At 55.5% G+C, this 57,187-nt stretch carries 57 protein-coding genes and 4 tRNA genes (2 of these 61 only partly in view); 9 read left to right on the top strand and 52 right to left on the bottom strand.

What is annotated here, in order from left to right:
• From HYW18_01690 to HYW18_01725, 8 genes are all read right to left on the bottom strand, one after another.
• Positions 1-10,362 carry the 5' portion of a VWA domain-containing protein gene (locus HYW18_01690; protein MBI2484843.1) on the bottom strand. 15 nt of this gene lie to the left of the window's left edge, so 10,362 of the gene's 10,377 nt are visible here — the first part of the coding sequence; the start codon lies at positions 10,360-10,362; its stop codon lies off the left edge, out of view.
• A gap of 9 nt (positions 10,363-10,371) precedes the next feature.
• Complete coding sequence (locus tag HYW18_01695; GenBank protein MBI2484844.1) at positions 10,372-12,273, bottom strand: hypothetical protein; 1,902 nt, start codon at positions 12,271-12,273, stop codon at positions 10,372-10,374.
• 50 nt (positions 12,274-12,323) lie between these two features.
• Positions 12,324-12,764, bottom strand: coding sequence for a GatB/YqeY domain-containing protein (locus HYW18_01700; GenBank protein ID MBI2484845.1), 441 nt, complete (start codon positions 12,762-12,764; stop codon positions 12,324-12,326).
• Between the two features lie 64 nt (positions 12,765-12,828).
• The gene (locus HYW18_01705; protein ID MBI2484846.1) at positions 12,829-13,077 is read right to left on the bottom strand and encodes a 30S ribosomal protein S21; all 249 of its coding nucleotides are present in this window, start codon (positions 13,075-13,077) and stop codon (positions 12,829-12,831) included.
• Positions 13,078-13,119: 42 nt separating this feature from the next.
• Entirely contained in the window at positions 13,120-14,514 is a 1,395-nt protein-coding gene (locus HYW18_01710; protein MBI2484847.1) for a histidine--tRNA ligase, read from the bottom strand.
• Between the two features lie 3 nt (positions 14,515-14,517).
• Positions 14,518-15,129, bottom strand: a complete 612-nt coding sequence (gene lepB / locus HYW18_01715; protein MBI2484848.1) for a signal peptidase I — start codon at positions 15,127-15,129, stop codon at positions 14,518-14,520.
• Between the two features lie 63 nt (positions 15,130-15,192).
• On the bottom strand, positions 15,193-17,265 hold the full coding sequence (locus HYW18_01720; protein ID MBI2484849.1) for a hypothetical protein: 2,073 nt from the start codon (positions 17,263-17,265) through the stop codon (positions 15,193-15,195).
• 66 nt (positions 17,266-17,331) lie between these two features.
• Positions 17,332-17,408, bottom strand: a tRNA-Val gene (locus HYW18_01725).
• A gap of 84 nt (positions 17,409-17,492) precedes the next feature.
• Between HYW18_01725 and HYW18_01730 the strand changes: the two genes are divergently transcribed.
• Genes HYW18_01730 through HYW18_01740 form a run of 3 tightly spaced genes read left to right on the top strand, consistent with a single transcriptional unit; the run spans position 17,493 to position 20,813 of the window.
• Positions 17,493-18,950: an LCP family protein gene (locus tag HYW18_01730; GenBank protein MBI2484850.1), complete on the top strand. Its 1,458-nt coding sequence runs from the start codon at positions 17,493-17,495 to the stop codon at positions 18,948-18,950.
• Positions 18,951-18,952: 2 nt separating this feature from the next.
• A complete protein-coding gene (gene der / locus HYW18_01735; GenBank protein MBI2484851.1) occupies positions 18,953-20,299 on the top strand; it encodes a ribosome biogenesis GTPase Der in 1,347 nt (448 codons plus the stop codon).
• Position 20,300: 1 nt separating this feature from the next.
• Positions 20,301-20,813, top strand: coding sequence for an aminoacyl-tRNA hydrolase (locus HYW18_01740; GenBank protein MBI2484852.1), 513 nt, complete (start codon positions 20,301-20,303; stop codon positions 20,811-20,813).
• Between the two features lie 23 nt (positions 20,814-20,836).
• Here HYW18_01740 and HYW18_01745 read toward each other — a convergent pair whose 3' ends face one another.
• Positions 20,837-22,459: a hypothetical protein gene (locus HYW18_01745; GenBank protein MBI2484853.1), complete on the bottom strand. Its 1,623-nt coding sequence runs from the start codon at positions 22,457-22,459 to the stop codon at positions 20,837-20,839.
• A gap of 84 nt (positions 22,460-22,543) precedes the next feature.
• On the opposite strand from HYW18_01745, the gene dprA reads away from it, so the two are divergent.
• Positions 22,544-23,653 (top strand): DNA-protecting protein DprA, encoded by a 1,110-nt coding sequence (dprA, locus tag HYW18_01750; GenBank protein MBI2484854.1) that lies wholly within the window; start codon positions 22,544-22,546, stop codon positions 23,651-23,653.
• 81 nt (positions 23,654-23,734) lie between these two features.
• Complete coding sequence (gene topA / locus HYW18_01755) at positions 23,735-26,227, top strand: type I DNA topoisomerase (protein MBI2484855.1); 2,493 nt, start codon at positions 23,735-23,737, stop codon at positions 26,225-26,227.
• On the opposite strand, the gene HYW18_01760 is transcribed toward topA, so the two are convergent.
• The gene (locus tag HYW18_01760; protein ID MBI2484856.1) at positions 26,224-27,654 is read right to left on the bottom strand and encodes a hypothetical protein; all 1,431 of its coding nucleotides are present in this window, start codon (positions 27,652-27,654) and stop codon (positions 26,224-26,226) included. The genes topA and HYW18_01760 overlap by 4 nt on opposite strands.
• An 80-nt stretch (positions 27,655-27,734) precedes the next feature.
• Here HYW18_01760 and HYW18_01765 point away from each other — a divergent pair, with 80 nt between their 5' ends.
• The gene (locus HYW18_01765) at positions 27,735-29,237 is read left to right on the top strand and encodes a bifunctional (p)ppGpp synthetase/guanosine-3',5'-bis(diphosphate) 3'-pyrophosphohydrolase (GenBank protein ID MBI2484857.1); all 1,503 of its coding nucleotides are present in this window, start codon (positions 27,735-27,737) and stop codon (positions 29,235-29,237) included.
• Here HYW18_01765 and HYW18_01770 read toward each other — a convergent pair.
• Together HYW18_01770 and HYW18_01775 are read right to left on the bottom strand one after the other, a co-directional pair.
• Positions 29,224-30,060 (bottom strand): ParB/RepB/Spo0J family partition protein, encoded by an 837-nt coding sequence (locus HYW18_01770; protein MBI2484858.1) that lies wholly within the window; start codon positions 30,058-30,060, stop codon positions 29,224-29,226. The genes HYW18_01765 and HYW18_01770 overlap by 14 nt on opposite strands.
• Positions 30,057-30,854 carry a ParA family protein gene (locus HYW18_01775; protein ID MBI2484859.1) on the bottom strand — a complete coding sequence of 266 codons (798 nt, stop codon included), beginning with the start codon at positions 30,852-30,854 and terminating at the stop codon, positions 30,057-30,059. The genes HYW18_01770 and HYW18_01775 overlap by 4 nt, the downstream gene beginning before the upstream one ends.
• A 179-nt stretch (positions 30,855-31,033) precedes the next feature.
• Here HYW18_01775 and HYW18_01780 point away from each other — a divergent pair, with 179 nt between their 5' ends.
• Positions 31,034-31,735, top strand: a complete 702-nt coding sequence (locus tag HYW18_01780; GenBank protein MBI2484860.1) for a hypothetical protein — start codon at positions 31,034-31,036, stop codon at positions 31,733-31,735.
• 287 nt (positions 31,736-32,022) lie between these two features.
• Here the strand turns inward: HYW18_01780 and HYW18_01785 are convergent.
• Positions 32,023-32,109 (bottom strand) — tRNA-Leu (locus tag HYW18_01785).
• 75 nt (positions 32,110-32,184) lie between these two features.
• On the opposite strand from HYW18_01785, the gene HYW18_01790 reads away from it, so the two are divergent.
• Both HYW18_01790 and HYW18_01795 read left to right on the top strand, forming a co-directional pair.
• A tRNA-Met gene (locus tag HYW18_01790) sits at positions 32,185-32,261 on the top strand.
• 9 nt (positions 32,262-32,270) lie between these two features.
• Positions 32,271-32,347 (top strand) — tRNA-Met (locus HYW18_01795).
• Positions 32,348-32,379: 32 nt separating this feature from the next.
• On the opposite strand, the gene HYW18_01800 is transcribed toward HYW18_01795, so the two are convergent.
• The 39 genes from HYW18_01800 to murA all read right to left on the bottom strand — a co-directional run.
• Positions 32,380-32,826 (bottom strand): small multi-drug export protein, encoded by a 447-nt coding sequence (locus tag HYW18_01800; protein MBI2484861.1) that lies wholly within the window; start codon positions 32,824-32,826, stop codon positions 32,380-32,382.
• Between the two features lie 2 nt (positions 32,827-32,828).
• Positions 32,829-33,800: a D-alanyl-D-alanine carboxypeptidase gene (locus HYW18_01805; protein ID MBI2484862.1), complete on the bottom strand. Its 972-nt coding sequence runs from the start codon at positions 33,798-33,800 to the stop codon at positions 32,829-32,831.
• Entirely contained in the window at positions 33,797-34,357 is a 561-nt protein-coding gene (scpB, locus tag HYW18_01810; GenBank protein MBI2484863.1) for an SMC-Scp complex subunit ScpB, read from the bottom strand. Before scpB ends, HYW18_01805 begins: the two co-directional genes overlap by 4 nt.
• 3 nt (positions 34,358-34,360) lie before the next feature.
• Positions 34,361-35,074, bottom strand: coding sequence for a segregation/condensation protein A (locus HYW18_01815; protein ID MBI2484864.1), 714 nt, complete (start codon positions 35,072-35,074; stop codon positions 34,361-34,363).
• Between the two features lies 1 nt (position 35,075).
• Complete coding sequence (gene aspS / locus HYW18_01820) at positions 35,076-36,473, bottom strand: aspartate--tRNA ligase (protein MBI2484865.1); 1,398 nt, start codon at positions 36,471-36,473, stop codon at positions 35,076-35,078.
• Position 36,474: 1 nt separating this feature from the next.
• Entirely contained in the window at positions 36,475-37,782 is a 1,308-nt protein-coding gene (asnS, locus tag HYW18_01825) for an asparagine--tRNA ligase (GenBank protein MBI2484866.1), read from the bottom strand.
• 50 nt (positions 37,783-37,832) lie between these two features.
• Positions 37,833-38,591 (bottom strand): DNA repair protein RecO, encoded by a 759-nt coding sequence (gene recO, locus HYW18_01830; protein ID MBI2484867.1) that lies wholly within the window; start codon positions 38,589-38,591, stop codon positions 37,833-37,835.
• A complete protein-coding gene (ruvX, locus tag HYW18_01835; protein ID MBI2484868.1) occupies positions 38,584-38,985 on the bottom strand; it encodes a Holliday junction resolvase RuvX in 402 nt (133 codons plus the stop codon). Before ruvX ends, recO begins: the two co-directional genes overlap by 8 nt.
• 2 nt (positions 38,986-38,987) lie before the next feature.
• A complete protein-coding gene (map, locus tag HYW18_01840; GenBank protein MBI2484869.1) occupies positions 38,988-39,764 on the bottom strand; it encodes a type I methionyl aminopeptidase in 777 nt (258 codons plus the stop codon).
• Positions 39,761-40,387 carry a nucleoside monophosphate kinase gene (locus HYW18_01845; GenBank protein ID MBI2484870.1) on the bottom strand — a complete coding sequence of 209 codons (627 nt, stop codon included), beginning with the start codon at positions 40,385-40,387 and terminating at the stop codon, positions 39,761-39,763. The genes map and HYW18_01845 overlap by 4 nt, the downstream gene beginning before the upstream one ends.
• Before the next feature lie 187 nt (positions 40,388-40,574).
• Positions 40,575-41,045 (bottom strand): hypothetical protein, encoded by a 471-nt coding sequence (locus tag HYW18_01850; protein ID MBI2484871.1) that lies wholly within the window; start codon positions 41,043-41,045, stop codon positions 40,575-40,577.
• Between the two features lie 248 nt (positions 41,046-41,293).
• Positions 41,294-42,559 carry a preprotein translocase subunit SecY gene (gene secY, locus HYW18_01855; protein ID MBI2484872.1) on the bottom strand — a complete coding sequence of 422 codons (1,266 nt, stop codon included), beginning with the start codon at positions 42,557-42,559 and terminating at the stop codon, positions 41,294-41,296.
• A 6-nt stretch (positions 42,560-42,565) separates the two neighbouring features.
• A complete protein-coding gene (gene rplO / locus HYW18_01860; protein MBI2484873.1) occupies positions 42,566-43,000 on the bottom strand; it encodes a 50S ribosomal protein L15 in 435 nt (144 codons plus the stop codon).
• Between the two features lies 1 nt (position 43,001).
• The gene (rpsE, locus tag HYW18_01865) at positions 43,002-43,514 is read right to left on the bottom strand and encodes a 30S ribosomal protein S5 (GenBank protein ID MBI2484874.1); all 513 of its coding nucleotides are present in this window, start codon (positions 43,512-43,514) and stop codon (positions 43,002-43,004) included.
• Positions 43,515-43,584: 70 nt separating this feature from the next.
• Entirely contained in the window at positions 43,585-43,947 is a 363-nt protein-coding gene (locus HYW18_01870; GenBank protein MBI2484875.1) for a 50S ribosomal protein L18, read from the bottom strand.
• 1 nt (position 43,948) lies between these two features.
• Positions 43,949-44,503, bottom strand: a complete 555-nt coding sequence (gene rplF / locus HYW18_01875; protein MBI2484876.1) for a 50S ribosomal protein L6 — start codon at positions 44,501-44,503, stop codon at positions 43,949-43,951.
• 1 nt (position 44,504) lies between these two features.
• Positions 44,505-44,897 carry a 30S ribosomal protein S8 gene (gene rpsH, locus HYW18_01880; GenBank protein MBI2484877.1) on the bottom strand — a complete coding sequence of 131 codons (393 nt, stop codon included), beginning with the start codon at positions 44,895-44,897 and terminating at the stop codon, positions 44,505-44,507.
• Between the two features lie 2 nt (positions 44,898-44,899).
• Entirely contained in the window at positions 44,900-45,085 is a 186-nt protein-coding gene (locus HYW18_01885; GenBank protein ID MBI2484878.1) for a type Z 30S ribosomal protein S14, read from the bottom strand.
• Between the two features lie 3 nt (positions 45,086-45,088).
• Complete coding sequence (gene rplE, locus HYW18_01890; protein MBI2484879.1) at positions 45,089-45,634, bottom strand: 50S ribosomal protein L5; 546 nt, start codon at positions 45,632-45,634, stop codon at positions 45,089-45,091.
• Between the two features lies 1 nt (position 45,635).
• On the bottom strand, positions 45,636-45,947 hold the full coding sequence (rplX, locus tag HYW18_01895; GenBank protein ID MBI2484880.1) for a 50S ribosomal protein L24: 312 nt from the start codon (positions 45,945-45,947) through the stop codon (positions 45,636-45,638).
• A gap of 1 nt (position 45,948) precedes the next feature.
• Positions 45,949-46,320 carry a 50S ribosomal protein L14 gene (gene rplN, locus HYW18_01900; protein ID MBI2484881.1) on the bottom strand — a complete coding sequence of 124 codons (372 nt, stop codon included), beginning with the start codon at positions 46,318-46,320 and terminating at the stop codon, positions 45,949-45,951.
• 1 nt (position 46,321) lies between these two features.
• Positions 46,322-46,549, bottom strand: a complete 228-nt coding sequence (gene rpsQ, locus HYW18_01905) for a 30S ribosomal protein S17 (protein MBI2484882.1) — start codon at positions 46,547-46,549, stop codon at positions 46,322-46,324.
• A 26-nt stretch (positions 46,550-46,575) separates the two neighbouring features.
• Positions 46,576-46,761 carry a 50S ribosomal protein L29 gene (gene rpmC, locus HYW18_01910; protein ID MBI2484883.1) on the bottom strand — a complete coding sequence of 62 codons (186 nt, stop codon included), beginning with the start codon at positions 46,759-46,761 and terminating at the stop codon, positions 46,576-46,578.
• Between the two features lie 3 nt (positions 46,762-46,764).
• Positions 46,765-47,187: a 50S ribosomal protein L16 gene (gene rplP / locus HYW18_01915; GenBank protein MBI2484884.1), complete on the bottom strand. Its 423-nt coding sequence runs from the start codon at positions 47,185-47,187 to the stop codon at positions 46,765-46,767.
• Positions 47,188-47,189: 2 nt separating this feature from the next.
• Positions 47,190-47,852, bottom strand: a complete 663-nt coding sequence (gene rpsC, locus HYW18_01920; GenBank protein MBI2484885.1) for a 30S ribosomal protein S3 — start codon at positions 47,850-47,852, stop codon at positions 47,190-47,192.
• 5 nt (positions 47,853-47,857) lie between these two features.
• The gene (gene rplV / locus HYW18_01925) at positions 47,858-48,202 is read right to left on the bottom strand and encodes a 50S ribosomal protein L22 (protein MBI2484886.1); all 345 of its coding nucleotides are present in this window, start codon (positions 48,200-48,202) and stop codon (positions 47,858-47,860) included.
• Position 48,203: 1 nt separating this feature from the next.
• A complete protein-coding gene (gene rpsS / locus HYW18_01930) occupies positions 48,204-48,539 on the bottom strand; it encodes a 30S ribosomal protein S19 (GenBank protein MBI2484887.1) in 336 nt (111 codons plus the stop codon).
• Positions 48,540-48,541: 2 nt separating this feature from the next.
• Positions 48,542-49,381 carry a 50S ribosomal protein L2 gene (rplB, locus tag HYW18_01935; GenBank protein ID MBI2484888.1) on the bottom strand — a complete coding sequence of 280 codons (840 nt, stop codon included), beginning with the start codon at positions 49,379-49,381 and terminating at the stop codon, positions 48,542-48,544.
• An 8-nt stretch (positions 49,382-49,389) separates the two neighbouring features.
• A complete protein-coding gene (locus tag HYW18_01940) occupies positions 49,390-49,758 on the bottom strand; it encodes a 50S ribosomal protein L23 (GenBank protein ID MBI2484889.1) in 369 nt (122 codons plus the stop codon).
• The gene (gene rplD, locus HYW18_01945) at positions 49,745-50,389 is read right to left on the bottom strand and encodes a 50S ribosomal protein L4 (protein MBI2484890.1); all 645 of its coding nucleotides are present in this window, start codon (positions 50,387-50,389) and stop codon (positions 49,745-49,747) included. The genes HYW18_01940 and rplD overlap by 14 nt, the downstream gene beginning before the upstream one ends.
• Position 50,390: 1 nt before the next feature.
• Positions 50,391-51,017 carry a 50S ribosomal protein L3 gene (rplC, locus tag HYW18_01950; protein ID MBI2484891.1) on the bottom strand — a complete coding sequence of 209 codons (627 nt, stop codon included), beginning with the start codon at positions 51,015-51,017 and terminating at the stop codon, positions 50,391-50,393.
• A gap of 246 nt (positions 51,018-51,263) precedes the next feature.
• Positions 51,264-51,605, bottom strand: coding sequence for a 30S ribosomal protein S10 (rpsJ, locus tag HYW18_01955; GenBank protein MBI2484892.1), 342 nt, complete (start codon positions 51,603-51,605; stop codon positions 51,264-51,266).
• Positions 51,606-51,677: 72 nt separating this feature from the next.
• Positions 51,678-52,871, bottom strand: coding sequence for an elongation factor Tu (gene tuf, locus HYW18_01960; GenBank protein ID MBI2484893.1), 1,194 nt, complete (start codon positions 52,869-52,871; stop codon positions 51,678-51,680).
• Between the two features lie 112 nt (positions 52,872-52,983).
• On the bottom strand, positions 52,984-53,253 hold the full coding sequence (locus HYW18_01965) for a hypothetical protein (protein MBI2484894.1): 270 nt from the start codon (positions 53,251-53,253) through the stop codon (positions 52,984-52,986).
• Positions 53,254-53,256: 3 nt separating this feature from the next.
• Entirely contained in the window at positions 53,257-55,347 is a 2,091-nt protein-coding gene (fusA, locus tag HYW18_01970; GenBank protein ID MBI2484895.1) for an elongation factor G, read from the bottom strand.
• Between the two features lie 8 nt (positions 55,348-55,355).
• Positions 55,356-55,823, bottom strand: a complete 468-nt coding sequence (gene rpsG / locus HYW18_01975; protein MBI2484896.1) for a 30S ribosomal protein S7 — start codon at positions 55,821-55,823, stop codon at positions 55,356-55,358.
• Between the two features lie 73 nt (positions 55,824-55,896).
• Positions 55,897-56,322, bottom strand: coding sequence for a 30S ribosomal protein S12 (rpsL, locus tag HYW18_01980; protein ID MBI2484897.1), 426 nt, complete (start codon positions 56,320-56,322; stop codon positions 55,897-55,899).
• Positions 56,323-56,372: 50 nt separating this feature from the next.
• Positions 56,373-57,023 carry a site-2 protease family protein gene (locus HYW18_01985; GenBank protein ID MBI2484898.1) on the bottom strand — a complete coding sequence of 217 codons (651 nt, stop codon included), beginning with the start codon at positions 57,021-57,023 and terminating at the stop codon, positions 56,373-56,375.
• 3 nt (positions 57,024-57,026) lie between these two features.
• Positions 57,027-57,187: the final stretch of a UDP-N-acetylglucosamine 1-carboxyvinyltransferase gene (gene murA / locus HYW18_01990; GenBank protein ID MBI2484899.1), read on the bottom strand. It continues 1,144 nt past the right edge of the window; the window shows 161 of its 1,305 coding nt (coding positions 1,145-1,305); its start codon lies off the right edge, out of view; the stop codon is at positions 57,027-57,029.

A 57,187-nucleotide genomic window follows, 5' to 3' on the forward strand; every position in this document is an offset into this window, starting at 1 on the left:
CTCCAAACGGAGGTCGGAAAGATTCACTGTACCCGACCCGTTGAAGTTGATGTGGAAAGGAATCTGGAAAGCGCCACTTGCGGGACATTCAAATCCGGGCGGGAACGGGAGAAGGACATCATCGCCTTCGCTTGCGACACCCCCCGCAAAGCCTGTCGTAGTTTCGTAGTTCAAACTGAGACCCAGAATATTTGCGGTGATGGTGTCTACCACTGCCTGGAAACCATCGGCGTCTGGAGCGTTATAGGCATATTCCACGCCATCGGCGGGAGGCGCACACTCCGGCGTGCCGTCGCTATTGTTAAGTTCATAGAAGTCCACGCCGCATACATCACTCGAAAAATGATTATTGACGGCAATTTCGTCGTCGTTTGAAGTAAAGGCGACCGTATAGATAACCGTATTTTCCAGGGTGTCAAGCGTGTCAGACGCGGCAGCGGCAGCGAGAAGATCGTCCGATTCCCCATCGGAAACAAGAATCACAATACGCACGTCCGTATCTGGCCGATCGGTAGTGAGAAGTTCGTATGCGCGGCTAAGCCCGTACGCCGTATGCGTACCCAACCCCGTGCCCGGATTTGCTAGTTGGGAAAGGTTAAGTACAAGTTCACTCTTGCTTGCCGTGAACGAGGCATTGGGTAGAGGATTCTCTGCAAGCACATCGGTAGCTGGATTTACTTCATTGAAGATGACAATGCCGCTTGCAAGATTGCCGTTGGGGAACGCGTCATAGAGTTCGTCTGCCGCATCTACGAGCGCTTCTTTCACAATATCAAGACGGGTTGATTCGTCTGCTTCTGGCGGTGTCCCATCAATCTCGTAGGACATGGAAGTCGAATAATCAATAAGAAAGATGAGATCTATGTTGGGTGGTTCGACATCATCAAAGCTCACCGAGGCGTACAGCGCCGAACCCACAGTACAGGCCGGGAAGTAGAGAGTGGCATTATCGGGAGCGCCGGCGGTGGCAGGGTCTTCTGACAAGTAGCTCCTCAAATCCACCGAGGTCGTTCGATTGACGGCCGTCTCGCTTTGCGCCAGCACAGCTCCTTGTTCGAGTGTGAACGGACATGCAAGCGAGCAGGAAGCATTGCAATCTTGAAGCACGCAGCTTCCAAACGTGTCAGGATTAAAGATTGGGTCTCCGCATGCCTTGTTATAGTCAAAAGTTTCCGGAGGGGGTTGGGCGCAAGGAAATCCGTTGTACACATATTCCCCATCAACGGCCGTCGCAGACCCGCCATTACAGGTACCCACAAGCGCCTCGCACGTGTAGTCGAAGGGGCAATCCGCATCCGTCCCACAGACTTCGCCGCGCACTCGTTCGGTGGGGTTGATTGCTCCCTTGAAGCAGTAAGACGGCACGCTTGCTCCATCGCATACCTCTCCGCCGTTGATAACGCCGTCGCCGCAGTAACCACCCGTGACCGTCTGGTACGTACATGTGGCAGAGCAATAGTTACAGGTGTCACTGTAGGCGGGATTGCAGGGCACCCCGTTTTGTCCGCCGAGGTCGCATGACTCAACGCCAACGTTGCGCACGCCGTCGCCGCAGACATTTTGCGTGCAGTTATTCCGACACGCATCCTGTTCGTCCGTATCTCCATCATCGCATTCCTCGATCCCCTCCGGAATGCCGTTGCCGCATGATCCCACAGGTGCACAGGCCTGCCAGCCGCCCGGGATCCCCGTCGTTGTAGGCCACCGGCACGCATTGGTATAGGGCGGCAGTCCAAGTCCGTTACACACACGTGTGCGCGTTTGCGGAAGACCAAGCGTATCAGACGCCGTACTTGCAGGGCAGACTCCCGCCCAGGAAAGTGCGGGGTCGCCGCAGAGAGAGCCGTCGGCACACTCTGCATTTGTCGTACACGGATCCCCATTGACACAGAGTTTCCCGTTCCACTGCTCGTTTGTGCCATCACACTCTTCCGCGGCACCGTTTACGGTACCGTCCCCGCACGAAGGAGCAGTCCCGGAACAATCCGCTGCGCATCCATATGCAGGATCTGTCGAGTACAGACCGTTGAGATAACTTGCCGACGCCGTGCGGCATTGCGGAGTGGGCGCCAGCAAGTTAAAGGACGCGGCGCTGCCGCAATCACAGGCTTCAGCTCCCCCGATAAGTCCATCCCCGCAAAAGACCGCACTCGTCCACGTGCAGTTGGTCGCACAGAACCCATATTGACCGTTGAGCGGCCCATCATCACACGTCTCCGAACCTTGAATCACGCCATCCCCGCAGTAGTTAGGAATACAGGCGGCAGAGGTAGAAGCAGTCTGGAAGGCTTGGCATCCCAGGCCCGACGCGTCCGACGGCCCCACGCACGGCACGGCGCGCGTTCCCGATGTGGCCACACAGGAGCCGTTGCTTCCGCAATCACTGGCGGTAGTACAAGGCAGGCCATTAAACGAGAGGTTCACGGCGTTTGCACACACATTCGTGGAGCAAGAAACAGATGTTGTCTCTCCTACTTCGCAGATTTCTCCCGATCCAATCAACCCGTCTCCGCAGACATTCGTTGCGGTGAAGGTCGCTCCATTACAGGTGCGCGCATTTTGGAATCCGCCAAGTACAGGCGTGCTCGCAAACGGAGAGGGAAGATTTGCGTTGCCGACATAATATGTCCCGAGATTAGGGAGGGGGGAATCCACATCCACGGGCGAGGCCCACGCGAGCGTCGTCTCGGCAGGAGGAGCCACGCCAAATTCCAAATCGGTCGAAAGCCAGAACTCTTCCCCGCCGATACTTCGATAGGTGTACACGTGCGAATCTGCCGGACATATCGCCTGCGCTGCCAGAGCGTTGTAACACGTCTCTGCGTCGTAGCCATCCGGACAGCTCACAAATGTGTTGAGCGGATCTGTCGGGACCGCGCGGCCAAGCGCGTTGGCCAATTGCGCCTGCCAGCTTGGCCAGGCAGAAAGGGAGAATGAGGGGATATACGTCCCCGATCCAAGCGTCGGCACCGACGCCACGCATTCCTCGGCGCCTGAACAATCGCTGTCTTCAAAACAGAGTTGATCTTTAGTGACACTGCAGTGCCGGTGCGTCTCGCCGTATGATGTAAGGGCCTCGCCAATAGTGCGTACGTCCGTAAGACGCTTGAGATCGCGACGGAGCTTGTCCTTGTCGGCATCGCAAAGCGCCGGCGAACCTCCCGTTGCCACCGCCGCGCACTCTGCATCCGTTGAGCACGCAACAAGCTCCCCATTCACTTCGATCGGGTCCATGTCCCCGCTTGGGAGAGGCGTTGCGCAAACCCGGCCGTTTGTGACGGTCAAAAGCCCTGTCGTCAAGTCACGTGCACCGGCAAATTCCCATGCCCCAAGCATAGCTTGATAGATTTGCCTGGTTTCCGCTGACGCCCCTTCGTTGTACGCAATCGCATACATATTGGGATAGAGCGCCGCGCCGGTGTTAGGTGCGGAAACGTAGACCGTTCGGCCGTCACGCACACCCTCGAACCCGTCCACCGATTCCGCAGCAGGAGAGCCGACAAATCCTTGACCGGCAAACCACTCGGCGGGAGAGAGATAGTTGCTGTTGGAGAGCACGCGCACACCGATCGCGTCGTGTATATCCGGATCGTCCACGGCAAAAAGGAACTCCTTAAAAATCCCCGGTGACGCAATGTTCTGCGTTTTTTGGACAACCGAGAGAGCCGGTAAGTCGTCACTCGTGCCGCGCTCCCCTGCATCACGGCAATAAAATGCGGAGAAATTCGTGTAGGGCGCAGTAAGCGTAATGCCCGGCGCTGGGTCTCCCGCATACCAGGCAGAATCTACAAACGGGAAATGTCCCACAGCCGGCCACGGGTTTTCACAAAGGAACACGCGCTCCTCTACCGTGCCGCCCACGATTCGCCCAACGGTAGTGGGTGAGAGAACCGTATCTTCCATGATACGCAGTTGCGCCATGACATTCTCAACCCCATTGATCGCGGGGTTTGCCGTGGAAGCAGTTGCTGTTGTGTTGGCGCTGGTTGAAGCACCGGGAGTCACAACGACAATATTGGGGTCGGCGACACTCGAATTCCACCCCCATGTGGTAGAGACGGAAGTTCCGCTCCATGCCCACGCATACACTCCCGGCACACTCACGATAGGTTGCGCCAACGGCCCTATAAGTGTCATCGCCTCCGCCGCAAGTGGATGAGCCGTGTTCGCCTGTGTAAACAGGCCGGGGCTCGCGGAGAGGTCTTCCACCTGCACAAAATCTACGTCGCAAATAGTATTCCCCGTAGCAAAAATACGGGACCACGATGCCTCAAAGTTGGCAAAGACCGAGGAGTTTCCCACGAGCCCAACGCCCCATCGACTCAATACCCCATCAGGATTCGCATCCGTATAGTTCGCATCCGCTTCTACCAAAATGCGGTAGAGCGTCTGTGGTTCAAGGATTTGGTTGTAGAGCACCGACACGCGTGTGATGAACTCATCAGGATTCGTCTCGACATCTTCGATGGAGAGATTGGAGGCGACAATGCAGCTCACACTTCCCGCCCACGCGCGTGGCGCCACCACGCGCAAAATATTCTGCCACAGACGGGCATACCACGGACGGTCAGAAAAATCCTGCACGATGACGGGCGTCGTATTCGTGGGGCAATCAGAGGCCGTCGTGTAGCGTACGTCGGCCGAGTCGTAAGCGCCATTGCCGTTCGTGTCCTCCCCAAAAGCCGTAAGCACAATATGCTTCGTCCCGTTATCTTCCAAAATGCTCTCTTCACCCATTTGTTGCGTAAAGGCCACACGCACAAGCGCGTTTCGACACACGCCGGCACTCGTGGTGGCAAGCGGAACCGTGGTGCTTTCCTGTACCGCCGGACGATCAAAACAGCAGTCACTCACCCCACAGCCAAGCAGGGCCGGCTCGCCGCATGTCGCATCGGTTGTGCAGGAGCACGAAAGACCGATCTCGGCCGTGCCAAACGCTGAAGTCTCTGTTGCATCGTCCGAACCCGTTGCGCGAAGCGTCGTACGGACTTCCCCGTCCACGACCGCTTGGGTGGCAACGGCCTCGATTTCAAGCGTCTGGAGGGGATCGTACGGCCCCACCCCATCATCCGCGCTTGAGGAAATTTCACATTCCTCTCCAAGTTCCGGCAGACCGCCGTTGCCACAGAAGGATGGCACCGGATAGAAAACCGACGAGCCTTCGTTCTGGCATTGTGCGGAGCACCCGTCACCACTTGTCGTATTTCCATCATCGCACTCCTCGCCGGCTCCTGTCGTCACGTTGTACTCTCTCCCGTTGGAACCACAGACACCATTCAAAATTCCCGTGGGGGTTGTGCGCGACCAGACACCCGGACCGAGCGGTTCAGCTAAACAATTCGCGCTACACCCGTCCCCACTCGTGATACCTCCGTCGTCACAATCTTCCCCTTCTTCGACGTCACCGTTTCCACAGTGCACGCCAATATCGGCGCTTGGAGTGGAACCTTCGCGCAAACACTGCGCCGAACACCCATCGCCGCTTATCGTATTGCTGTCTTCACACTCCTCCCCGCCGGAACGGCCGTCCGGTGTTACTGTGTCGAATTGTGAAATCGTTCCGTCATTACATGTAAGTCCCGCCGCCGTCGAACCTTCGTTAAGACATGTTGCGGAACATCCGTTGCCGTCCAGGTTGCCGTTGTCGTCACATTCTTCGCGCCCTTCCCGGATACCATTGCCACAACACAACAGATCGGTTGCGGGGTTTGCACATGCGGTCACCCCGACGGTTTGACACGTGGGAGAACACCCAATGGGGTCAAGCGCGACATCACAATCTTCGTAGAAAGGATTGACGATGCCATCTCCGCAGACCGCCGCATACGAAATCGTCCCCGTACGCAAACACTGTGCACTGCACGAGAGAGCACGATCGGTGTCAGTGTCAAGAGTGGCCGTGAGCGTGCCGTCGGGAAGGTATGTCGCTACCGAGATCTGCGTATTCGTGGCAGAGTTCGTCACTTGATTCACCAGCCAATCCCATGCGTAAGCAAGCGGATTCAATACTTGGCCGGCCACGGCACAGCTGTCCGGTCGCCCCGTCACTGACGCGGAGAAACTTGCGCGGTCCCCCACGGCTTCAAGAATCACCTCAAGGGGGGAGAGAGCAACGTTCCCAATCCCGCAGGGGGCCGCATTATCCCGCGTGCGGAAAACCCACGAATAATAATTCCCGTAGTTGAGCGGTATAACCGGTGTGCCGTCCGGATTCGTAACCCCCCAGAGGGGAATTCCCGGCACGGTAGGACTTTGCGGCTCCGATGTAATCCCCCCCCAGATCATCACACGATAATACATCGAGGGAGAAAGATCCCCGGCAAGTGTAAGTGCAACGCCGTCTTCGACGTCCAATGGATCGTTTACAAAAGAGAGCGCTGTGGGGACAGGAGAGGTCGGATTGAAGGTTGCACAGAACTCATCCTCACAGGCAAAAACGCGCACATTTGGTTCAAGCACGTTTACCGCATTAACGTGACTCCCCGTAAGCCCCGTCGTTCCTGTTGCTTGCATGGCCGTGTTAAAAACGGCACCCACTTCTGCGTTCACACAGGCTGTCGTGCACTGTGGGTACGCGAGAGATACGGCGGGGTCGGTGAAATTCACGATCAATTCTTCCGTGTCAGAGATGCTGTAGCCAATGGGCGTGGCCGTGACAAGTGCCGGCTGTCCCGCATTGGTTTCCTCTTCAGGCACCACAAAGATAGGCTGGAGATTTTCAAAGGCCTGCGCGGCATTCCCCAAAAACAGGAGCGCATCGTTGATGTCCCCTTCAAGAGGACCGTACTGCGGATCTGCCGTCACGGGATCTGCGGCCTCCTCTGCAGCATCAAGCGCCGAAGAGAGCGTATCACCGGCAAGCAGCACAGGATTGAGCAGCGAGAAGACCGTGACGGTCTCTGCTGCGAGAGCCGTGTTCGTGCTTGTGAGCGTCGCAGCTGTTGGCCCTACCAGAGCATGCGCTTCAGGGAGGATCGTTTGCAGCGCCAGGAGAGCATCGGCAAGATCTGCAAGGTTGGTCGGAACCTCATCAAGAAGAGTTGTTGCCGGCGTGGCCGATTCCGGATCCCCAAGTGTTACCGTGTAGGGCGGATCCACATCAAAGTGGATGTTCTTTCCCTGCCGGTCGAGTTCCCACGCAAAGGCGTAATCATCAGGGTTGATAAGCACACACGCCCCCGTTGCAGGCAGAGCAACATACGGAATCGTCTCGTCGCTCGTCGCCGTATAATCTGGCGGACTTACGAGCACCTCTTCTACTTCGCAGGGAGTGGTGCTGGAGCGCGTCTTGAATCGATATGCATACGCCTGTGCCAGAGGAACACCACGGTTGTTTTTAATACCTGTGGTCGCCGTCGCGCGATACCAGGTATCGGGAAGCAGAGCCGTCGCAGGCGAGAAGATCAGGGAGAGATTCGTCGAGAGCAGAAAGTCTCCGGCAAGATGTCCTGTGGCAACCGTCTCGCAAGGATCCACTCCCGTCCCCGTACACCGATCTACGTAGAATGAGCCGTTGGTAAACGTAGAGATGTCCATGCCGCTCGCGGGAAGGCCGGGAGTGAAGGAAACAGAGACCACCGCATTTGTACAGACGGCATCCCCATCGCTCCACAGTGTTGAGGGCGTGGGGGAAATAAATGAGGTATCACACTGCGTACGGATTGTCGGATAGTTCGGGATGGGGCCGGTCGAGAAATGATACACGTACTGGGCGTTCACACTTGGCTCCCCGCAGGCGGCGGGCGTTGCCGCGCAACTGCCGTTCGAGCAACAAATTTGCGATGCCGTACACAACGAGGGCGTCTCTTGGCAATTCCCTACCGCAAAGAGAAGCTCATTTGATGGTGCGCCAAGAACCGTCACAGAAACCGGACCTGAAATGGCGCCCGTCGGTACAGGAGCGCTGACGTTCTCCGAAGAAGTGAAGCCAACCGGGCTTGCGGCTACCCCATCGTGGAAGGTGACACTCACTTCCGACGCGCTTGCGCCAAGATTGCTTCCGTAAATATTCACCGCTGTCCCCACAGGCCCCGCCACAGGCGCAAGCGCGCAAACGCCGGGTGTTGCAGGCGCCGAGACAACCGTGAAATCCTCCGCGTTACTTTGCGGACTCGTAGGGTAATCCGCACGGCGCACAAAAATAGATTTGGGATTGGATTCCTCCGACGTGGTCATACTGGCTGGCACTTGCGCCACAATCGCCGAGTCCGTCCACCATGCATTCTGGCACGCAGCGGGAAAGTCCGGTTCAAACACCACATCGCCAAGCAAAGGGTCCTGAAAGACAACCACCCCTTCGGTAGATCCAAATCGTTGGCCTAAAATAGTCACGTATTGCCCCACGCCACCTTCGGTCGGATGCGCAACACATTGTCCGGTTCCACACTGCGTATCGGACACACAAAGCTGCCCCGCATGTACGATATCGTTTTCACACAAGGACCGGCCGGATGTCACTTCGCTGATGAACGGCGCACTGGAGGCATCTTCCGGTGAGAGAACACTGAAGTCAATCGTGTTAGACCCCTCATCATTCACGAACACTTGGAGATCGTAGTCGCCCGGAGTACTCGGCGGAACAAGCAAGCTGATAAGCGCATCAAGCCACGTATCCACAGCGGGAAAGAATGACGCGCGATATACCGACGGACCGCTCAAGTAAAACGCCCCGACCGTCGGATCCTCCCCAAAATTATTTCCCACCACCGAGATGCGCGTAGCGGGCAGGCCGTTGCCCGGCGTTACCGCACAGAGCCCAGGACGGCGCACGTCATTCACATCAAAGTCTTGGATAAGCGGGCCGAAATCGTCATCCGTTCGGTCGGTAATTCCTGGCGTCGTGGCCGTCTCTGCTTTTACCACGCCGATCGCCCCATCTGCTGCCTCGGCAGGTACCGCCACAACTACCTGCGTGTTGTTCCAGCTCGGCGCCGGACACGCAATGGGATCCACTTTAATGTCATCCGCCTCGGTATCCGGAGAACCGTAGAAGTACACGATGTTCGCTTGTGCACCAAAACCTGTTCCGTGAATCGTGACGAAATTATCCGGCGCGCCATTGCCAAGCGAAACCGATTGAATCCGCGGACCCGTGACGCAAACGCCGTTTACACAAAGCCCCGACGTGCAATCGCTGTTTTGGACACACACCGACGCATCGCAAGAAAGACAGTCCTCCCCGCCGCAATCTATCGCCGCCTCATCTTCATTTTGAATGGTGTCGGTACAGTGCGGGGCAAGAGCCGTCACGGGCACGCTGGAGGATGTCGTTTGATTACCGGCACAATCTGCCGCCACCGCGCGAATGGCATGGGTACTCGCTGGGGTAAGGTTCCCGGGCGTCCACGAACCCGATGCAAGACAGCTCACGGGACCGTCCCCCGCACAGGATGCCGGACCCGCAGAATCCACGGCTGTATTATCTACCGTAAAGGTGGTCACGCCCACACCGGAATCATCTGTAAGACTTGCCTGCAGAGACAGGGGGTAGCCCTCGTAGACAGGCGCGCCAGACGACGGATCAGTAATAGTCACGGTTGGCCCCGTTGTATCTATGGCATCTGTCGTGGTGAAACCAAAGGAGCACGGCGCGGCAAGCGAACAGGCAATCTCTACGCCGTCCGCGCTTCGTAGACCCTCAGAAACACGTACTTCGTAAGAAGTCGCCGGCTCAAAGCAGCGCTCAGAAGAACTGGGACAAGAAGCATCCGGCAGAACAGTAAGCACACGGCCAGAAGCGGAGAGATCCGTGGAAATAGCGTCCCCTCCGACAGGCGTCACGGTTATGTAAGGGGCAAGGGCGCTCGCGGACGTGGGAAGGTTTCGATTGAAGAGAATCTGAATCTCCGCATTTCTCGGCACCGAGGGAACCGAGGCCAGACACCCCCACGACGTAACGACAAATTGTGTGCGGTAGTCGGCAGGACATGTGGCGCAGGTGCTCAAATTTGTATCCTCCGGCCCCCCAATGACGTTGTTCTGCGACGTGGCGCCCACGAGCGATGAAATGACGAATTGCGCAATAGCAAAGGACGCCAAAATGATGGCAAGCCCGATGACCGCATTAATAATCATGCCGCGCGCTTTGCGCACCTTTTCCTCTTCTCCCTTCGAGAGCATCCACAAAAACCCGGCGTACAAGATCATGCCAATCAAGACCACGCCAGAGAACGTAATCGCTGCGCGCACAAGCCGCGCAATGATAAGACGGATGTCCGATGTCCCTCCAAACCCCGCTTGTGTGGCAAAATCTCCGAGGCCCTCGGTAATCGGCGACGAGGCGGCAAAAACAATATCGGGAAGCCACACGAGTGCGCCGAGAGAGAGGAGGAAGACCAGTTGGGAGATGATGCGGCGTTTCATGCAAGGTTTCTAGGGAGCGGGAGGAGAGAAAATGGGCGGTAGGGGACACGAGCCGGAGGCAAGCGCATTTCCGTCGCAACAACTTGGCTGTGAGGCATCCACGGCGCAATCCCCCGGCGGGCCATAGGCGGGGTAATAACAAATTTGATAGGCCGACTCCACTTCGTTATTGATAAAAGGGTAGTACAGCTGTGTGATGGTATCCTCCAGGTAGTCCAGGAACGACCCGTGCTCCAAAACCGCAACGGTCCCCACGACTTCTGGCTCCGTCGCAGGCGGGACTGCGGGCACCGTCACTCCCTCCGCAAGAGGCCGATACCAAATTTCATGGAACGGGCGCGGAGCAATGCCCATATTCGTGTTCGTTAGTGACCCTACACGCATCGGCACATCAAACGTCACGCGCACGGGGGCAGAAATATCCACGTCGGGCTGATTTAACGTGGGAAGCAAGGACGCGATGGCGGGGCGATCGAGGTTTACATCATCCGTCGTTGAAAAAAATGACCAAAAGTTGTCTATGGCAAGATCGTCGTCCGGCTCTGGCGTCAGTGCCGCGTTGGCTGGCGGCCCATTGGCAATAAGATTTTGGTCGTCGCCGTTTTTCCCACCTCCATCCAGAGAATTCCCTGCCACGTCCACCACGCCATCGTAGCCCACAGCCGTAAAGAGCGCTTGAGGCGGTTCGGCGCCGAGCGTGGCGGCACGCACCAGAAGCGTAAAGTCATCATTCCCTGGAAGACAGAAGATTGCTCCTCCGCAAGCGTTCTCGCCGCATTGGTCAAAACTCGTAAATTCGGTCGTGCGGTACCCATTTGTGATGCGCCATGTGCCTTCTACCGGTACCGCGTCACTATCGTCGTCACGCACTTGGAGGTTTGAGAAAAATCTTGCCGGCGTGGCGGTGGGACGATGCACTCCCGCCGTGGCGGTAGGGTCTACCGCCTCATTGAAGTTCACTTGCACCACGATATTGCGGTCTACAGTCCGATCGGCAACAGGAATAACGCTTTGCACATAGGGCGGGGTAATATCCACCACCGTGGAGACCGTAAATGACCAGGCATAGCCCGTGGTATTGGGCGGAGGGAAGGCCGGAAACGTTGTCGTAAGGTCAGGGCCAAGTTTCAAAATATCGGCATCCAAAAGGACAGAGTAGTTTTGCTCTTCTTCTGCGCTTCCAATAAACTCCACCGGGTCAAAGACAAAGATTTTTTTGTCTGCTGTATACGTGACGTCTACGGCATCTTGCACAAGAGCGCCCGCAACCCCATCAGCCGTACGGTAAATTTTCACATTGCCCGCATTCACTTTACCCCGCGGGACTTCGGCCACCGGATCAATCGTGCCCGGAGCAATGAGGGAGTCAACAAACATCGATTCTTTAAATGTCACGATAATTTTTGTGTTGCGCGGGATCTCTACCGCTCCGCGAGCGGGATAATGATCTTCGATAATCCCCTGCCCCAGCGCTCCCGAAAGCGGTTCAATAAAGCCGGCAATGTTGGTAGAGGTAGATGGCTGGCGAAGCCCGAGCGAGCGCAGAAGCGCACTTAAGATAAACGAAGCGATTCCGTAAGACGCAAGCACGATAGCCAAACCGATGACGGCGGTGCGAATGATGCCGCGCGCGGTTTGGATTTTCTTGGGATCGCCACCTGCCAGCATGTAGCGAATACCGGCGTACACAATGAGACAGACAAAGACGATGCCCAAAAACCCAATGACCGCACGAACAATCTTTGCTGCAATCACGCGAACGTCTTGTGTGGGCAGACCCTGAGCGCCAATGTCAGAAAGATTTGCGCCAAGCCCTGCTTCTGCGCCGAATGCTATCGACGAGAGAAAAAACAAACCCGCCGTCACGCTAAGAGTGATGGCTAAAAAAAGAGCGCTGCGTTTTGCACCCACAAACCGCATGCGTCTATTATACTCTACTTTCTCTTTATCTTGTGTGGATACTACACGAGAATCTTCTCGGCAGTCGCACGGACGCGCGCGCCATCCGCCCGGCCGACCAGACGCTTCACCGCCGCTCCGATAACCTTTCCAATATCCGCTTTCGTCTTGGCACCCGTCTCCTCGATGACGGCGCGCACGACCGTTTCGATCTCGCTATCGCTCGCTTGCGCAGGGAGATAGGCTTCAAGCGTGGCAATTTCCGCACGCGCTTTCTGCGACAAATCCTCGCGCGCCGCCGATTCATAGGAGACGAGCCCGTCCTTGAGCGCCTTGAGTTCTTTTTGGATCACGGCCGTCGCCTCTTCATCGGTAAGCGCGTGCCCCACCTCGATCTGCCGATATTTCATGGCAGACTGCAAAAGGCGCAGCGTCGAAAGTTTACCCGCATCCTTCTGCTTGAGCGCAGAAGTAAGATCTTCGTGGATACGTTCGGAAAGCATAGTGGAAACTAGTATAACAGAATTTTGTGGAAACCAAAGAACGGCGCGTGGCCGTTCTTTTGTGTTATGTTCGTGTCGTTTGCGTCGGCCGCGGTTCTTCCTTCCACTGTCCTGTACGCATAAGGTATTCGCGCATGACCGAGAGTTCCAGTCGGCGCAAAGCCGAGGCGCGGCGTGCCGTCTTGTTCGGTTCGGCGTTGAAAAAACGAATCTTGCGGACCTGAAGCGTCCGTCCACTCAACTGCATGCGGCGGCTGAAGCGGCGGAAGAGGCTCTCAAAGCTTTCATTTTTTTTGCGTGTGACTTTCAACATAGTTTCACCTCCCAGAGGTGGGCATACGGTACCGATCGCACATTATTCTGTCAACCCGAGGCGTTTCTTCACCATCGAGACAACTTTGTTTGCATCTACGATTTCCTGGGCTCCCGATTCCATATCGCGAATGATAATCGTCCCGTCCAGAACCTCTTTTTGGCCCAAGATCAGCGTGATGGCAGCTTCCTGTTTGTTGGCCATCTCAAGTTGCGCCTTGAGCGCTCCTTTGCCAAACGCTTCCGCCACCGGCACGCCAGCAAGCCGAAACTCTTCATAAAGTTTCAGTCCCTTGCGGCGCGCGGAATCGCCCAGCTGCGCAAAGAAAATCTTGGGTTGAAAACGAGCGGGAGGATGTAGATTGAGTTCGCGCATGGCATTCACGACACGCTCAATCCCCACAGCGAACCCGCACGCCGGTGTTCCCTCGCGTCCGCCCAGCAATTCCACCAAACCATCATATCGCCCGCCAGCCGCAAGCGCCCCCTGCGTCGCCGTCGAGGAACTTTCACTCGATGTGTAGAGCTCAAAGACTGTCTTGTTGTAGTAATCAAGCCCGCGCACCAAAAACGGATTCAAGCGATACGGCACTTCCACCTCTTCCAAAAATTCCAAGACTTTCATGAAATGTGCCTTGCTCTCTTCATCCAGCCAATCCACAATCTGCGGCGCTTCAGCAAGCAGCTCTTTTACTGTAGGGTCTTTTGAATCAAGAAGTCGGAGCGGATTCTTTTGGAGACGCACTTTATCGTCCTCGCTCAACCGCGAGCGGAACTGGCGGAAGTACGCGACCAGCTCCATGATGTATTCCCGTCGCGTTTCGGCGGTGCCAATCGAGTTGACCTCCACAATCGCCGGAATGTCCAGGTCGCGGAAAAAACGAGAAGCGATGACTATAAGCTGGGCGTCCACGATAGGATCAGCTTCCCCGATGGATTCAAACCCGAATTGATGGAACTGGCGATACCGTCCTGCCTGTGGTCGGTCGTGCCGGAACATGGGGCCGAGATAGAAAAACTTTACCGGTTGCGGGCGGTTCAACATGCCGTGATTCACATAGGCCCGCGCGATCTGTGCAGTCGCTTCGGGACGGAGTGCCACGCGCGCGCCAGACTTATCCTCGAATGTATACATCTCCTTCTCGACGATGTCCGTGGCTTTCCCCACGCTCCGATTAAACAGTTCCTCGTACTCTAAGAGCGGGAGCTCGATCTTTGAGAAACTGTAATATTCCGCAAACGAGCGCGCACGGTCACGGATAATGTCCCAATACGCCTGTTCTTCGGGAAGCACGTCGCGGAACCCACGCAAGGTCTCAATAACCTTCACGCCTTTTTTTGGCATGTTCTCGGCCTCCTCTGGGGACGGCTTGGGTTTCTCTTCCTTCAACGGTACCGGCTTAACAAATTTCTTCTTTAGCGGTTTTTTGGCAGGCATAGATTAAAGGGTATCGTACACGGGCGTTTGAAATCCTCCAAGACGCGAAAACGGGAAGCCGCGGAACCAGACGCGGCCGACCATTAAGTCTCGCCCGACGGGACCGAAACTGCGCGAGTCAAGACTGTAATCCCGGTTGTCGCCCAGAAGATAATACTCCTGGGCTCCGAGTTCTACGCGCTTCTTCCCCACGGTCTCGGCGCCATCAAGATACGGCTCCTTAAGCGGAAGTCCCTCGGGGTATGCGTCGTTATAAATCTTTACGCGTCCCTCATCTACCTCGACTGTTTCGCCAGGAAGCCCGATAACGCGCTTGATAAAATACTGGCTTGGGTCCCGGGGATATTGGAAAACAATAATCTCGCCACGCTCGGGCTCACGAAACCGGTAGGAGATTTCGTCTATCACCAGATACTCATTGTCGTAAAAATTCGGTTCCATGCTGGCGCCGCGCACAATGAACGGCTGGATCAGAAAAGCGCGGATGGGGATGATGATCGCTGCGGAGATCGCCAAAATCTGCACGAGTTCTACAATAAAAACAATCACGGAGCCAAAGACCCCGAATCGTTCCGACCAATGCGCCCTCTCCGGCACCGAAGGCATGTCTTCCATAGGTGCGAGCACTTTATCAAGGAAATTTCCAAAAATCAACCCCTCCCTTCGCGAAGGGAGGGGTCAACTAGCAGCCTGTTTCTCTGCATGCGCCAGAGCATCTGCGTGGAGCTTGCGTTGAAGAATCTCGTTTTCGATTTTGAATTTGAGCTGGTACGCCTGCTGGAGCGCTTCGTGCGGTGTGGGGCGCGCCAAGAAACTTCGGGCCGTAAGTTGGCGAACGAAACGAAACGTGTCGGGGATCGCTCCGTAGGTCTTGAATTCTGTGATATGTCTGGCGAGTGATTCCTTCTGCGCCTCGGAAAACGGCGGATCCGTTTCCACACGGCCCTCGTAGATGGCCTGCATCTGCGCGAGATTATAATTCAGGTCGCCGTACTGCAGACCTCCGTGTTTGTCGTACGCGCGGTCTTCAAGAAGTTCTTTTACGCCCGTTCGCTTCATCTTCCCGTGCCCTAAGATATTCATGAGAATCACGCCCACGGCAAACGTATCCACTTTCGTCTGCTCCTTCCAGTCCGGAACCTTCGCTCTCGCGGCAACTTGCTCCGGAGCGATATAGAGCGGCGTCCCCACGACGTTTCCTTCTTTTGTCTCAAGAGGCGATTCTGACCGAAGCCGAGACGGCTGTGTTTGCTCAATCGCCTCACCGTCTGGAAGAGCGGCAAGATACTGTTGCATCCGCGCATTATCCCAATTGCGCGGTGACCACTTTTGCAATTCCGGAAGGTCGGCGAGTTCCTTGTACGCGTATCTCTCCACGAGCCTTTGCAAGCGTGGAACGAGCTCACGCATGCTCGCAATTTTTTCTTCTGAAGATAGTTCCTCTTGCGTCACAGCCGCTACATCTCTCAAAGCTTCCCAAATGGCCTCCTGCTCTTTCATGGGGAGAAGTTCCCCGAGGCGCTCCGCCTTACCCTGTTCCTCCGTCCGTGCAAGAAATCCGACACCCCGCACCGACACCAGGGTATACAGTGCATGCGCATCGTGAAGAATCTTCCCCCACAGAGTGTGCGTGGCCTCAGAAAACGCAACAACGTCTCCCGACCTGGACCCTTTGGCAAGTCCGAAGTCAAGAAGGTCAAGGCGCCCGTCGGCTCCGCGCATAAGGTTCGCCGGCTTCACGTCCCGATGCCGCAGACCGCGCGTATTCATGATCGCAAGCGCTTCAAGCACATCAATGATGTCGTTCATTGCCTTCGAGCAAACTTCAAGCTGTTCAAAACGATTTCCCTGTTGAAATACGCGCAGACTTTCCCGGCGGTGATCAATCAACTCTCGTTGAAATGACGAGCCTTCTACATATTCCATAAACACCGCGATAGCCTCGCGTGTGCGCACCGTCTCTTGCCATGCGTCGGCCAACACCTGAACTTTTTCTTTCTGTCTCGTCTGGAGACGAATAGCATCAAAGAAAGCCGGAAAATGCGCGGCCTCAACGGGAGAGAACTCTTTACCCTCTGCCATAATCCCCTTTGCAAGCGAAGAAAGAACCACGCCGTTTTCGTTGCGTCCGGGATGCAGAGCTGCATGCGCGGCAATCTCACGGGCCACCATGGTTTCCTTGCGGATTGTATCTTCCACAAGCGCCGGCTCGCCACGAGAAACCGCCACGATCTTCATGACAATTTTCTTCCCCGTCTCGCGCGAAGTCCCTACATACGCACGCGCCATCCCGCCTGCCCCCAAAAATTCAAAATCAAATGTCTGCCCATGAAGCTCAAGAGTTTTTGGTGCAGGAAACACGTGTCCATCTTTGTCCTCAAAACGGGAGGCCTCCATGGAATAGGTGTAGCGGCCCATCCAGCCGTGAACAAAAAGCGGGTTCAGATCTTTCAAGGTGGTAAAGATTCGTTCCGCTTGGTGTTCCTTCTGCTCTTCTGCGGACCACACGGGCCAGGCAAAACCTTTTTGGTCGCGCACACGTACAGCGGGGGGCATTTTTACTTCCACGCGCATGGCAGGGGCCCGCTCTTTTTCGAAGTTCGCCGTATCTTCCCACAACTCTTCTGGTAAATAGCCCGGGTCGTTCACCTGATCAATGTCTTCCACGCCATAAATCTCAATCGTAGGTTCCAGTGGAACCCGTGGCTCTTCGTTCTGCTCTTCCATGGACATGCGCTCAACACGTGGCATAACGAGGGCTATTGTAGCGGTTTTTTTGGCAGGAGACAAAAACTCTCCGTTCGAACGGAGAGTTTTTGGTGGACGTTGGAGGATTCGAACCTCCGACCTTTCGAATGTGAATCGAACGCTCTAACCAGCTGAGCTAAACGTCCATGCCGCTCGCACGGTACTCTAAAAAGAGGCATCTAGCAAGCCCGTTGGCTTCTCTTAAGCGACACGGTATACTGACCCAACTTATGGAGGAACCCCGCGTGAATCTGCTTCACAAGAACACCGAAGAAATGTACGGCCGACGGCCGCGCCCCTTTTTTTTGCGTGCGCGCGTAGTAGGCACGGTGATCGCTCTTACCCTTGTGATTGGGATCGTCTTTTCCGCGACATCCAAAGACGCCTCCGAGGAGGTCGGCGGCTCCGTATTCACAACCATCTCGCGCCTTGTTCGCTCGGCCGATAAAGAACTTTCTGGAGAAACAGACGACCGTGTAAATATCCTCCTACTTGGCATCGGGGGGAGCGGGCACGATGGGCCAGAGCTCACAGACACTATTATTTTTGGGAGTTTCCAACCATCCACGAAACAAATCGGCCTGCTCTCGATCCCCCGCGACCTCGTGATCCCCCTCGAGGGGTACGGCTGGCGCAAGATCAATCACGTGAACGCATATGGAGAGGAGCAAAAACGTGAGAGTGGGCCAGAGCTTGCTGCACAAACGATTGGAGAAATCCTGGGCCAGCCGGTTCACTACTGGATAAAGGTAGACTTCAAAGGTTTTGAGACCTTCATAGACGCCATCGGCGGCATCGACGTGGACGTGGCGCGCGCCTTCACCGACCCCGCCTATCCGCTTGAAGACGAAGAGGGCACCATCACGACCCTCCATTTTGAAACAGGGCCCCAGCAGATGGATGGAAAGACCGCCCTGCAATTTGTGCGCTCGCGTCACGGCGACAACGGCGAAGGGTCGGACTTTGCGCGCGCCGCCCGCCAGCAGCTGGTACTCGTCGCGGTAAAGAAGAAATTACTTTCCGCCTCCGTGCTGTTGAACCCGGCGCGCCTCACGCGCTTAGTGGGAACGTTGCGCGAGAATATGCGCACGAACCTTTCTTCGTGGGAGATCCTGCGCTTGGCGCGCATGGAAGATCTCTTCACTGGACCGTCTATCAATCATATTGTGCTCGACACACGCCCCGGTAGTCCGCTGTACGAAACGACAGCGGGCGGCGCGTATGTTATCTTGCCGCGCCACCAAAACTGGGATCGCATCCAAGACATTGCAAAAAATCTTTTCGACGCGTCCGAAGCAGATCTTGTTTCGCGCGAAGCGGCGCCGCGCGGCATCACGCTTGACATTCAAAATGGCACAGACATCCCAAGCCTCGCCGCCACCGTGGGCAACCTTCTACGCGAGGAAGGGTACACCGTCGCCGATGTAGGAAACGCCGAAATCAACGGCGTGAAGGAAACGATCATCTATGACCGGAGCTACGGTGCCTATCCCGCCGAGCTTCTTGCTCTTGCGGATTATCTTAACGCACGCATTTCCCAATCGGCAGGCGGCTGGCTGGTAAGCCAAGAGATCGTCCCCGACGAACTCACGATCCGGCCTATTGACGTTGCCTCGGCTGGCCCGCCGGTTGACTTTCTGGTCATTCTTGGGGAAAGTACCGTGGATCGCCTCTCCTTGCGACCCTAGCTATGCCTACTCTTCCAACCGTCGCTATTGTCGGCCGAGCAAACGTGGGAAAATCCACGTTGTTTAATTGTTTGGTGGAAGAGAAGAAAGCACTGGTCTCTCCGGTGGCCGGTACGACGCGCGATCGGCAAGAGGGGTACGTGCTCTGGCGCGGCCACGTCATACGTGTGCTCGATACGGGCGGACTCGACATCAAACACCCGGACGACATTGAACGCGAGATCATCCGTCAGACCGATCTTGCCACAAAAGAGGCCGACGTGGTTCTTCTCCTTCTCGACGCGGGCGTAGGGCCTATGGAATTCGACCGTGAGCTCTATCGGCGCGTGCAGAAACTCCACAAGCCCGTGGTCATCGCGGCAAATAAATGCGACACGAAGCCCGCCAAACGACAGTCTTCTGCCGACTGGCGATTCCCGGGCGGGGAACCCACGCGCATTTCTTCCATCCGTGGAGAAGGAACAGGCGATCTCCTCGATCATTTGTTCGAGTTGTTTGAAAAATTAGGCAAGCCGCCCGCTCCGCAATCGGAGGTCATACCTGTGCGTGTCGCCATGATCGGTAAACCCAACGTAGGAAAGTCCTCTCTCTTAAATAGCCTACTGGGCGAGGAACGCTTCATCACCTCCCCCGTGGCGCACACAACCCGTTCGCCAAATGACGTACGTACAGAGCATGACGGTCACTCCTATATATTTATTGATACGGCCGGTATTCGCCGGCGCGTCAGCCGCGAATATACGCCCATGCTGGAGAAAGCGGGGGTGGAACAAACGCGCGCCACGCTTCGGCGCACCGACGTCGTACTGTTCGTGATAGACGCCACCGACGCCATCGGTGTCCAAGAAAAAGTTCTCGCGGGAGAAATTGCCGACTCCGGTGCCGGCGTAATCATTGTGGTGAATAAGTGGGATCTGGTGGAAGAAAAAAAGACCGGCACCATCAACACCTATCAAGAACGCATCCTCGACCATCTCCCCATGCTTGCCTTTGCACCGCTTATGTTCGTGAGCGCAAAGACGGGTCAGCGTGTCGCGCGTTTGTTCGCCGCCATTGGAGAGGTGCAGAAAACACGTTTCTCAGAGTTCGACGACGAAGCCGTGGAGGCGTTTCTGCGTCAAGCCATCGCGCGCCACCGTCCCACGAAGGGCATGGGCACCGCGCCGCCGAAGATTATGGGCATGCGCCAAATCGGCACGGCTCCCCCTACGTTTGTGATTGCGGTAAAATCCAGGCATACAAAAAAACTCCACACATCCTATGTGCGCTATCTTGAAAACCGGCTTCGGGAAACCTTCGAGCTTTCTGGCGTCCCTGTGCGCTTGGTGGTCAAAGCCGTCGCGTCGTAATATGCGCCCACTCATCGTGGGGCTTGGCAATGTCGGCAAGGAGTATGAGCAGACACGGCATAACGTGGGATTTGAAATCGTAGACGCACTTGCAAAAGGAAAAAATCTTTCATGGAAAAAGGAGGCGGCACGACACGCGTTTGTGGCCACATCGCGAGAAGTGATTTTGGCAAAGCCCACCACCTACATGAACCGCTCGGGAGAGGCTGTACGAGAACTTGTGTCGTTTTACAAACCCTCCCGCATCGTGGTGATCTACGATGACGCCGACTTGCCCATGGGAGAAATCCGTGTGCGCGGAGACGGTCGGAGTGCAGGCCACAACGGAATTGCGTCCGTCATTGAACATATTGGAGAGGAGGCGTTTACGCGTGTGCGTGTAGGCATCGGCCGGCCAGAAAACAAAGATATTCCTCTTGAAGATTGGGTGCTCGGAACGTGGAATGAGGAGGAATGGAAAAAGATAAAAAATATTGTGGAGGAGGCCACACAAAAAGTCGAAATCCAGCCGTAGGGCTGGATTGAGGAGAAAGAACACTACTTGATGTCTTCGCCGTAGCAGCTCTGGGCTCTGCCTTCGGCGTTCTTGGTGCAGAGGGTGGGAATGCCCCCGCAGTAGTACCGGTCGTAGAGGGTGCGCTTCTCGCGACCCTTCACGTTGACGGCACCGGGCACGCACTCGCCCTTGAGGACATCGCCCGTCAGCATCGCCTCGAGCGCGCGCTGGGCGTACCCAGCTTTCTTCTCGGCGGCGAGAGCGCGCTCGTCAGCCTTGCCGAACTTGGTCTCGGCCAAGTGCGCCGAAGCGGCAGACTCCGCCGCAGCGGCTTCAGCAGCCGAGCGCAGTTCCTCCCGACGGGACGTTTCCTTCGAGAAGACGGTGATGAGACTGGCCACGTGGTCGTTCATCCACTCCGACGACTCGCCGATGCTCGCGATCTGCTCGCTCTGGGTTGCGTCCACGCGGCCCTGGTGCATCCAGAACGCAACGATTCCAGTAGCAAGGACGGTAAAGAGGCCGATCACGATCGTCCGCACACGCTTGAGCGCGTGGAGAGCCAGAGAGAGGCGTTGACCGAGATCTTCCACCTGCTTCACGGACGGGAGCGCGATGACCGGCATCGGCCGCTCCGTCCCGGGGGTCGTCTGCTGCCTGGACGGCGGCGGCTCGGGGTAGGCCAGCCTGCGCAGTGCCACCATCCCCTGCTCCATGGTCATGAGCCGATCCCACATACCGTCGAAGACCGCACGGTTGTACGCCGGCTCTCCGCTTCCGTCGCAGATGACCGCGACGATCTGCGTCCACATGCCCGTGAGGTCCGGACGACTGATCGTGAAGGGGAACTTCGTCGCCAGGATGGCCCAGACATTCTGGGCGTTCATCGCCTTGGGAGCATCCCCCATCCCGAGGACCTCGGCCCACAGGTAGTCGCGGCGCAAGTTGGGCAGACGCCACAGATCTTCGGGACTGGGCGGCGCCTTCGCTGCCTGATCTTCACGCTTGAGCTGCTTCCAGATCGTGTCAAAGCTCGCCCGTCCGAGGGGAGGAAGATCACCCTGGCAGAGCATCAACTCCACCATCAGGTTGAAGTCAAGACGCATCTGCGGAAGAGCGACGATGTTGGGGAAGTGCCGCTGAAGCAGCCGCCAGGCGTTGTCCTCGTTGATGTCCCGAGGGTCCATCCCCTCGATCTCGAAGACCCGGCAGAGATACGCCCACCGGACGTCCAGGCCCCTCCAGTTGGCCTCAGGGTTCGGATCCGGCGCCACGGGCGGGCCGTTGCCCCCTCCGTTCGCTTCAAGTTCCGCCGCCACGCGGTGCATCTCGTCGGGGTCGAAGCCCTCCGTTTCCTCATCGTTCCCGATGCCATCGTGGATGGCTGCGGCCAGCACGTCCCGCCGACGGTCACCCTGGAACAATGGCCCCTCCGGAATGCCGGGAATGGATCCCCCCTCTTCGTCTGCTGTCTGCACCGGCGGGGCACCACCAACCACCGGCACGATGCCGGGGCGCGGAAGATCCGTCGAGCCGGGGGCAGCCTCTCCCTCATCCCCAGGCGGTCGGGGAAGAAATCCCTCGTCTTCCACGATCTGTGCGGGACCCTTCTGGCCCTTGTTTCCATCGTTGCTTGAAATGAGCATTCTGTTGTCTCCCTCCATAGGTCGCCAGACCCACAGGAGCCTCGGATGCTAACAAGAGAACTTCCTCTCGTCAAGCATCACAAGTACAATAGCATGCACCCTATGTTGACGACGGAGTTGCAAAAAACTGACCTCCCCTTCGCCCTCGCCGCCGCCCGTTTTCCCAAATTCGGCGCCAAACGCCTGGCGCGCCTCAAGAAGGCTTTTGGGAATTTCGAGACCGTATGGGGTGCCGAGGCAAGAGACCTGGCGCGGGCGATCGAGCACATGGCGCTTGCCGAGGAGTTTGTCGCGGCACGACGAACCATCGAACCAGCAGAAGAAGTCGACAGGCTTGCGCAGACAGGCGTGTCAGTGGTGTGGATCGAAGAAGAGACGTACCCAGCTCTTCTGCGCGAAATCCATGACCCACCTCCCTTCCTTTTTCATCGCGGCGCCCTTCCAAAACCAGCCGACGTTCTTCTGTCCGTTGTGGGAAGCCGTCACATGAGTCGTTATGGCGCAGCTGTCCTTGAGATGTTTATGCCAGAACTCGCGCGCTCCGGTGTGCACATTGTAAGCGGTCTTGCACTTGGGTGCGACGGGTACGCACACGAACTTACCGTGAAGCACCGCGGATGCACCTATGGAATTGTCGCGGGCGGATGTGACACCGAGAGTATCACGCCCGGACAAAATCGCGCGCTGGCGCACGCCATGATCGCCGCAGGGGGTGGGGTGATCTCTGAACAACCTGTGGGTACCGCATCCTATCCGTCATCTTTTCCGCTGCGCAACCGATTGATTGCTGGCATCAGCCGCGCCACATTAGTGATCGAGGCCGCTGAAGCGTCCGGCTCGCTTATCACTGCGCGTCTGGCGCTCGAAGAAAATCGCGACGTCCTTGCCGTTCCGGGTCCCATCAATGCTCCTATGAGTATCGGCACAAACCGGCTCGTGCGTTTTGGTGCGCATGTTGTTACCTCGGCCGAAGACATCCTCTCTCTTTTAGAGCTTGCCCCCACCACCCCTGTACCCGCGCGCATCGTCGAGCCACAAAACGCAACCGAAGCGGCTCTCCTCCCCCACCTCAACACGCACGGCATACATGTAGACGAGCTTGTGCGGGCCAGTCGCCTCCCTACCACCCTCGTTCTCCAAACCCTTACCGCCATGGAACTGCGCGAGGTCGTTGTCCATATCGGAGGGAATCATTATCGGTTGAACGGGTAGCAAACCAGGATGTACAGATCGTGGTCCCCGCTTGACGAAGTCCGTCGCTCTTGTCATTGTGTGTCCCATTGACCGCCCTGCATGAGTAAACTCCTCATCGTCGAGTCGCCGACGAAAGCAAAAACGATCTCGAAATTTTTGGGACATGACTATCATGTTCTTTCTTCGTACGGTCACGTGCGCGATCTCCCCAAGAGCGATCTTGGGGTGGACATCGAGCACGGATACGCTCCCACATATGAAGTATCGCCGGACTCGCGCAAACACGTGACAGCGCTCAAAAAGGCCGCAAAGGAAGCAGACGAAGTCCTCTTTGCGACGGATGAAGACCGTGAGGGAGAGGCTATCTCCTGGCACCTGGCAGAGATTCTTGGTATGGAACCCCGCGAGGTAAAACGCGTCGTATTCCACGAAATCACCAAGCGCGCCATCGAGGAAGCGCTCGCCCATCCGCGGCCGCTCGAAATGCCGCTCGTAGACGCCCAGCAAGCCCGGCGTATTTTGGACCGCCTCTACGGTTACGAAATCTCCCCCCTCCTGTGGCGAAAGATCGCGCCAAAACTTTCCGCCGGCCGCGTGCAAAGTGTTGCCACGCGCATCATTGTGGAACGCGAACGCGAACGCATGCGATTCGTGCGCGCCGGTTTTTGGGACGCACACGGCGTGTTTTGCAAATCAGATGCCTGCTTCCCCGCACGACTGGTGGAGGTGAAAGGCGCGCGCTTGGCAAATGGAAAACATTTTGACGCCGCAACCGGGCTCCTTACAAAGGAAGCAAAAGAAAAAGGATTTGTCGTCCTTGATGAAAAAACTGTGCGCGATCTTGTAGAGACATGGAAAACCACGTCGTGGAGTGTAAAGAGCGTGGAAGAGAAGCCGGCCGTCTCACACCCAAGTGCGCCGTTTACCACAAGCACTCTCCAACAAGAGGCCGCACGCAAACTCCGCTTATCGTCCAAAGAAACCATGCGCTCTGCCCAATCGCTCTACGAGCGGGGGTTCATCACCTACATGCGCACGGATTCCACGACGCTTTCCGCACAAGCGATCTCTGCGGCGCGCTCCATCGTGACCACGCGTTTCGGCAAAGAAAACCTCCCAGCGGAGGCACGCCAATACCAGACAAAAGTAAAAAACGCGCAAGAAGCGCACGAGGCCATACGGCCCTCCGGAGAAGCATTTGCCGATCCGGAAGAAGTAGCCAAAGAGATGAATCCTGCCGAGGCAGCGCTTTATGATTTGATTTGGAAACGTACGATCGCCTCGCAAATGATCTCCGCCTCACTTCGGCACACCACCGTAGAAATTTCCAACAACGAAGCGCTTTTCTCCGCAACAGGGAAAATTGTTGATGTGCCGGGGTATCTGCACGTGTATATGGAGGGGAAGGACGAAACGGAAGAAGAGGCTGAAGCAACTCTGCCGGCGCTTGTCGCAGGCGACAAACTTACGGCACAAGAGCTCTCCCCAGAATCGCACGAAACAAAACCACCTGCGCGTTATACGGAAGCCTCTCTCATTAAAATGCTCGAAGCAAACGGCATTGGCCGCCCAAGCACATTTTCTTCCATCATCTCGACCATCATGACACGCGACTATGTGCGTAAGGTAGGCCAAGCGCTTGTGCCGACATTCAAAGCGTTTGCGGTCGTGCAGCTTCTGGAGCAATGGTTTACACATCTGGTAGACATTGGCTTTACGGCAGAAATGGAGGAGGGGCTCGACGCCATTTCGCGCGACGAAAAAGAGGCGACGCCGTTTTTGGATGCCTTCTACCACGGGGGCACGTATCCGGGTCTTGCGGGCATGCTGAAGGCCGAGATTGATCCAAAAGAAGCGTGCACCATCGCGCTCTCCCAACATCAGGGTTCTCCGGTCAATATTCGCGTGGGACGCTTCGGTCCCTACTTGGAGTGGCGAGACCTTCGCGTATCCTTGCCCGAAGACATGTCTCCCGAGGATGTCACGCCCAAAGCGGCCGAAGAACTCCTCTCGAAAAAAGCCGAGGGACCACGAAAGCTTGGAGACGATCCGGAAGGCGGACTCCCTATCTATGCGATGAGCGGACGCTTTGGCCCTTACGTCCAGCTTGGAGAAAAATCCGATGAGAGTAAGCCAAAGATGAAAAGTTTGCCGCGGGGCATGAGTGAGCAGGAAGTTTCTCTTGAACAAGCCGTGTACTTATTGTCTCTCCCGCGCGAAATCGGCACACATCCAGAATCCTATGAGCCCGTCGTGCTTGATCTTGGACGGTTCGGCCCCTACATCAAATGCGCAAGTGAGAGCCGAAGTCTGAAAGCGGAAGATTCCATCTTCACATTGACGCTCCCGCGCGCGCTCGAGCTTCTGGCGCAAGAGAAAGTGGGTCGTGGCGGACGGCGCATAACGAAAAAGACTGTCTTGAAAGATCTTGGGGAAGGCCTGCAGATTCTCGATGGCCGCTACGGTCCCTATGTCACGGATGGAAAAAAGAATGCGTCGCTCCCCAAAGGAACAAGCGCGGAAGACATGACCGTAGAATCCGCCCAGACGCTTCTCTCCGAGAAAAAGACAAAGCGCAAGAAAAAGTCTTAGTGATGGTCTTTCTTTTCGTGTCCTCCGCCTCCATGACCCCCTGCGGGTTTTTTTGGTTTTCCAAAAAAGAGGTTGCCGACCACGGGAAAAAGGCGCTCGCCGCGCTCTTCCCACGGCTTCGGACGCTCGTGCGGAGGGTGCAGGTGATCCAAACCAAAGCCAAAGCCAAAATATTTTCTTGTCCAACTACCAAATCCGGCAAGTTGATTTACTACGCCATCTGTCCACTGTTCCCCATAGTATAGGATGGGTTCGCCAAGCACGCGCCACGCGGAGCGCAGAAGATACCCGGCGGAAAGTCCCGTGAATGCCGCCGTGCCCAGCAGCCCGCGACCGACGTGCCCCAAAAACGGATCGCCTTTCACCTCCCCCTTTCCCACCCTCTCAAGCACTCGTTCATCTTGTGTCATCTCCCACAGCAGCTGGTTCATCTCAAGACGTTTGACGGGGTGCCACCACGATGGCGGATGAACAACGTCGCCCGTCACGGTACTTTCTATGTGCCCGTGCGCATTTTCACGATACGGCGCCACAAGTTTTTTGGTTTCTTCCGAAAGCCAAGCGTCGCCGTAGTTCTTCCACCCCTTCTCGGGAAGTCCGAAAACATCCTGCAGAGAAAATCCCTCTTTGTCTTCCACCGTCGTGCGTTCGTGCATCTTGTCCGACGTCATCTTCATGAACCGCTCAAAAGCGCCCTTCGCTTTTTCAAGCGTGCGCGCATAGGCAGCCTCGGATGCTTTGAGCCGCTGCTTCACGTCGGCAAAATCCAGCTCTTCATCGTTGCGAAGATTTTGGATCGTCGTGTGTAATTCTTCTCGCGCCTTATAAAACTTCAGAACAGCTTCTTGGTCACCATCAAGCTTTTCATCGCTCTGCCGGTCTCGAACCCGAATCTCTTTCACCTCTTTATCACGTTGGAGTGTCCGCAAGATGGCCAGTTCCTGCAAAATTTTGAAGTAGTCCGGCGGATCGCCCTCGTGGTGATCGATAGTGACGAAGTGAAGATCCGGGTCGGTGGCATAGGTATCTCCCACGCGAATGCCTATGTCTGACATCCCCACAGCATCCTGCAAACGAACAGCCGTACTCTCATCTGCTTTGTAGACTCCCACATTCAACTCTACGACCCCATCGGTACGACGCACATATTCTCGCGCTAAATGCGCGCCGGGATTACGCTCCCCGCGATTTTTTGAAATGGCGCGTTCCTGTGCGGTTTTAAGCGCATCGAGAATCGCACGGTTTGTAAGCACCTCCATCGCCGCCGTCCTTCGAAGGGACGCTCCCGCCTGTTTTTCGGCGTCCTCGAGCACCTGACGAGCATGGCGTTCCCGTTCGCGAAGTTCCGCCATCGTTGCCGCGTGCGCCATGTCCGGATTGCCGAGGGAAGCTCCAGGTCTTCCGTGATCAGGCGAATGCGTCGTCATATGGCTCGCATTCTACCAAAACACCGCAAATCCGCACAGCCGCTTGTCGAGACGCAAGGGGTACGTTATCGTGGGTGGATATGTTGGGTACTTTGGAGGGCCTTCTGGGCGTCATTGCGGAGAACTATCCATCGGGGACAGACGCCTCGCTTGTTGAACGTGCTTATCAATTCGCGAGAGCGGCACACGAGGGCCAGATGCGCCTTACCGGGGAGCCGTACATCACCCATCCCACCATTACCGCCACGAAATTGGCCGCCATGAAACTTCCCCTTGCCGTCGTGGCCGCCGGACTCCTGCACGATGTCCCCGAAGACACCTCGCGCACAAGCGAGGAAATTCGCGCCGCGTTCGGGGATGATATAGCCAACATGGTGGAAGGCGTCACAAAACTTGGAAAAGTGAAGTTCCGGGGGATGGATCGGTATGTGGAAAACCTGCGAAAAATGTTCTATGCCATGGCGGAAGACATTCGCACCATCTACATTAAATTCGCCGACCGTCTGCACAACTTGGAAACCTTGAGCGCCCAGCCCATCCCTAAACGTGAACGCATCGCCCGCGAGGTACTCGAGATCTATGCCCCCATCGCAAATCGTCTCGGCATGGGAGAATTTAAAGGAGCCTTTGAGGATCTGGCGTTCCAATATTTAGAACCAAAAAAATATCAAACGGTCAAAGCGCTCCGCGACAAAATCTTGCGCGCGCGCGAAGGCGTGCTTTCGCGCATGATCGACGCTCTGAAGAAAGATTTGCTTGCCGAAGACCTTCAGTTTGTCTCTGCCCACGGCCGCATGAAGCACCTCTACAGCCTCCACCAAAAACTAGAACGGCACGACAATGACATTGCGCGTATCTATGACCTCATCGCCATCCGTGTGATCGTGAAAAAAATCCCGGATTGCTATACCGTGCTTGGTATCGTGCATAACCGGTGGAAGCCGCTAAAGGGCCGCATTAAAGACTACGTCGCCCAGCCAAAACCAAACGGCTATCAGTCCATTCACACAACGATCTTCGGCGACGACGGCATGATCGTAGAGGTACAAGTACGTACCGAGGAAATGCACGAGCTTGCTGAATACGGACCGGCGCGGCATTGGCAGTACAAAGAAGGAAGCGTTCCCATCACCAAGCTTGATACGCGCTGGATCAATGAACTGGTGAAAGTGCAGAAAGAGCTCACCGGCAAGGAGGAGTTTCTGGAACACCTGGAAGACCTGAAGCTTGATGCATTTCGCGACCGCATTTTTGTCTTCACCCCCAAAGGAGATGTCATTGACTTAGCCGAGGGTTCCACGCCGATTGATTTTGCTTACGCCATCCATTCGGAGATTGGGAATAAATGCGTTGCAGCGCGCGTGAATGATCAAATGGTGCAGTTAGATGCCCCTCTCAAGTCGGGCGACTTGTGCGAGATTGTCATTGATAAAAACCGCAAAGGGCCAAATCCCGACTGGATGGATTTCGTGAAAAGCCGGCATGCGCGTACGAAAATCAAAGACGGGTCGCGCAGCACGATCCGCCAATGGCTGAAATCCAAGTTTGATAAAAGCCGTGAGCGAAAGATCAAAGGTCTATAAGGCGGCTCAAGAGATCACGGAGCTCTTCTTTTGAGTAATAGAAGAAGGAAACTTTGTTGGTGTCAATTTCAACTTTCGTCCCAAAAACTTCTCGAAGTTTCGCGGCATGCGCGGCAAGATTCGGGTCAGCCCCCTTCTTTCCCAATCGTTTTGTTCCAATCCCGACGTGTCCCTCTGCTTGGCGCACCGTAAGGCCGCCCGCAAGCATGGCTTGAAAAAGAGTCTCGCGTTTCGCCGGGTCTGTTTCGGAAAGCAGCGTGCGCGCATGCGTGCGCGTAATTTTGCCGTCACGAAGCGCACTCTTCATGGCTTCGGGAAGATCGAGCAGTCGCATCGTATTTGCCACCTCTGAACGGCTCTTCCCCACGCGCTCCGCCGCGGCCGCTTGCGTCAAATTAAATTCCTCAATAAGCGCCTTATATGCCACGGCTTCCTCCAACGCGCCGAGTTGCTGGCGCTGAATATTCTCAATGAGGGCCAATTCCAATTTCTCCTGATCAGATGCCGTGCGCACCACGGCCGGCACCTGCGCCATGCCAAGATCGCGTGCGGCACGCAGACGGCGCTCTCCGGCAATAAGTTCAAAACCGTCCCCCCGGCGCGTGACGATAAGCGGCTGGAGGATCCCGTGTTCCTTGATAGATACCATCAGGTCGTCCATCTCGCTTGCCGAAAAATGTTTGCGTGGCTGAAACGGATTCTCCGAAATCTTCGCTACAGGAATTTCCTGCATGCCGTCTTTGGCAAGTTCAGGAAGCACCTGCGACGTAAGACTTTCTTTTTGTGGTAACAGGGCGCCAAGCCCTCGGGCAAGTCCGCTCATAGTGTGGCGGGGTCGGGTTCGATGGTGCCGCCCGATTCGCGCAGGAGAAATTCCCGTGCAAGCCGGTCGTACGCCTTCGCCCCCTTCCCGGAAGGATCATAATGTAAAATAGTTTTTCCGGCAGATGGCGCCTCGGCCAGCCGTACCGTGCGTGGAATGACCGAACGGAAAATGCGGTTGGGAAAATACCGATACAGTTCTTCAAGCACATCACGCGACAGCGTTGTTCGGCTGTCGTACATCGTGATGACCGCGCCCATGATCTCGAGCTCCGGCTTCAAACCAGATTTTACCAAATCAATCGTTTGCATGAGTTGGCTCAACCCTTCAAGGGCAAAGTATTCTGCCTGCACGGGAATAAGAACAGAGTCAGCTGCTACAAGGCCGTTCACCGTAAGGAGGCCAAGCGAGGGCGGGTTATCAATAATAATGTAATCGTAGTCGTTGCGCACCTCGAGCAGCGCTTGGTGGAGTTTCCACTCACGCTCGGAAGAGCCGACAAGCTCCACCGGCGCGCCTGCAAGATTCATGGTAGCGGGGATCACACGCAATCCCTCATGCGCGGTAGCTTGTACAACTTCTTTGGGTCGGCGCACACCCATGAGGATCTCGTAGATGCCGTGCGGGATCACGCGATAATCCAAACCGAGGCCGGACGTGGCGTTTGCTTGCGGATCCAAATCCACCAGCAAGACAAACTTACCGTAATACGCAAGATAGGCCGCGAGATTCATCGCGGTCGTCGTCTTCCCCACTCCTCCCTTCTGATTCACAACGGAAACAATGTGGGCCATAGCAGGAGTGTGCATAGTATAGCAGACGGAAACGATTGACAGAAAGGCATTTCTGTGTAACTCTTGGGCTACCCCCCAAGGGGTGCACGAGACTGGATGGGTCGCCCGCAATCCTGCGGGGATGCCAAAAGGTCTCATGGTGGGACGTCCGGCATCCGGAGTCGCCACAGGAGTCAGTCATGCACAATCACAGCAAGCCCGTGAGCTCCGTCCTGTCGTGGATCGCCTGGGTCTTCATCAACCCGACGGTTCTGGCCGTCGTGGGCACGTTCTTCTTCATCTGGCTCTTCGCTCTTCCGGGTGAGCCTTTCTTCGATGGGCCCATCGTGACGGCGAGCGACAAGATGACCTTCGCTGCCTTGTTCGCCTGCGGTTCCGTGGTCCTGGGAGGATCTATGTTCATGAGCATGAACATGATGAACTCCCATCTGAAGCGCCATCAGATGGAGGCGAGCCGCCACCGCCTGGAGGGAGCGCTCTCCATGTCGTACATCTGCAACACGCCCGGCGCAGAAGAGATGGGGTTCCAATACCGGACGCCCGAGGACACGCTTCGGCTCCTCGTGACGGCACTGCGTGAGTTGCCCCAACGAGATGCGTGGAACATCACCGAGGAACAGCTGCGCGTGCTCGTGCGTCACGGCCTGAACGCGCAAGTGGTGCACAGTCAGCTCCTCGTCCTCGAGGACTTTCTGCGCGAGCCGCGCAAGCTGGCGCAGAGCAAGGGACTCAACGACGTGCTGGCCGCGATCGTCCCCTACCTCGAGTTCGTCCGCGAGACTGCGCTCATGAACTGCGATCCCGACACGGCTACGCGGCGGCACTACCTGATCCGTGAGGCACTCGAGAAGGTGGCGCCCGTCATCACGAGGACGAACTAGTTCCGTTCCTTCTTGTCTCCCGTAGCTCGTAAGAGCGAAGGAGAATCACACGACCCCCCTGGGTCGTTTTCGATTTATCCGTATCTGAAATTGAGTTTCGAAGTGCACTAATATCTACAGGTTTTATTCGATACTTAGTTTCGAAACTTCGTCTCGAAAACAGTCTCAAAAATCGTACAAGACACAAGATCCATAAACCTCACGCAAGGGCCGATCGGCCCTTGCGTGAGGTTTATATGAGGTCTATATGCTATATGGAAGAAAAACAAAAAGACCTTTGTGGTCTTTGGTGCCGGGAGAGGGACTCGAACCCTCAAGGGCTTGCGCCCACGGGATTTTGAGTCCCGCGCGTATACCAATTCCGCCATCCCGGCATTGCAAGCAGGATACTAACAATTCTTGGATTACTTGACAATCAAGCAGTTGGACTATAGCATTCAGCCACACGACGCGGGGTAGAGCAGCCAGGTAGCTCGTCGGGCTCATAACCCGAAGGTCGCGGGTTCGAATCCCGCCCCCGCTACCAATTGTTCGGGGCTGGGTAGCTCAGTTGGTTAGAGCGAGGGACTCATAAGCCCTAGGTCGCCGGTTCGATTCCGGCCCCAGCTACCATATAAAGACCATCTCTTGGTTCTTTTTATTTTCTACAGAACTCCCATCACCGTATCAGTGAGAATACCGACAATGATGCCGGCAATGGCCACACCAACCACGATCGCGGGAATGGCAAAACGCGCAGGGATGCCAAAGAGCACCGCCGCCACAGCACCACTCCATGCGCCGGTAAGCGGGAGTGGGATAGCCACAAAAATACACAGTGCCACCGCACCATACCGTTCATACGACGGCCCAAACTTTTTCCGCGTCCGCTCAAACCACCACAGAAGCCACCGATGGAGAAAGGGAATGTACCGCTCGATAATTTTTACCGACCACGCCAAAAAGAAAAACAGAGGGATCGCCGGAACAAGATTGCCAATCACGGAAAGAAGGTACGCCTGCCAAAACGGCATACCGCCGGCGAGAGCAATGGGAAGCGCCCCGCGCAGTTCCACAATCGGCAAGGCCGCAATTAATAAAATCTTCCACATAGTTACAGAGTCTCATCCGGCCAGCGATACACATCAAACGCCCACTGCGAGAGCGCCTTCGCTTCTTGGAACCGACTCTGCGCTGTCTCGGACCCAAGCACCACTGTGTAGAGTGCATGCCCCACGCCATCCTCCACGCGCACACCAACTCCGTACCCCGCAAGCGGAAGGTATCCCGTCTTCCCTACGGCGATCGCATAGGGCGGCGCATTCAAGTAGGAGGCAAGAAGATTGTTTGTGGTAGGAATACTGTATGTGCGGCCAGAGGTACTGGAAAATTCAGCAAGAGGAATACGAGATATCTCCGTGATGGTCGGGTTGTCGAGCGCTGCTTTGAGTAAGACCACGATGTCCCGTGCCGTGGCCACATTATGCGGATCAAGTCCCGTAGGTTCGACAAAGGCCGCGCGGCGCATCCCTATCTCTCCTGCCTTTTCGTTCATACGCGCCGCAAACTGCTCGGGGGAAAGGCCGGACAGACGCGCGAGCGCTATTGTCGCCGGATTGTCTGACCCCACCAGGCTTGCCTCAAGAAGATGGCGGACGCTCACTTCATCCTCCACATACAGATGGTCACGTCCGCCCTGGCGTAAGTCCACCGGGAGAACACTTGCCGGAGCGGAGACATCTGGGTTGGTCTCCAAAAAGACAAGCGCCGCTAATAGTTTCGTAAGACTTCCAATGGAGCGCACCTCTTCAGGATGTTTTGCAAAAAGCTCTGCTCCGCTTCCCGCATCCGCCACCAGCACGCTTGATGCTGTGGTAATAACCCCAAGCCGTGTCGCATCTACTTTCTCGGGAGGACGCAAACCACTCGTCGGAAGAGGAGCGGGAATCCACGCGCTTATCCCCTCCACCAGGGCAGGCGCCTCTTTCGCTTCCGGAAGCGTGGCGTATTCCAACGCAGACGGTGAAGTAGGAACAAATTCCACCATCGCTGCGGCAAGAACAAGTTGCGTAAATAAGCGGATCATACCGAGTCCTCCGGCATGGCGGAGAGCTGTGCTTGAAGCCGCGCCACATCTTCATTCTTTGCAAACGCGGTGTAGTTTGGAAGCTGCACAACCGACGTGCATCCCAGATGCCGAAGAAGTGTTGGACTCACACGGTAGGTAGGTTGCATCTTTTGTTCGTTGGGTTCTTCTACAACCATGTCGCGCATCAGCAAATGGCGAAGGATCAGCGTGCAATTCACTCCGCGTACTTGCTCAATCTCAGGCTTCGTCATCGGCCCGCGGTACGCAATCACCGTAAGCGTTTCAAGCGCTGGGCGTGTGAGTTCGCTCGCGGCATCCTGTTTGACGAACTGTTCCAGGTCGCTCGCATAGGCAGGATTGCTTACCAGTTGAACGTCCTCGCCTGTTTCCAGCACGCATACGCCCGCATCTGTCGCATGGCAGCGCGACACAAGTTCTGTAAGTGCTCCCCCCACCTCTTCTTTCGTGCACCCAAGCGCGCGTGCGAGTTGGGCACGCGAGAGAGGTTTGGCAACCGCGAAGAGTACGGCTTCAAGACGAGAGGAAAGAGACATAGCCTAGATGCGTTCAATGGTAATGTCGCGAAAGGTCGCAGACTGACGTGTGCGCACAAGCCGCTGTTTCATAAGCTCAAGAAGCGCCAAAAAGCTTACCACCACATCTATTCTTCGAGACGCACCCGACGTGAGGTCACGAAACGCGAGCGTCGCACGCGACATAATGGCAGCGCGTAATTCCTGCATGCGCTCCGCTACCGACGCCACGCGCTCCATCGTAGTACGCTTAAGAGCAAAGAATGGTTCAAGTATACGCAGCACGCGTGCAAAAGCTTCTTCCAGAACCTTCCCTGTAAGCGTCGAGGGAAATGCACGTGTCTTGAGTGTCGGCAGTTGCGGCCTCGGCCGTTCTGCCATTTTTGGCAGGAGAGAAAACGCTTCCTCGATGTGCGGCGCCAATTCCATAAAGAGCTTGTAGAGTTGAACTTGCAGGGCAAGTTGCTCTCCTGTCCGTTCCTCCTCTGCTTTCTTCTCTGGGAGCAATTCTTGGGACTTCAGATAAAGAAGACGCGAGGCGACAAGGAGAAAATCTGCAAGTTCGTCCGCCGGTACTTCATGCGTATCGAGATACCGCAGATATTGTTCGGTAACGGCCGAAAGGGAAACTTCCGTGATCGGCATCTCTTCGTGCTCGATCAATTCCAGCAATAAATGAAGCGGTCCAGAAAACCGTTCGGTCTCGATAGTGTACGCAGGTCGTTTGCGATCCTCCATGTTATACAATCTTTATATGCGCCTCGCGGAGCGCTTTGGCGGACACATCGCTTGGCGCACCCATCATGGGGTCGCGCGCGTCACCCGTCTTTGGGAAAGCAATCACTTCACGGATGTTGGGCTCCCCCGCCAGCAACATAACGATGCGATCAATACCCGGCGCGAACCCTCCGTGGGGTGGCGCGCCAAACGTGAACGCTTCAAGCATATGACCGAATCGTGTCTGTTGTTCCTCCTCGCTTACCTTCAAGAGATCGAAAATGCGCTTTTGCAGATCACGTTCGTGAATACGGATACTGCCCGACGACAACTCATAGCCATTTAAGACAAGGTCATACGCATTCGCACGAATCGTTAGAAGATCTTCTCCGGCCATAAATTTTTCGCGGTCCTCTTCATGGATGGAGCAGAACGGATGGTGCTTCGCGGCAAGCTCGCCTTCTTCGTCCATTTCGAACATGGGGAAATCAAGCACCCAACCAAACGCGAGTTCGTTTGGATCACTTTTATCTTGGCGAAGATCGGGCTTGTCCGTGCCGTACTTTTCTATCGCCTCGTTGTACGAAAGACGTGCGAATGGACGCGTGGAGATCCGCTTGTCCGGAAACAATTTTTCCACAAGGGCGATAAACATAGCCTCTGTGTATTGCAGAACATCTTCTTGCGTCACAAAGGACATCTCAAAGTCGAGCTGTGTAAACTCAGGCTGGCGATCACCGCGCTGGTCCTCATCGCGAAAGCACCGCGCCACTTGGAAGTAGCGCTCGAACCCTGCCACCATGCAGAGCTGTTTGAACTGCTGCGGCGATTGCGGCAAGACGTAGAACTTCCCTTCGTGGATGCGCGACGGCACAATAAACTCGCGCGCCCCCTCGGGGGTGCCTTTCATAAGGATCGGCGTTTCAATCTCCACGAAATCATGTGCATGCATGTATTCGCGGAAAAAAGTGATCACGCGGTCACGTAGCCGGATATTTCGCTGCATGCGCTCCGCACGAAGATCCAGGTATCGATATTTCAACCGAAGCTCCTCGTTGATACCAGACGTTTCTTTGTTGACCTCAAACGGCGGCGTCGCCGCTTTGTTCAACAACCGCACGTCTTTTGCCGCTACCTCAATCATGCCCGTGGGGAGGTCCACATTCACTTGCTTCGCACCGCGTTTTTGCACAACACCAGAAACTTCCACAACATATTCATGGCCAAGCCCGCTCACCACTTCGATCGTATCAGCCGAAAGATCCGGCTTGTAACACACAATCTGCACCAAACCACTCCGGTCGCGCAAGTCAAAAAACACCAATTTATCCCCCATGATACGCACAGAATGCACCCAGCCCTTCAGAAGGACAGCGTTCCCTTCTGCATTCACCGTCTCCCCAGCAAGTAAGCGCTCCATATTATGGTGTCAAACGATTAATAGTTCTTGGGAAAGGGATCGTCTCGCGCACGTGGTTGACGCCGGTAATCCAGCGTACCCAACGCTCTAATCCGACACCGCCGCCCGCATGAGGAATTCCTCCGTACTTCCGCACATCCAGATACCATTGGTAATCTTCCACGCGGTAGTTGCGCTCTTTCAGGTTCGCCAAGAGCTTCTGGTAATCGTTTTCACGCACGGCTGCTGTCGCAATCTCTCCGGCACCCTCAGGCGCAATCAAATCGGCACAGTATCCGCGTTCAATACCATCTGCGTCTGTATAGCGATGCATATAGAACGCCTTAACCGCGTAGGGATAGTCTTCAATAAACACAGGGAGTTGATAGATCTCGCCGATTTTCTCTTCAGCCTCGGTGTTCAGATCATCCTCTGCCGTCAAATGAAAACCGTGTTGTTCATTAAGCGTTCGGATCATGTCACGTAGTTTGAATCTTGGGAACGGTTCCTTTGCGGCGCGGGCCAAGAGCGTCGTGTCGCGTTCCAATATCTTCAATTCTTGTGCGCGTTCCTTCAATACATGCGTGAGCACGTACTTCAACAGGCGCTCCGTGAAATCCATGCTCGCCGCTTGATCGAACAACGGCGCTTCCCAATCCATCATCCAAAACTCATTCAGGTGCTTGCGCGTCTTGGATTTCTCGGCGCGAAACACCGGCCCAAAGTCGTACACTCGGCCAAGTCCATGCTCCATTGCCTCCAAATAAAGTTGCCCCGATTGCGTGAGGTATGCCGGTGTACCGAAGTGATCCACCGCATAAAGTTCCGTAGTGTCTTCGCAAGATGTTGGTTGAAAGATCGGCGTATCTGTGCGCGTGAATCCTTCATGGCGCAAAAACTCCACAATGCGCCAGGTTATCTCATCACGAATGCGCAGCACCGCCCACGGCGTGGCAGAACGTACGTAGAGGTGACGATTGTCGAAAAGAAATTCAGGGCCGTGCTCTTTCTTCGCGATCGGATAGTCTTCTTCGGCAAGCGAGAGGATTTCAAATCCCGTTCCTTCTACTTCGTATCCGGACGGAGCCCGCGGTTCAGCCTTCACGACTCCGCGCACAACCACAGAAGACTCCATCCGCACCCTCGTAAGTTCCTGCCAAAGAGACTCCTCCACTCCCCCTTTGCTGTAGACTATTTGAACAAAGCCCGTCCCGTCACGAAATTGCAAAAAGAAAATCTTTCCGCTCGAGCGAAAGTTGTAGGCCCACCCTTTCAGTTCCACCTCCTCCCCAACCTCCCCCGGCAGATCTGCCACAAAACACGTATGCATAGCAGGGAAAAGTGTACCCAATCTGGGGTTGCGGCGCAATGCGGGGCCGTTTAAGTAAAAATCATCTGTGAAAGGGAGACGGCGGGGAGGGCCGGGGCATGAGCAAGAAGGAGAGATTCGACCACCTCCCCCATTTCGACAAGCACCTCCGGAGAGCGCGCCAACCGGTTGACCTCATCCAGAGCCTCACGTCGGGCAAAACGCAAAACACGAATCGTATCAGGACTCAAAGACTTTCCGGTTATCCCTTCTTGTGCGGCAGCGCACGCTTCGCAAAGAAGCCCTCCCTTAAGCGAGGACCACGTGGCCTTCTCGCGAATAGATTGACGACATTCTACGCACAGAGAGAGCTCCGGCCCGTAGCCGGCGGCCGAAAGAAAGTGGAGAGCCACGGTGTACCAGGAAAGCGCGTCGAGACGTTCGTCAGGCGTGCGTAGAAGAAATCGCATCCATTCCTCAAGCGCGGTATAGGTATGCGGTTCGGCGTGATGAAGACGCGTCGTAAGGTCGGCAAGCGCGCGCGCCGCGTGCGCATATACGCTCGCTTTCGGACGTCGGGCCAATAAAGGAAAAGATTCTACCGATTCTACGCCGGCCACCGTAAGGCCGCGCCTCCCTTCAACGACAAGAACCTGCACAACGCCAGGCGATTCGAGTTGCGGAGTAAGCTTTGCTAATATTTTCGCCCCGCCCTTTGCTAAAAGTTCCACCTTGCCATGCGTGCGGCTTAAAAAAACATACACGCGGTCCGCCTCCCGGTGCGCGCGGCGGTGGAGCACCATGCCGGTTGTTGAAAAAATATTACCCACGCGTTTTTTCTAGATAGTCTTGGAGCAATAACATAGCGGCAAGGGCGTCTTCCTTCACGCGCGAGCCGTGCTCTCTCTGCAAGCGACGGCTTTCCGTGGTCGTAAAGCTTTCCTCTATCTCCTCCACCAGCACCGCCGTGGAGCTTGAGAGCTTACGCAGAAAATCAAGCGCGATGTCGGTCTGCGCGCTGGCGCTTCCATCCGCTTTGCGCGGCACTCCCACTACAATGCGGTCGAATTGTTCGGCGCGCACAAATCCGGCGATGCGCTCCGCCATCTTCCCCGGTTCGTTGTCGTGATACCAAACATCAAGCGGGACAGCGGTCTTCGCCTGTGTGTCCGCAAGCGCCAGCCCCACCTTGCGTGTTCCATAGTCAACGCCAAGCACGCGCATAGCTACACCGGGAGAGGCGTAAGAATTTCTGGGATGCCATTCACCAAAGCAAGAGAAACTTCAAAGTGCGCCCCGAGGCTCCCATCCACCGTAACGATGCTCCATCCGTCCGATTCCGTTTTCACGTGGTAGTCTCCAAGCGTCACCATCGGTTCTACCGCCAGACACTGCCCTTCTTCCAATTTGGTACGCTCGTACTGCGCGTCATAATAATTCGGCACGTGCGGCGCTTCGTGTACTTCGTGCCCCACGCCATGTCCCACAAGGGCGCGCACAATCCCAAACTTATACGGTTTAACAATCCGTTCAACGACTCTCCCAACGTCCGCCACCGTGCCGCCAACACGCAGGCCTGCCACCGCTGTTTCCATAGCTTCGCGCGTGACACGAAGGAGAATACTCGCTTCTTCAGAAATCTTTCCCACCGGAACCGTCACGGCCATATCTGTGCACAAGCCCTTGTACCAGCAACCAATGTCGAGGCCAACAATATCGCCCTCCCGAAGCTCCCGATCGCGTGCGCCAGATCCGTGCACAACTTCTTCATTCACCGAAATGCATACGGTGGAGGGAAATGGTGGATCGTGAGGTTTTCCTTTGTATCCCAAAAATGATGGCGTGGCGCCCGCTGCGCGCATAGACGCCTCGGCTGCCGCATCAAGATCACGAAGCCGCACGCCGGGAGCGACAGCATCTACAGCAACTTTCAATGCAGCGGAGAGGATTGCTCCGCCTTCGCGCATGAGGTGAATTTCTTCCGGGGTTTTTGTCCAACTCATAAAGAGGCAATAATGCGCGCCTGCACTTCCGCAACCGACCCCATGCCGTCCACATGGTGGAGAAGTCCTTTCGCCTCGTACTGCGCTATAACGGGAGTCGTGTCCTGCTCATAAATTTCCAGGCGCCGCATGATTGCTTCGGGTTTATCGTCGTCGCGTTGCACAAGAGTTCCCTCGCCGCAAAGACAGGACTCGCCCGCGGCATGCCCCTCGGCGGCACGATACACACGTCCGCAGACAAGGCACGTCAAGCGTCCAGAGAGGCGCCGCAAAGTTTCCTCTTTTGGAATTTCGATCACAAGCACATGCGTCGGCTCGTCTACCTGTTCCATAATCTCGTACTGACTCTGATTGCGCGGGAAACCATCCAGAATATATCCGTTTGTTGTATCGGGCTCTGCAAGGCGGTTTTTAAGAACCTCCGCCGCGACCGGATCGGATACAAGGTTCCCTTTGTCGGTAATGCGTTTGATCTCTTGGCCAAGAGAGGAGCCCGAGGAAACAACGTCGCGTAAAAGCTGGCCCATGCCAAATGCTGGAATATTGAGGTGCTTTGAAAGGAGTTCCGCCTGCGTCCCCTTCCCGCTCCCCTGGGGGCCCATCATGAGGATTTTGTAGGTCATAGCGGGAACAGTGTAGCAGAGGTTGGCAGGGTGAGGTAGGGGCCCACAAGGGTTCCCTCGGAGCTTAATTCCGGGCAACAGCCATCGTTAAAATGACAAAGCCCCAGTGCGAGATGGTTCGAACCGAAGGTTCGAACCATCTCGCCTGGGGCGAGACACGTCGTGCGCAGACGACGTGAGTGGAGGTTCAGGGGACCGGCAGGAAGCCGACGAAGGAGACGTCGTAGTGCCAGGAGTCGGCGGGCCAATGCCGGGCAAGATCACGACCGAACTGGTCGGACATGAAGCCCGGCACGGACAGCGACCTGCTGTCGTGGTACCAGCACGCGTCGATGTCGGGGACGGAGATGTGGTAGCCCCGAGGATCAAAGACGCGACACCACCACGTGAAGGCGCCAACGTGGCCCAGGGCACCCTTCTTGCGGAAGTGGTCCCGGACGACGTCCGCCGGGATGACCTCGCCCGGCCGGAGGTCGGGCGTCCAGACCATCGGCTTGAACTTGCAGCCGCGACCCGGGATCAGCTTGCCGCTCGAGCCCACATAGTAGTCCCAGATGGTGTAGCCCTGATCCAAGTGGGTGAGATCGAGTTCGCGGGCCACGAGGGCGGTCAGCTTGGTAGCGTGGAGGTCGGGGACCGTGATGATGTCGTAATTCATGTTCCAGTTCCTTCCTTCTTGTCCGACACCAAAGTGTCAGACATGGGGGGTTGTCAAACTTATCACTCCAAACCTGCTAACAACACGGGGTGTTGTCACAAAAAACAGGTCTGGAATGACAAGCTCTTTTAAAGGACGAAGGTGTGAATTTACCAGAAAATCAGACTTTTGTCAATGAATATGGCCTAATCTAGCATAAAAGCAAGGCCTTTGCCTTGCTTTTTTATGCTGCCTCAAGACAACTCTTTTTAAACGTCGTATGCGTGAAGAGTCAGCTGCGAATCAACCTGTTTGATGACATCAATTACCACGGCAACCACGATCAGGATGGATGTGCCTCCAATAACGAGGTTTGCACTTCCCGTAAACTGCTGAATAATGAGCGGGAGCACGGCCAAGAGCGCCAGGAAGAGAGCGCCAGCAAACAACACGCGATTTACCACCCATCCCAAATACATAGCCGTAGATTGCCCCGGGCGAATGCCAGGAATGAAAGCGCCACTCTTTTGAAGGTTCTCCGCTACACGATCAGGATGGAAAATCACCGAGGTATAGAAGTAGGTGAAAGCAAACACGAGCACAAAGTACAGCGCGCCGTAGACGGTTTGATTATTCACGACTTGTAACAGCCATGTTGCCGTGTCCTTCACCCACTCGGTGCGCGCATTCACCAGAAACTGTCCCACCGTTGTAGGGAGAAGCAGAATAGAGATTGCAAAAATAATTGGGATCACGCCCGCCATATTGAGCCGCAGCGGCAAATGGCTCGTGGCGGCACCAAGCAAGCGCGACCCACGGATCTGTCGCGCATGCTGGATAGGAATATTGCGTTGAGCCTCCTGCATCACCACGACGGCGTAGATCGTGACAAGCACCATGAGCACAAACAGGATCAGTGTGATCAAGCTGTCTTTGGTGTACACACTGAATGTCTGTTGAAGAAACGAGGGAAGCCCGGCGATAATTCCGGCAAAGATGATAATAGACGTGCCATTGCCTATCCGATATTCAGAAATAAGCTCCCCAAGCCACATCAGGAACACAGTCCCGGCAACCATAGAAAGGAGTGCTAATGCCATCGTCCAGCCCGACAGACTTGCGACAAGCGCTGGAGCCTGTTGCGACAGGAGTGCTGTGAGTCCGTACGCCTGGATAAAGGCAAGCGGCACGGTGGCCAGACGCGTCCACTGCATAATGCGCTGGCGTCCACGCTCTTCCTTTTGCATTTCTTCAAGAGACGGCACGACCATTCCGAGAAGCTGGAAGATGATAGACGAGGTGATGTAGGGAGCGACGCCGAGCGCGACAAGGGAAAAGTTGTCAAGGGTGCCGCCCGAAAAGATGTTCAAAAGCCCGAAGAATTGATTCCCTTCGAGTACTTGTGAAATATCGCTCGCGTTCATGCCGGGCACCGGCACGTGCGCGACAAACCGAAACAATACCAACATGCCTCCCACTGCAAGCAGACTCCGGCGGAGAGCAGGGATCCGAATGACCTGGGTGAGCTTTGACATAAGACGTTAAACGACTTGGCCGCCCGCGGCTTGTATTTTTTCGCGCGCGCTCGCGGAAACCGAACACCCTTTGACCGTGAGGGCTTTCCCAAGTGCTCCCGTGGCAAGAATTTTGACATTCACAGCATTCGCGGGCACAAGTCCTTTTTCCTTGAGCACTTTTGGCGTCACCATCGCCCCTTCTTGAAATACTTGGGCAAGCTTCGTGAAGTTGACGACAGACGGTTTGGGAGTGAGGCTTCGGAATCCGCGCACTTTCGGCGTCGCCAAAATAATGTGGCGCATACCGAGACGCTTAGTACCGCTTACGCCTGAGCGCGCCGTTTGTCCCTTCCCTCCGCGGCCAGAGTACGTCCCCTTAGAGCCAAGACCACGTCCAACGCGCTTTTTTCCTTTCCGCGCTCCTTTGGCGGGACGAAGGGTATGTAGTTGCAGAGCCATATTATTTGGTCTGTGTTTTCAATTGTCGCAGTCCGACAAGCGTCGCACGCGCAATATTCAATTTGTTGCCAGACCCCATGATTTTACTCACCGCATTTGGGACACCGGCCATTTCCAACACGACCCGGACCGCACCGCCGGCTTTCAGTCCTGTTCCGGCTGGCGCGGGTTTCAAGAGCACAACCGCTGCGCGATATTTCGCCGACACCGCATGAGGGAACGTTCCTTCCTTAAGCGGGATCGTAAACACGTTGCGCTTCGCTTGACGATAGGCCTTTTCTACCGACATGGCCACATCCGCTCCTTTTGCTACCCCGACACCGACACGGCCCTTTTTATCGCCAATCACCAGCGTGGCGCGGAAACGCATGCGCTTTCCGCCAGCGGTCACGCGCGTCACGCGCGAGAGATCTAAAATCTTTTGATCAAATTCACGCTGTTCGCGTTCACGTCGGGCACCGCCTGGACCACGACGGCCTCCTCGCCCGCCCCCGGCCCCGCCGCGTCCCGGCATACCTCGGCCGCGACGTTCTCCGTGCGGCTTTGTGTCTGTTCCTTTTTGTTCTTGTGTCGTCGGTTCCATATTAGAATTTGATTCCTCCGGCGCGCACGGCATCCGCCAGAGCCTTCACGCGTCCATGATAACGATATGCGCCGCGGTCAAACACCGCCGTCGTAATCCCCTTTGCAAGGGCGAGCTTCCCTAGTTCTTCTCCAACCCATACCGCACGTTGGGTTTTTGTCTTTTTGTCCGTGTGCTTTCGGTCAGAAGCCGCACACAGGGTCTTTCCCGTGTCGTCATTAATCAGCTGCGCTTCAATATATTTAAGCGAACGGAACACGCACAGACGCGGGTGTACCGCTGTACCATGCATGGCGGACCGTGTGCGACGCTGCCTAAGCGTGTGGTGCTTTTGCTTCAAAAGTGTAAGACGGCGTGTAGTCATATTATTCGGCTGATTTGGCGGCCTTGCCCGCTTTACGACGGATCACTTCGTCCGTATATTTCATCCCCTTTCCTTTGTACGGTTCCGGTTTTTTGAGCGAGCGGAGATATGCCGTAAATTGGCCCACTTGTTCCTTGTCGGCTCCCGTTACCGTAATGATACCCTTTTCAACCGTCACGGTTAGACCTTCCGGGATCGGCACATCCACATCGTGTGAAAAACCAAGCGACAGCTGGATCTTTTTTCCCATCAGGGCCGCTTTGAATCCCACGCCAATCAACTCAAGTGACTTCGTGTATCCCGTACTGACGCCTGTCACCATGTTGCCGAGAAGCGCGCGGGTCGTCCCCCACAGCGGTGAAAGCTCGTGCGTGTCACCGTTCACCTCGACCACCAGTGCCTTCCCATTCCCCTCCTCTCCGATTTTCGGCAACATGGAAGCATGAACGTTTCGTGTAAGCGTTCCTTTGGGCCCCTTCACCGTCACGTGTGTGCCATCAATCATGACCTCAACACCGGCAGGAAGGAGAATCGGTTTTTTTCCAACACGTGACATATTAGAAGATTTCACAAATCACTTCACCGCCCAAACGACGGGAGCGCGCTTCTTTATTCGTCATGATACCGCTTGAGGTAGAAACAATCGCAAAGCCAAACCCGGAAAGGACTCGTGGAAGTTCCGTTGCCTTGCGATACACGCGTGATCCAGGCGTGCTCACGCGGCGCAGAGACCGCAATCGCGGTTCCCCATCTTCGTATGCAAGCGTAAGAACAATCGAGCGTCCGATGCCTTCTCCCACGACGTCCGCTTTCTTCACAAACCCTTCGGCGGCAAGAATTTTGGCAATTGCCCACTTCACATTGGAGTAGGGAACCGCCACCTCGGTTTTGTGAACCGCCGAGGCGTTGCGCAAGCGCGTCAACATGTCTGAAATTGGGTCGGTGATCATATTTACCAGCTCGATTTTTTGAGGCCCGGGATCATTCCCGTGTTCGCTAATTCACGGAAGCAAATACGGCACAGGCGGAAGTCGCGCATGAATCCGCGAATACGTCCGCACCGCCAGCAACGGTGAATCTTGCGTGTGGAGAACTTGGGTTTTTTGTTCGCTTTCGCGACACGTGCTTTCGTAGCCATAGATTAGGTGCGTTGGAAGGGGAATCCGAGAGCGCGCAAGAGTTTGACGCCCGCGTCATGCGTCTGCGCATCCGTCGTAATCGTGACTTGCAGGCCGTGCAGACTTTCAATCTCGTCAGACTTAATTTCCGGAAAAGCCGTGTGCTCGCGGAATCCGTACGAGAAGTTGCCGTGCGCATCCACACAGGAAAGCGGGATACCGCGGAAATCACGCACGCGGGGGAACGTCACCTCAACCAACTTATCCAGAAAATCCCACATCCGGCCGCCGCGAAGCGTTACCACCATCCCTACCACCATCCCCTCGCGGATTTTGAATCCAGCAATGGATTGGCGCGCAAGTGTTTTCACCGGCTTCTGTCCCGTCACGCGAAGAAGGGTCTGCTCCACCACCTCCGCGATTTTCGAATCCTTACCGCTCTTTGCGTTGAGCCCCACATTCACCGTCACCTTTGAAACAGACGGCACTTGGTGTGTATTCGAAAGCGCGAGCTCTTTTTGGAGCGCAGACTTCACCGTCTTCGTATAGAGTTCTTTCAGGCGTGTCATATTACGCAACATCTTGTGTTTTTCCGGCTTTCCGCAGAACGCGCACCTTCACCGGTTTTCCGTCTTTTTGGATAAAACGGTAGCCCACACGGACCCCCTCGCCCTTAAGTTGGAGAGCGGAGAGCGCGAGCGGGGCGGGGAATTCGACAATTTGGCCGCGTACGCCTTTGCGATTGCGCAGGTGACGCTTGCGGATGTTAATGCCTTCCACCACCGCACGACCAAGCTTGGGAAAGACTTGCAAAATCTTTCCTTCCTTCCCCTTATCTTTGCCGCTTCGTACGCGGACCATGTCGCCCGTTTTCAGTTTCATATTAGAGAACTTCGGGAGCAAGAGAAAGAATTTTCGTAAACCCGCCAGCGCGGAGTTCGCGGGCCACGGGGCCGAAAATGCGCGTACCCTTTGGCTCCTTTGTCTTTTTATCGACAACCACCGCCGCATTTTCATCAAAGCGAATATAGGTCCCGTCCGGACGGCGCACTTCTTTGCGTGAACGCACCAGCACGGCGTGCACGACATCGCTTTTCTTTACGAGTCCACGCGGAGCGGCATCTTTTACCACACACGTCATGATCTCCCCCAAACGGCTGTAATGTTTTTTGTACCCGCCAAGAACACGAATCACTTGCAATCTCTTGGCTCCGGAATTGTCTGCCACGGCAAGCATGGCGCGATGTTGAACCATATTAGGATTTCGTCACTTTTTCCACAACGCGCCAGCGCTTCGTACGCGACATGGGCCGACACGTTTCAAAGAGCACCACATCCCCCACGGCAAAGACACCCGCTTCGTTGTGAACAGCGTAGCGTTTCTGACGCTTCATGCGCTTGCCATACTTGGGATGCACAAGTGTGCGTTCCACCACAACAATAAGCGTCTTGGCAGGAGCTACCGAAGCTACTGTACCGGTCATGCGGCGTGTGATTGGGGAAGAGTTGGTCATACGTTATGGGTGCGAAGAGCTGTTTCCAGTTGCGCAATCTCCTTTTTAAGCGCGCGCATTTCGCGCACGTCTTTGCGCTGTCCGACCGCGCATTCATAGCGCATCGCGGCATGCGCGTTGCGCGCACGGGCGATATGCTCCATGATCTCGGTTTTGGATTGTGGGATAGTGAGCTTTTTCATACGTTACGCGCGAAGCGTTTTCGTCACCACCCGAGCGGTGAGAGGCAGTTTATACGCGGCAAGCGACAGCGCTTGGCGCGCCACCTCTTCCGTGATGCCGTCCATCTCAAACAGAATAGTGCCTGGGCGCACAATCACCACAAAGTGGTCCACAGCTCCCTTCCCTTTTCCCATCGGCATTTCCGAACCTTTTGTGGTAATAGGATGATCGGGAAACACGCGGATCCACACCTTACCTCCGCGTTTGATAGAGCGTGTCATGGCGCGGCGGGCTGCTTCAATCTGGCGCGAGGTCACAAAGGATTCGCTGGTTGCCTTAAGACCGAAGGAACCAAAAGCCAGACGCGTCTTTTGTGAAGCCATGCGCTTCCCAAGACCGCGTCCTTTCTGCCACTTTCGATGTTTGACTTTCTTTGGCATCAACATACTTAGGTGGTTTTCTCTTCGGGTTTCCGATCAAAGACTTCCCCACGATAAATCCACACACGCACCCCGATCGTTCCAAAAATGGTAAAGGCGGGCACGTGGGCAAAATCAATATCGGCGCGGAGATTCTGCAGAGGCACTTTTCCGCTTGTAAGTTTTTCGCGGCGCGCAATTTCCGCACCATTCAACCGGCCCGACACAATAATCTTGACTCCTTCGGCGCCGGCTTTCATGACACGATCAATGGCTCCCTTCATGCACGTGCGAAACGGCATGCGGCGTTCAAGTTCGGTGGCAATCTGCTGCCCCACGATACGCGCAGAAAGCATGGGACGAGTAACTTCCTTCACGTTCAGCGCAAGGTGTATGCGTTTGCCGGGAAAGAGGGCGCGCATAAGCTTCTTGCGCAGATCCTCGATACCTGCTCCCGCACGACCAATAATAAACCCGGGTTTCGCGGCCACAATCGTGACATGGATCTGTTGAAGAGAGCGTTCAATCCGAATGTGATCTACCCCAGCCTCTTTCAAGTTCTTTTCCAAGAACGCGCGAATGTTATGATCTTCCTGCAAAAGGCGCGGGAATTCTTTTTTCGAAAACCACAAGGAGTCCCATGTGCGAATCGTGGAGAGGCGGAAAGCTTTTGGATGAACTTTTGTTCCCATAGGATTTAGTGTTTTGCAGGGCGTTCGCCAAGCACAAGAGTAATGTGACTTGTACGCTTGCGGATTGGTGCCGCCCGACCTTGCGCCCGTGGGCGGTAGCGGTATAACACCGGGCCGCCGTCTACACGCAAAGAGATAATCGAAAGCCCCTCGCCAGAATGCTGAAAGTTGTTCTTTGCATTGGCCACTGCCGAACGCAAGAGCTTCAGCACAACGGAAGCTGCCGCTTTGTTGAGAAGCTGGAGCTGACGATCCGCGCGCGCAGTGTTCATGCCCCGCACAAGCCCCGTCACAAGACGGACCTTTCGCGGAGACATGCGTACGCTGTTGGCTTTTGCAAAAAATTCCATATTATTTCTTTGGAGAAGCGGCAGGGGCCGGCGCGGCGGCAGCTGCAGCGCCCTCTGCTCCCTCTTCGATCGCCTTCTGCATCTTTCCTCCGTGGCGCACGAACTTACGTGTCGGAGAAAACTCCCCCAACCGGTGTCCCACCATATTCTCCACGACCCGCACAGGAATATGGTCTTTGCCGTTGTGCACACCAATCGTGAAACCAACCATTTCAGGCGTTACCATACTTGCTCGCGACCATGTCTTTATCACCGTTTTATCGCCGGGTTTCAATGCCTGAACACGCGCAAGCAGTTTTGCGTCTACAAAGGGTCCTTTTTTAAGCGATCGTGACATAGTTAGCGCTTTGCCGTTTTACGGCGAGACAAGATAAAGATATCTGAGGACTTTTTCCGACGCGTCTTCACACCCAATGCCGGTTTGCCCGTTGGGGTCTTTGGATGTTTCAGACCAATGGAGTTGCGGCCTTCTCCTCCTCCGTGTGGGTGATCAACCGGGTTCATGGCTTTTCCACGCACCGTCGGACGGATGCCGCGGTGGCGCATGCGCCCTGCCTTTCCCCAGCGAATCAAACGATAGTCCGGATTGGACACTGCGCCCACTGTGGCCATGCACCCCTTCGAGAGCAGGCGTACCTCACCGGACTGAAGACGTACGGTTGCCATCTCTCCTTCCACTGCCACCACTTGCGCCGATGTGCCTGCAGAACGCACCATGCGCCCTCCCTGTCCGGGAGAGAGTTCTATATCATGAATGGGCATACCCACCGGAATGACGGAGAGGGGGAAACGATTCCCCTCGACAATTTCGCCGCGCTCTTTGGAAGCGACGATCATCGCGCCAACCCGTGCGTGCTCGGGAGCAATGCTGTAGCGTTTCTCACCATCACGATAGATAAGCAACATCAAACGCGCACCACGGTTCGGATCATATTCAATCGCGGCAATACGCGCGGGCACGTTAAACTTCTCGCGCTTGTAGTCTACGTCGCGCAAGAATCGCGCTTCCCCACCTCCGCGATGGCGTACCGTAATGCGCCCGTGGTTTGCACGCCCCGCATGCTGTTTACGCACGCGCAGAAGCGACTTCTCTGGTTCGAATTTCGTCAGGTCGGCAAAAGCATCTACCGAAGAGATGCGGCGGCCGGCACTGGTTGGTTTGTAGCGTTTGACGGGCATAGGAAAAATTACACGCCTTCGTAGACATCAATACGTGATCCGTGAGGAAGCGTCACGAGCGCCTTTTTACGCGCGCGCGTCGTGCCAAAGGAGCGGCCAAAACGGACTTGCCGGGGAACAACACGCGCGATGTGCACCGAAACGGGGCGGATGCCGTAGAGGGCAAAGATTGCTTTTCCAATTTCCACGCGTGTAGCACTCTTTGCGACCTCGAACACATACGTTCCCGTGGACGCAAGCCGTGAAGCCTTTTCGCTCACCCAGGGACGCCGAATAATCACGGTAGCCGCTGCCTTCAAGACATCAGAAGCCGGCGCGCGCTTTTCTGCACGTGGTGGCGTTTCCTTTTTTTCTTTTCGGCGATTAAGAAGCCCCATAGGATGCAAAAAGTGTCTTCATGGTTTCGAGTGCAGAAGAAGACGTGACGAGGCGGCCGGCCTTCAAGACTTCCTCCACGTTAAGCGCGTTCGCCGGAATCACTTCCACGCCAGAGAGGTTACGCGCCGCGCGTGACACAAGACGATTCTTGGGCTCCACGACCAGAAGCGTGCGGCGACCTGCCTGTGGAAGCACGGCAAGCATATTGGACACCTGGCGGGTTTTTCCTTCGGGAAATTCCAGAGAATCTACCGCCACGAGCCGTTCAGTCGAGAGCAGATCCGAAAGAGCCATCGCGAGTGCCTTCTGACGCAACTTGCGGTTTACCTTCACATCAAAAACACGGGTTTTGCGCGGGCCAAAAACTACGCCACCGCCCTTCCACTGCGGGGAACGGATGGAGCCCTGGCGTGCGCGACCGGTTCCTTTTTGCTTCCACGGCTTTCTCCCACCCCCGCGCACTTCGCCGCGTGTTTTCGTGTGTGCAAGCACCGCACGGCGGTTTGTCTGTTGCGCTGTCACGACTTCATAGAGCACGTTGGGATCAGCAGGCACGCTAAAAAGTTTTGCGGGAAGCTCTAGCGTTCCAACGGTCTCACCTTTTTGATTGTAGAGAGAAGTCGTTGCCATATTAGTTCCACACAGACCCTGTCACGTTGGCTCGAATAAACAAAACGCCGCCTCGTGCTCCGGGAATCGCGCCGCGAATAGCCAGCGTGTTACGCTCGGGGTCAATAGAGACGACTTTCAAGTTTTTCACGGTGACACGCTCATCCCCCATGTGCCCCGCCATACGCATATCTTTGAACACGCGTTGCGGCCCTTGCGCACCCACGGATCCAGATTTGCGAACTTGGTCTTTGGTACCGTGCGTGGTGTTGTGCCCGTGAAACCCATGTCGCTTCACTACTCCAGCAAAGCCACGGCCTTTGGATGTTCCCGTAACATCAACGACATCCCCCACGGTAAACTCCCCGACAGTCCAGATATCACCCGTCTTCACGCCGTCCACAGAAACCACGCGAGCCTCACGCGTGAGACGCACCGGCCCCAATTGTTTCGCGCGAGCTTCTTGCGGTTTGTTAATCGTGCGCGTCGTTCCAAATCCAATCTGGACCGCATTGTAGCCATCCTTATCTTCCGTGCGAACATCGGTCACGACGCACGGCCCCGCCTCGATATAGGTGACAGGCACCACAACACCATCGTCTGTGAAGATCTGCGACATGCCCAATTTTTTGCCAATGAGGAATTTCATACGGTATAGAAAAACCAGAAGTTTGGATACGTCCTATGCCGTAGACAAACTTCTAGTTTCCAATACGCGACACACTTACACGTCTGGAGAATGTTGTTTGAATGAAACGTTGAACGTATGTACTCTTGGGGGAAGCGCATGAAGGTTATCGCAGGGGATTATCTGACATCGCGCGAACTTTCTTCACGGTTCTCAAGAGTATCTGACTCTCGACCAAGCCCGTACAAAATTTTTTGTAGGGCGACACTACATTTTGATCTCTACATCCACCCCGGCAGGAAGATTGAGACTCATAAGCGCGTCCATCGTGCGCTCGGTGGGACTCAATATATCTACCAGTCGCTTGTGAATACGGATCTCGTACTGCTCACGACTGTCCTTGTGCACAAATGTTGACCGGTTTGTCGTGTATTTCCGCTTCTCGGTAGGAAGCGGAATAGGACCTACCACCAAAGCATCCGAGCGTTCGGCCGCTTTTATTATGGTTCCCGTCGCCTGATCTATGATCTTATGATCATAGGCACGGATCTTGATGCGGATCCGCTGTTTTCCGGCTTCGGCAGACTTTTGATCAACGTCTTTGGACACAGAAGAACGATTCCCGTCATCGGCGGGCGGAGAGAGCGGTTCCCGCTCCCCGTCGCCCGCTGATCACGCAGGTTATTTACTTATTTTTACAATGACCCCCGCTCCCACTGTGTGTCCTCCTTCACGAATGGCGAAGCGCTGCTTCTCTTCAAGAGCAACCGGGATGATGAGTTTCACTTGGCAGTTCACCGTGTCTCCGGGCATCACCATCTCCGTTCCGGCAGGAAGTTCAATCTCTCCCGTCACATCGGTCGTACGAATGTAGAACTGCGGCTTATACCCCTTGAAGAATGGCTTGTGGCGTCCCCCTTCCTCTTTCGTGAGGGCGTAGATCTCGGCCTCAAATTCCGTGTGGGGCGTCACCGAACCAGGCTTCGCAAGCACCATACCACGTTCCACCTCTTCCTTTTTAACACCGCGAAGGAGCACGCCGGCGTTATCCCCTGCGCGACCCTCGTCGAGCGTCTTGTTAAACATTTCAATTCCTGTCACGACAGTCTTCATGGTTTCTTCGCGTAGCCCAACCAATTCACCTTCCTCACCCACCTTCACGATACCGCGCTCGATGCGGCCCGTCACCACGGTGCCACGACCTTCAATCGAGAAAACATCTTCCACCGGCATGAGGAACGGACGATCCGTCTCACGTACAGGCTCGGGGATGTATTCGTCGAGCGTCTTTAAGAGATCAAGAACCGGTTTGGCGGCCGCTTCGTCCGTGGGGTTCTGAAGCGCCTTCAAAGCGGAGCCGCGGATGATGGGCGTTTCGTCGCCGGGGAATTCGTATTTCTTCAAAAGGTCGCGAATTTCTTCCTCGACCAAATCGATGAGTTCCGGATCATCCACGGTGTCTACCTTGTTCAAGAACACGACAATGCGCGGCACGCCCACCTGGCGCGCTAGAAGAATGTGCTCACGCGTTTGCGGCATGGGACCGTCGGCGGCAGAGACTACCAAAACAGCGCCGTCCATCTGGGCTGCTCCTGTGATCATGTTCTTTACGTAGTCAGCATGTCCGGGACAATCCACGTGGGCGTAGTGGCGTGCCGTCGTTTCATACTCCGTATGCGCGGTGGCAATGGTAATTCCACGAGACTTGGACTCTGGAGCTTTGTCCAGATCGTCCACGCCCTTCTTCTGAGCTATAAGACCATGCGAACTGGCCACGGCAAGGATGGCCGCCGTAAGCGTCGTTTTTCCATGGTCCACGTGTCCAATGGTACCCACGTTTACGTGCGGTTTTGTTCGTTCAAACGTTCCGGCCATAATTTGGCTTTATTGAGCGACCCCAGAGGAGCGCCAATGATTAAAATTAAGTGAGTTTACAATAATGTGGCGCCAGTATAACACAGGTCAGATTCCTTGCAAGAGGCCACCCCTATTCTACCGGCTCAAGATAAAACTGGGTTTCGGACTCGAGGTCTGGCGGGGGAGGCGGGAGAGGAGGTTCCGGCTCCTTCCTTATCTCTGGCTTCGGCGGCTTCTCGGCAGGACGCGGTTGCTCTTTGGGCAGCTCACCTTTTCCATCCACGAGCGTCTCGTAGCGTTCGGGACTCAACAGAACAAACGACTCCTCCTCCCCCATGACGATAAGCGGATGGCCTGTTTTTCTTGCAAGAGAGAGCAGGCGTTTGAGAGAGGCGTCCATAGATTAAGCGCGACGCGCAGTTCCTTGTCGTGATTCGACAATCGTTTGGGCGATATTCGGCGGCACTTCGTCGTAGTGATCGAACTCCATCGTGTAGGACGCACGGCCTTGTGTGAGCGAGCGCACCGTTGTGGCATAGCCGAACATTTCGGCAAGCGGCACAAATGCGCGAATGACTTTCGCTTCCATCCGGTCCGACATCTCCTGGATTTGTCCCCGTTTGGAGTTCAAATCTCCCACCACCGTTCCCATAAATTCTTCCGGGGTGATGACTTCCACTTTCATGACAGGCTCAAGGAGCACGGGCTTGGCACGTTTGGCTGCATCTTGAAAGGCAAGCGAGCCGGCAATCTTAAAGGCTGCTTCAGATGAGTCCACTTCATGGTAAGACCCGTCATACAAGTGAATACGAAAGTCCAGCACGGGATACCCAGCTACTACGCCGCGCTCGGCCGCTTCGATAATGCCCTTTTCAATAGGGTTGATGAACTCTTTGGGAATGACACCGCCCTTGATTTCGTTCAAGAACTCAAATCCTTTTCCCTGGTTGGGCTCCACACGCACGCGCGCATGGCCATACTGCCCCTTTCCCCCTGTTTGGCGGATAAATTTTCCTTCTCCTTCCGCCTCGAGGCGAATCGTCTCGCGGTACGCCACTTGCGGGCGCCCGACGTCAGCCTCTACTTTGTACTCGCGCTTCATGCGATCAATAATGATCTCCAAGTGAAGCTCGCCCATTCCTTTAATGATAGTCTGTCCAGATTCTTCATCGGACGCGACGTGGAATGTCGGGTCTTCTTCCGCAAGTTTTGCAAGCGCCATACCCATTTTTTCCTGATCGGCTTTTGTTTTTGGTTCGATGGCGACAGAAATAACAGGATCGGGAAACGTGATGGACTCAAGTACGATGGGGTGATCCGGGTCGCACAGCGTGTTCCCCGTCGTCGTGCCGCGCAATCCCACGGCCGCCGCAATTTCTCCGGCATACACATCTTGCACTTCCTCACGGTGATTTGCGTGAAGACGCACAATGCGCCCAATCCGTTCTTTGTCCCCAGTGGAGGTATTGTACACGTATGACCCCGCCTTCAGGTTGCCGGAATACACGCGGAAGAACACAAGCTTTCCGATGAAAGGGTCCGCGGCAACTTTAAAGGCAAGGGCAGCAAAAGGCTCGCTGTCACTTGCCTGACGCACTTCTTCTTTTTCGGGATCGTCCGGATGAAATCCTTTGACCGGAGGAATATCAAGCGGTGAGGGCAGATAATAGTTGACGGCATCAAGCAGCTGTTGAACCCCCTTATTCTTGAGCGCAGAGCCGCAGAGAATCGGAAAGACATCGCGCGCGATGGTTGCCTTACGAAGCGCCAAACGAATCTCGTCTACCGAAAGCTCCTCGCCCGCGAGGTAGCGCGTCATGAGAGCCTCGTCCGTCTCCACGATCGTCTCCAGAAGTTCGCTCCGATACTTCTGCGCCTGTTCCTTCAAGTCACTGGGAATATCCTGTTCCTCAATATCTTTTCCCAGATCATCGGTAAACGTGAAAGCACGCATGAGGATAAGATCCACCACACCCTGGAAATTGTCCTCAGTGCCGATAGGAAGTTGAATCGGTCGAGCCTTTTTGGTAAGGCGCGCGTGAATGGACGCAACGTCTTTGTAAAAATCCGCACCGGTACGATCAAGCTTGTTGATGAAACACACGCGCGGTACAGAGTACTTATCTGCTTGGCGCCACACCGTTTCCGACTGCGATTCCACACCTGCCACTCCGTCAAACACGGTAACGCCGCCGTCAAGCACGCGCAGCGACCGCTCCACTTCTACGGTAAAGTCTACGTGACCGGGAGTATCAATAATGTTGTAGCGACACCCTTTCCAAAAACAGGTTGTTGCGGCAGCCGTGATGGTGATGCCGCGCTCACGTTCCTGTTCCATCCAGTCCATCGTCGCTTCCCCTTCATGCACTTCCCCAATCTTATGCTTCTTCCCCGTGTAGAAAAGCACGCGCTCGGTTGTCGTGGTTTTCCCGGCATCAATGTGCGCAATAATGCCGAAGTTACGAGTTTGCTCAAGAGAATATTCGCGTGACATAGAGGAAGTTAGCGAGCAAAGTGCGCGAAGGCGCGGTTGGACTCGGCCATACGTTGAACGTCTTCCTTTTTCTTGAAGGCTTCCCCTTCGCTGTTCGCGGCTGCAAGCAACTCATCCGCCAACTTTTGATACATGGGACGGCCTTTTTTCGAACGCGCGGCAAGCAAAATCCAGCGCGCCGCAAGCGTAAAACGGCGTTCGCCGCGCACAGGAATTGGCACTTGGTAATTCGCCCCGCCCACGCGGCGCGACTTCACTTCAAGTGAGGGAGAGACTTGCTTCATGGCCTGCTCGAAAACTTCGACGGGATTCTTCTTGGATTTTTGCTCAATAAGATCGAGCGCCTTGTACATGACGTCCTGTGCAATGGTTTTCTTGCCATCGTTCATGACGTAATTAATAAACTTCGCCACCGACACGTTTTGGAACTTCGGGTCAGGGGCGATGAGACGTTTGGGGGCTTGTTTGCCACGCATAAAGGGTTCGGAGCTCGTTTCTTCCCCGCGTGATGAGGGTACTGCGAGTCTCCGGATCAATAAAAGTTAAATATTACTTTTTGGTTTTGGCTTTGGGCTTCTTCGATCCGTAGCGCGAGCGCCCGCGGTTGCGTCCCTCCACTCCTTGCGCATCGTACACACCGCGCACCAAGTGATAACGCACACCCGGCAAGTCTTTCACGCGTCCGCCGCGCACCAGCACGATGGAGTGTTCTTGCAAATTGTGTCCTTCACCCGGAATGTAAGCCGTCACCTCCGTGCCGTTCGAAAGACGAACGCGCGCGATTTTGCGAATAGCGGAGTTTGGTTTCTTTGGCGTCATGGTCGTCACCTTCACACACACCCCGCGCTTAAAGGGGCTGGGAAGATTTGTACGCTTGCGGTGCAGCGAGTCGTAACGGTATTGCGTCGCCGGCGACTTGGATTTGCTCTTTGGGCTCTTGCGGCCTTTTCGGATGAGTTGTTGGACAGTTGGCATAAAAAGTGCCGGAACTGTAGCAAAGGATGAAAAAGGCGTCAATGCGTCCTCTAGCCAAAGAAACAGGCATCGCCCACAAGAACGCCACAGAGAGAAAAGACCCAACGAGAAAGAAACTGGAAGGGATTGAGCGGAGTGAGAAGCGAAAGGAATATGAGAAGGAAAAGAATTTGTGGGCCGCGTGTGAGAAGCCATGTGTGGAGATGCGCATGGCGTGGGTGGCTGGTAAGCGCAAGAAGAATCTTACTCCCATCCAGTGGGTGAATGGGGATGAGATTAAAGAGCGCCAGAGACAAATTCAAGATGAGGAGAAAAAGAAGAAAGGGAGTCAGGAGCGTCTCTGTTGCGGCAGGGGCAAGACTGCGTAGAGTAAGCGCGCTTACAAAGGCTAAAAGAATATTGGCGAAAGGCCCCGCCAAACCAATGACGACTCCGTCGCGAACGGGAGCGCGAAGATTGTAGGGGTTGTACGGGACAGGCTTGGCCCATCCAAAACCAAGAAACATCATGGCGAAAAACCCGACAAGGTCGAGATGCGCGAGGGGGTTGAGTGTCAGTCGCCCGTCACGCTCGGCCGTTTGATCCCCAAGCCACTTAGCAGAGAGCGCGTGAGAAAACTCATGCACGGTAAGAGAAAGCACAATCGCCACAAGCCAAAGGATGGCAAGAAGCGGCTCACGAAGAAGCCAAGAAAATATCATATCTTACGACACCGATTCGCGTGTCAGACGCACGCCAATATCCAGCAACTTTTCTTCCAGTCGTTCATAGCCGCGGTCCAGATGCTCCACGCCGCGGAGGATCGACGTCCCTTCCGCCACCAGTGCCGCCACAACAAATGCAAGTCCGGCACGAATATCAGGAA

Source organism: Candidatus Uhrbacteria bacterium (assembly GCA_016187485.1).
Classification (GTDB): domain Bacteria; phylum Patescibacteriota; class Patescibacteriia; order UBA9934; family UBA10169; genus JACPJO01.

Excerpts from the sequence above, each read along its gene's own strand:
- HYW18_01700 (MBI2484845.1), bottom strand. The coding sequence starts at position 12,764 with ATGCTTTCCGAACGTATCCACGAAGATCTTACTTCTGCGCTCAAGCAG.
- HYW18_01705 (MBI2484846.1), bottom strand. The coding sequence starts at position 13,077 with ATGTTGAAAGTCACACGCAAAAAAAATGAAAGCTTTGAGAGCCTCTTC.
- HYW18_01710 (MBI2484847.1), bottom strand. The coding sequence starts at position 14,514 with ATGCCTGCCAAAAAACCGCTAAAGAAGAAATTTGTTAAGCCGGTACCG.
- lepB (MBI2484848.1), bottom strand. The coding sequence starts at position 15,129 with ATGGAAGACATGCCTTCGGTGCCGGAGAGGGCGCATTGGTCGGAACGA.
- HYW18_01720 (MBI2484849.1), bottom strand. The coding sequence starts at position 17,265 with ATGCCACGTGTTGAGCGCATGTCCATGGAAGAGCAGAACGAAGAGCCA.
- HYW18_01730 (MBI2484850.1), top strand. The coding sequence starts at position 17,493 with ATGGAGGAACCCCGCGTGAATCTGCTTCACAAGAACACCGAAGAAATG.
- der (MBI2484851.1), top strand. The coding sequence starts at position 18,953 with ATGCCTACTCTTCCAACCGTCGCTATTGTCGGCCGAGCAAACGTGGGA.
- HYW18_01740 (MBI2484852.1), top strand. The coding sequence starts at position 20,301 with ATGCGCCCACTCATCGTGGGGCTTGGCAATGTCGGCAAGGAGTATGAG.
- HYW18_01745 (MBI2484853.1), bottom strand. The coding sequence starts at position 22,459 with ATGGAGGGAGACAACAGAATGCTCATTTCAAGCAACGATGGAAACAAG.
- dprA (MBI2484854.1), top strand. The coding sequence starts at position 22,544 with ATGTTGACGACGGAGTTGCAAAAAACTGACCTCCCCTTCGCCCTCGCC.
- topA (MBI2484855.1), top strand. The coding sequence starts at position 23,735 with ATGAGTAAACTCCTCATCGTCGAGTCGCCGACGAAAGCAAAAACGATC.
- HYW18_01760 (MBI2484856.1), bottom strand. The coding sequence starts at position 27,654 with ATGACGACGCATTCGCCTGATCACGGAAGACCTGGAGCTTCCCTCGGC.
- HYW18_01765 (MBI2484857.1), top strand. The coding sequence starts at position 27,735 with ATGTTGGGTACTTTGGAGGGCCTTCTGGGCGTCATTGCGGAGAACTAT.
- HYW18_01770 (MBI2484858.1), bottom strand. The coding sequence starts at position 30,060 with ATGAGCGGACTTGCCCGAGGGCTTGGCGCCCTGTTACCACAAAAAGAA.
- HYW18_01775 (MBI2484859.1), bottom strand. The coding sequence starts at position 30,854 with ATGGCCCACATTGTTTCCGTTGTGAATCAGAAGGGAGGAGTGGGGAAG.
- HYW18_01780 (MBI2484860.1), top strand. The coding sequence starts at position 31,034 with ATGCACAATCACAGCAAGCCCGTGAGCTCCGTCCTGTCGTGGATCGCC.
- HYW18_01800 (MBI2484861.1), bottom strand. The coding sequence starts at position 32,826 with ATGTGGAAGATTTTATTAATTGCGGCCTTGCCGATTGTGGAACTGCGC.
- HYW18_01805 (MBI2484862.1), bottom strand. The coding sequence starts at position 33,800 with ATGATCCGCTTATTTACGCAACTTGTTCTTGCCGCAGCGATGGTGGAA.
- scpB (MBI2484863.1), bottom strand. The coding sequence starts at position 34,357 with ATGTCTCTTTCCTCTCGTCTTGAAGCCGTACTCTTCGCGGTTGCCAAA.
- HYW18_01815 (MBI2484864.1), bottom strand. The coding sequence starts at position 35,074 with ATGGAGGATCGCAAACGACCTGCGTACACTATCGAGACCGAACGGTTT.
- aspS (MBI2484865.1), bottom strand. The coding sequence starts at position 36,473 with ATGGAGCGCTTACTTGCTGGGGAGACGGTGAATGCAGAAGGGAACGCT.
- asnS (MBI2484866.1), bottom strand. The coding sequence starts at position 37,782 with ATGCATACGTGTTTTGTGGCAGATCTGCCGGGGGAGGTTGGGGAGGAG.
- ruvX (MBI2484868.1), bottom strand. The coding sequence starts at position 38,985 with ATGCGCGTGCTTGGCGTTGACTATGGAACACGCAAGGTGGGGCTGGCG.
- map (MBI2484869.1), bottom strand. The coding sequence starts at position 39,764 with ATGAGTTGGACAAAAACCCCGGAAGAAATTCACCTCATGCGCGAAGGC.
- HYW18_01845 (MBI2484870.1), bottom strand. The coding sequence starts at position 40,387 with ATGACCTACAAAATCCTCATGATGGGCCCCCAGGGGAGCGGGAAGGGG.
- HYW18_01850 (MBI2484871.1), bottom strand. The coding sequence starts at position 41,045 with ATGAATTACGACATCATCACGGTCCCCGACCTCCACGCTACCAAGCTG.
- secY (MBI2484872.1), bottom strand. The coding sequence starts at position 42,559 with ATGTCAAAGCTCACCCAGGTCATTCGGATCCCTGCTCTCCGCCGGAGT.
- rplO (MBI2484873.1), bottom strand. The coding sequence starts at position 43,000 with ATGGCTCTGCAACTACATACCCTTCGTCCCGCCAAAGGAGCGCGGAAA.
- rpsE (MBI2484874.1), bottom strand. The coding sequence starts at position 43,514 with ATGCCGGGACGCGGCGGGGCCGGGGGCGGGCGAGGAGGCCGTCGTGGT.
- HYW18_01870 (MBI2484875.1), bottom strand. The coding sequence starts at position 43,947 with ATGACTACACGCCGTCTTACACTTTTGAAGCAAAAGCACCACACGCTT.
- rplF (MBI2484876.1), bottom strand. The coding sequence starts at position 44,503 with ATGTCACGTGTTGGAAAAAAACCGATTCTCCTTCCTGCCGGTGTTGAG.
- rpsH (MBI2484877.1), bottom strand. The coding sequence starts at position 44,897 with ATGATCACCGACCCAATTTCAGACATGTTGACGCGCTTGCGCAACGCC.
- HYW18_01885 (MBI2484878.1), bottom strand. The coding sequence starts at position 45,085 with ATGGCTACGAAAGCACGTGTCGCGAAAGCGAACAAAAAACCCAAGTTC.
- rplE (MBI2484879.1), bottom strand. The coding sequence starts at position 45,634 with ATGACACGCCTGAAAGAACTCTATACGAAGACGGTGAAGTCTGCGCTC.
- rplX (MBI2484880.1), bottom strand. The coding sequence starts at position 45,947 with ATGAAACTGAAAACGGGCGACATGGTCCGCGTACGAAGCGGCAAAGAT.
- rplN (MBI2484881.1), bottom strand. The coding sequence starts at position 46,320 with ATGGTTCAACATCGCGCCATGCTTGCCGTGGCAGACAATTCCGGAGCC.
- rpsQ (MBI2484882.1), bottom strand. The coding sequence starts at position 46,549 with ATGACCGGTACAGTAGCTTCGGTAGCTCCTGCCAAGACGCTTATTGTT.
- rpmC (MBI2484883.1), bottom strand. The coding sequence starts at position 46,761 with ATGAAAAAGCTCACTATCCCACAATCCAAAACCGAGATCATGGAGCAT.
- rplP (MBI2484884.1), bottom strand. The coding sequence starts at position 47,187 with ATGTTGATGCCAAAGAAAGTCAAACATCGAAAGTGGCAGAAAGGACGC.
- rpsC (MBI2484885.1), bottom strand. The coding sequence starts at position 47,852 with ATGGGAACAAAAGTTCATCCAAAAGCTTTCCGCCTCTCCACGATTCGC.
- rplV (MBI2484886.1), bottom strand. The coding sequence starts at position 48,202 with ATGGAATTTTTTGCAAAAGCCAACAGCGTACGCATGTCTCCGCGAAAG.
- rpsS (MBI2484887.1), bottom strand. The coding sequence starts at position 48,539 with ATGTCACGATCGCTTAAAAAAGGACCCTTTGTAGACGCAAAACTGCTT.
- rplB (MBI2484888.1), bottom strand. The coding sequence starts at position 49,381 with ATGCCCGTCAAACGCTACAAACCAACCAGTGCCGGCCGCCGCATCTCT.
- HYW18_01940 (MBI2484889.1), bottom strand. The coding sequence starts at position 49,758 with ATGGGGCTTCTTAATCGCCGAAAAGAAAAAAAGGAAACGCCACCACGT.
- rplD (MBI2484890.1), bottom strand. The coding sequence starts at position 50,389 with ATGGCAACGACTTCTCTCTACAATCAAAAAGGTGAGACCGTTGGAACG.
- rplC (MBI2484891.1), bottom strand. The coding sequence starts at position 51,017 with ATGAAATTCCTCATTGGCAAAAAATTGGGCATGTCGCAGATCTTCACA.
- tuf (MBI2484893.1), bottom strand. The coding sequence starts at position 52,871 with ATGGCCGGAACGTTTGAACGAACAAAACCGCACGTAAACGTGGGTACC.
- HYW18_01965 (MBI2484894.1), bottom strand. The coding sequence starts at position 53,253 with ATGGACGCCTCTCTCAAACGCCTGCTCTCTCTTGCAAGAAAAACAGGC.
- fusA (MBI2484895.1), bottom strand. The coding sequence starts at position 55,347 with ATGTCACGCGAATATTCTCTTGAGCAAACTCGTAACTTCGGCATTATT.
- rpsG (MBI2484896.1), bottom strand. The coding sequence starts at position 55,823 with ATGCGTGGCAAACAAGCCCCCAAACGTCTCATCGCCCCTGACCCGAAG.
- rpsL (MBI2484897.1), bottom strand. The coding sequence starts at position 56,322 with ATGCCAACTGTCCAACAACTCATCCGAAAAGGCCGCAAGAGCCCAAAG.
- HYW18_01985 (MBI2484898.1), bottom strand. The coding sequence starts at position 57,023 with ATGATATTTTCTTGGCTTCTTCGTGAGCCGCTTCTTGCCATCCTTTGG.